Annotated in this window: 55 protein-coding genes (1 of these 55 only partly in view); 24 read left to right on the top strand and 31 right to left on the bottom strand. The window is 66.2% G+C overall.

The features are described 5' to 3' along the window. From AB6724_RS18460 to AB6724_RS18415, 10 genes are all read right to left on the bottom strand, one after another. On the bottom strand, positions 1-570 hold the 5' portion of the coding sequence (locus AB6724_RS18460) for a 2-hydroxychromene-2-carboxylate isomerase (RefSeq protein ID WP_369339996.1). It extends 66 nt beyond the left edge of the window; only the first 570 of its 636 coding nucleotides appear in the window; the start codon lies at positions 568-570; the stop codon falls past the left edge of the window. A gap of 20 nt (positions 571-590) precedes the next feature. Continuing rightward, entirely contained in the window at positions 591-866 is a 276-nt protein-coding gene (locus AB6724_RS18455) for a DUF1289 domain-containing protein (protein ID WP_369339995.1), read from the bottom strand. Beyond that, positions 863-1,360, bottom strand: a complete 498-nt coding sequence (locus AB6724_RS18450) for a YbaK/EbsC family protein (RefSeq protein ID WP_369339994.1) — start codon at positions 1,358-1,360, stop codon at positions 863-865. The genes AB6724_RS18455 and AB6724_RS18450 overlap by 4 nt, the downstream gene beginning before the upstream one ends. Positions 1,361-1,709: 349 nt before the next feature. Further along, positions 1,710-2,618, bottom strand: coding sequence for a hydroxymethylglutaryl-CoA lyase (locus tag AB6724_RS18445; RefSeq protein WP_369339993.1), 909 nt, complete (start codon positions 2,616-2,618; stop codon positions 1,710-1,712). 20 nt (positions 2,619-2,638) lie between these two features. Continuing rightward, entirely contained in the window at positions 2,639-3,562 is a 924-nt protein-coding gene (locus AB6724_RS18440) for a 2-hydroxyacid dehydrogenase (protein ID WP_369339992.1), read from the bottom strand. Positions 3,563-3,742: 180 nt separating this feature from the next. Beyond that, the gene (locus AB6724_RS18435; RefSeq protein ID WP_369339991.1) at positions 3,743-5,770 is read right to left on the bottom strand and encodes an acetyl/propionyl/methylcrotonyl-CoA carboxylase subunit alpha; all 2,028 of its coding nucleotides are present in this window, start codon (positions 5,768-5,770) and stop codon (positions 3,743-3,745) included. 69 nt (positions 5,771-5,839) lie between these two features. Next, a complete protein-coding gene (locus AB6724_RS18430; RefSeq protein ID WP_369339990.1) occupies positions 5,840-6,571 on the bottom strand; it encodes a DUF4126 domain-containing protein in 732 nt (243 codons plus the stop codon). Positions 6,572-6,712: 141 nt separating this feature from the next. Continuing rightward, positions 6,713-7,495, bottom strand: coding sequence for an enoyl-CoA hydratase/isomerase family protein (locus AB6724_RS18425; RefSeq protein ID WP_369339989.1), 783 nt, complete (start codon positions 7,493-7,495; stop codon positions 6,713-6,715). After that, positions 7,492-8,430, bottom strand: coding sequence for an alpha/beta hydrolase family protein (locus AB6724_RS18420; protein WP_369339988.1), 939 nt, complete (start codon positions 8,428-8,430; stop codon positions 7,492-7,494). Before AB6724_RS18420 ends, AB6724_RS18425 begins: the two co-directional genes overlap by 4 nt. A gap of 19 nt (positions 8,431-8,449) precedes the next feature. Beyond that, positions 8,450-10,057, bottom strand: a complete 1,608-nt coding sequence (locus tag AB6724_RS18415) for a carboxyl transferase domain-containing protein (RefSeq protein ID WP_369339987.1) — start codon at positions 10,055-10,057, stop codon at positions 8,450-8,452. 151 nt (positions 10,058-10,208) lie between these two features. On the opposite strand from AB6724_RS18415, the gene AB6724_RS18410 reads away from it, so the two are divergent. Next, the gene (locus tag AB6724_RS18410) at positions 10,209-11,939 is read left to right on the top strand and encodes a Na+/H+ antiporter (RefSeq protein ID WP_369339986.1); all 1,731 of its coding nucleotides are present in this window, start codon (positions 10,209-10,211) and stop codon (positions 11,937-11,939) included. A 99-nt stretch (positions 11,940-12,038) separates the two neighbouring features. Here AB6724_RS18410 and AB6724_RS18405 read toward each other — a convergent pair whose 3' ends face one another. Beyond that, positions 12,039-13,772 (bottom strand): AMP-binding protein, encoded by a 1,734-nt coding sequence (locus AB6724_RS18405; RefSeq protein ID WP_369339985.1) that lies wholly within the window; start codon positions 13,770-13,772, stop codon positions 12,039-12,041. Positions 13,773-13,905: 133 nt separating this feature from the next. Between AB6724_RS18405 and AB6724_RS18400 the strand changes: the two genes are divergently transcribed. Both AB6724_RS18400 and AB6724_RS18395 read left to right on the top strand, forming a co-directional pair. Beyond that, entirely contained in the window at positions 13,906-14,982 is a 1,077-nt protein-coding gene (locus AB6724_RS18400) for an AraC family transcriptional regulator (RefSeq protein WP_369339984.1), read from the top strand. 15 nt (positions 14,983-14,997) lie between these two features. Further along, on the top strand, positions 14,998-15,693 hold the full coding sequence (locus AB6724_RS18395; protein ID WP_369339983.1) for a DUF4336 domain-containing protein: 696 nt from the start codon (positions 14,998-15,000) through the stop codon (positions 15,691-15,693). A gap of 29 nt (positions 15,694-15,722) precedes the next feature. Here the strand turns inward: AB6724_RS18395 and AB6724_RS18390 are convergent, their stop codons facing one another. Next, complete coding sequence (locus AB6724_RS18390) at positions 15,723-16,448, bottom strand: HAD family hydrolase (RefSeq protein WP_369339982.1); 726 nt, start codon at positions 16,446-16,448, stop codon at positions 15,723-15,725. 164 nt (positions 16,449-16,612) lie between these two features. Further along, positions 16,613-17,020, bottom strand: coding sequence for a YchJ family protein (locus AB6724_RS18385; protein WP_369339981.1), 408 nt, complete (start codon positions 17,018-17,020; stop codon positions 16,613-16,615). Positions 17,021-17,268: 248 nt separating this feature from the next. Between AB6724_RS18385 and exaC the strand changes: the two genes are divergently transcribed. The 3 genes from exaC (at position 17,269) to AB6724_RS18370 (ending at position 19,883) form a co-directional block, all read left to right on the top strand. Further along, positions 17,269-18,795, top strand: coding sequence for an acetaldehyde dehydrogenase ExaC (gene exaC, locus AB6724_RS18380; RefSeq protein ID WP_369339980.1), 1,527 nt, complete (start codon positions 17,269-17,271; stop codon positions 18,793-18,795). 126 nt (positions 18,796-18,921) lie between these two features. Continuing rightward, entirely contained in the window at positions 18,922-19,326 is a 405-nt protein-coding gene (locus tag AB6724_RS18375; protein WP_369339979.1) for a pyridoxamine 5'-phosphate oxidase family protein, read from the top strand. A gap of 23 nt (positions 19,327-19,349) precedes the next feature. Continuing rightward, positions 19,350-19,883 (top strand): hypothetical protein, encoded by a 534-nt coding sequence (locus tag AB6724_RS18370; RefSeq protein WP_369339978.1) that lies wholly within the window; start codon positions 19,350-19,352, stop codon positions 19,881-19,883. 79 nt (positions 19,884-19,962) lie between these two features. Here the strand turns inward: AB6724_RS18370 and pedF are convergent, their stop codons facing one another. Then, positions 19,963-20,448 (bottom strand): cytochrome c-550 PedF, encoded by a 486-nt coding sequence (gene pedF / locus AB6724_RS18365; RefSeq protein WP_369339977.1) that lies wholly within the window; start codon positions 20,446-20,448, stop codon positions 19,963-19,965. 329 nt (positions 20,449-20,777) lie between these two features. Here pedF and AB6724_RS18360 point away from each other — a divergent pair, with 329 nt between their 5' ends. From AB6724_RS18360 to AB6724_RS18340, 5 genes are all read left to right on the top strand, one after another. Further along, positions 20,778-22,769 carry a sigma-54-dependent Fis family transcriptional regulator gene (locus tag AB6724_RS18360; RefSeq protein WP_439329894.1) on the top strand — a complete coding sequence of 664 codons (1,992 nt, stop codon included), beginning with the start codon at positions 20,778-20,780 and terminating at the stop codon, positions 22,767-22,769. 82 nt (positions 22,770-22,851) lie between these two features. Beyond that, on the top strand, positions 22,852-23,385 hold the full coding sequence (locus AB6724_RS18355; RefSeq protein WP_369339975.1) for a cytochrome b: 534 nt from the start codon (positions 22,852-22,854) through the stop codon (positions 23,383-23,385). 175 nt (positions 23,386-23,560) lie between these two features. Beyond that, on the top strand, positions 23,561-25,444 hold the full coding sequence (locus tag AB6724_RS18350) for a methanol/ethanol family PQQ-dependent dehydrogenase (protein ID WP_369339974.1): 1,884 nt from the start codon (positions 23,561-23,563) through the stop codon (positions 25,442-25,444). Positions 25,445-25,449: 5 nt separating this feature from the next. Beyond that, positions 25,450-26,055 carry a pentapeptide repeat-containing protein gene (locus AB6724_RS18345; protein ID WP_369339973.1) on the top strand — a complete coding sequence of 202 codons (606 nt, stop codon included), beginning with the start codon at positions 25,450-25,452 and terminating at the stop codon, positions 26,053-26,055. Then, positions 26,055-26,498: a c-type cytochrome gene (locus tag AB6724_RS18340; protein WP_369339972.1), complete on the top strand. Its 444-nt coding sequence runs from the start codon at positions 26,055-26,057 to the stop codon at positions 26,496-26,498. Before AB6724_RS18345 ends, AB6724_RS18340 begins: the two co-directional genes overlap by 1 nt. 66 nt (positions 26,499-26,564) lie before the next feature. On the opposite strand, the gene AB6724_RS18335 is transcribed toward AB6724_RS18340, so the two are convergent. Further along, entirely contained in the window at positions 26,565-27,638 is a 1,074-nt protein-coding gene (locus tag AB6724_RS18335) for an alpha/beta fold hydrolase (protein WP_369339971.1), read from the bottom strand. Positions 27,639-27,713: 75 nt separating this feature from the next. On the opposite strand from AB6724_RS18335, the gene pqqA reads away from it, so the two are divergent. The 7 genes from pqqA (at position 27,714) to AB6724_RS18300 (ending at position 32,460) form a co-directional block, all read left to right on the top strand. Next, positions 27,714-27,788, top strand: a complete 75-nt coding sequence (gene pqqA, locus AB6724_RS18330; protein ID WP_084301274.1) for a pyrroloquinoline quinone precursor peptide PqqA — start codon at positions 27,714-27,716, stop codon at positions 27,786-27,788. A 73-nt stretch (positions 27,789-27,861) separates the two neighbouring features. Continuing rightward, complete coding sequence (pqqB, locus tag AB6724_RS18325) at positions 27,862-28,779, top strand: pyrroloquinoline quinone biosynthesis protein PqqB (protein ID WP_369339970.1); 918 nt, start codon at positions 27,862-27,864, stop codon at positions 28,777-28,779. A 9-nt stretch (positions 28,780-28,788) separates the two neighbouring features. Next, positions 28,789-29,511, top strand: a complete 723-nt coding sequence (pqqC, locus tag AB6724_RS18320; RefSeq protein ID WP_369339969.1) for a pyrroloquinoline-quinone synthase PqqC — start codon at positions 28,789-28,791, stop codon at positions 29,509-29,511. Then, positions 29,504-29,764 (top strand): pyrroloquinoline quinone biosynthesis peptide chaperone PqqD, encoded by a 261-nt coding sequence (pqqD, locus tag AB6724_RS18315; protein ID WP_369339968.1) that lies wholly within the window; start codon positions 29,504-29,506, stop codon positions 29,762-29,764. The genes pqqC and pqqD overlap by 8 nt, the downstream gene beginning before the upstream one ends. Further along, positions 29,748-30,854 (top strand): pyrroloquinoline quinone biosynthesis protein PqqE, encoded by a 1,107-nt coding sequence (pqqE, locus tag AB6724_RS18310; protein WP_369339967.1) that lies wholly within the window; start codon positions 29,748-29,750, stop codon positions 30,852-30,854. Before pqqD ends, pqqE begins: the two co-directional genes overlap by 17 nt. After that, positions 30,851-31,183, top strand: a complete 333-nt coding sequence (locus tag AB6724_RS18305; RefSeq protein ID WP_369339966.1) for a c-type cytochrome — start codon at positions 30,851-30,853, stop codon at positions 31,181-31,183. Before pqqE ends, AB6724_RS18305 begins: the two co-directional genes overlap by 4 nt. Next, entirely contained in the window at positions 31,183-32,460 is a 1,278-nt protein-coding gene (locus AB6724_RS18300) for an FCSD flavin-binding domain-containing protein (RefSeq protein ID WP_369339965.1), read from the top strand. The genes AB6724_RS18305 and AB6724_RS18300 overlap by 1 nt, the downstream gene beginning before the upstream one ends. Positions 32,461-32,467: 7 nt before the next feature. Here AB6724_RS18300 and AB6724_RS18295 read toward each other — a convergent pair whose 3' ends face one another. The 5 genes from AB6724_RS18295 to AB6724_RS18275 form a co-directional block, all read right to left on the bottom strand. Continuing rightward, entirely contained in the window at positions 32,468-32,770 is a 303-nt protein-coding gene (locus AB6724_RS18295) for an SEL1-like repeat protein (RefSeq protein ID WP_369339964.1), read from the bottom strand. Next, on the bottom strand, positions 32,767-33,090 hold the full coding sequence (locus AB6724_RS18290; RefSeq protein WP_369339963.1) for a c-type cytochrome: 324 nt from the start codon (positions 33,088-33,090) through the stop codon (positions 32,767-32,769). The genes AB6724_RS18295 and AB6724_RS18290 overlap by 4 nt, the downstream gene beginning before the upstream one ends. Positions 33,091-33,278: 188 nt before the next feature. After that, a complete protein-coding gene (locus AB6724_RS18285; RefSeq protein WP_369339962.1) occupies positions 33,279-34,253 on the bottom strand; it encodes a quinoprotein relay system zinc metallohydrolase 1 in 975 nt (324 codons plus the stop codon). Continuing rightward, positions 34,250-35,035 carry a quinoprotein dehydrogenase-associated SoxYZ-like carrier gene (locus AB6724_RS18280; RefSeq protein ID WP_369339961.1) on the bottom strand — a complete coding sequence of 262 codons (786 nt, stop codon included), beginning with the start codon at positions 35,033-35,035 and terminating at the stop codon, positions 34,250-34,252. The genes AB6724_RS18285 and AB6724_RS18280 overlap by 4 nt, the downstream gene beginning before the upstream one ends. Positions 35,036-35,255: 220 nt before the next feature. Beyond that, positions 35,256-36,047 carry an alpha/beta fold hydrolase gene (locus AB6724_RS18275; RefSeq protein ID WP_369339960.1) on the bottom strand — a complete coding sequence of 264 codons (792 nt, stop codon included), beginning with the start codon at positions 36,045-36,047 and terminating at the stop codon, positions 35,256-35,258. 516 nt (positions 36,048-36,563) lie between these two features. Between AB6724_RS18275 and AB6724_RS18270 the strand changes: the two genes are divergently transcribed. The 5 genes from AB6724_RS18270 to AB6724_RS18250 are packed head-to-tail and all read left to right on the top strand — an operon-like array spanning position 36,564 to position 43,711. After that, a complete protein-coding gene (locus tag AB6724_RS18270; RefSeq protein WP_369339959.1) occupies positions 36,564-37,610 on the top strand; it encodes a HEAT repeat domain-containing protein in 1,047 nt (348 codons plus the stop codon). Further along, the gene (locus tag AB6724_RS18265) at positions 37,607-39,127 is read left to right on the top strand and encodes a glycosyltransferase family 2 protein (protein WP_369339958.1); all 1,521 of its coding nucleotides are present in this window, start codon (positions 37,607-37,609) and stop codon (positions 39,125-39,127) included. The genes AB6724_RS18270 and AB6724_RS18265 overlap by 4 nt, the downstream gene beginning before the upstream one ends. A gap of 17 nt (positions 39,128-39,144) precedes the next feature. Further along, a complete protein-coding gene (locus tag AB6724_RS18260; protein ID WP_369339957.1) occupies positions 39,145-40,422 on the top strand; it encodes a YaiO family outer membrane beta-barrel protein in 1,278 nt (425 codons plus the stop codon). Between the two features lie 5 nt (positions 40,423-40,427). Next, positions 40,428-42,773: an LTA synthase family protein gene (locus tag AB6724_RS18255; RefSeq protein WP_369339956.1), complete on the top strand. Its 2,346-nt coding sequence runs from the start codon at positions 40,428-40,430 to the stop codon at positions 42,771-42,773. Continuing rightward, on the top strand, positions 42,770-43,711 hold the full coding sequence (locus tag AB6724_RS18250) for a glycoside hydrolase family 18 protein (RefSeq protein ID WP_369339955.1): 942 nt from the start codon (positions 42,770-42,772) through the stop codon (positions 43,709-43,711). The genes AB6724_RS18255 and AB6724_RS18250 overlap by 4 nt, the downstream gene beginning before the upstream one ends. A gap of 28 nt (positions 43,712-43,739) precedes the next feature. On the opposite strand, the gene AB6724_RS18245 is transcribed toward AB6724_RS18250, so the two are convergent. The 10 genes from AB6724_RS18245 to AB6724_RS18200 all read right to left on the bottom strand — a co-directional run bounded on the left by AB6724_RS18245 (position 43,740) and on the right by AB6724_RS18200 (position 53,513). After that, positions 43,740-44,870 (bottom strand): acyl-CoA dehydrogenase family protein, encoded by a 1,131-nt coding sequence (locus AB6724_RS18245; protein WP_369339954.1) that lies wholly within the window; start codon positions 44,868-44,870, stop codon positions 43,740-43,742. 45 nt (positions 44,871-44,915) lie between these two features. Then, positions 44,916-45,587 carry an SDR family oxidoreductase gene (locus AB6724_RS18240; RefSeq protein ID WP_369339953.1) on the bottom strand — a complete coding sequence of 224 codons (672 nt, stop codon included), beginning with the start codon at positions 45,585-45,587 and terminating at the stop codon, positions 44,916-44,918. A gap of 83 nt (positions 45,588-45,670) precedes the next feature. Further along, positions 45,671-46,294, bottom strand: a complete 624-nt coding sequence (locus tag AB6724_RS18235) for an MSMEG_1061 family FMN-dependent PPOX-type flavoprotein (protein WP_369339952.1) — start codon at positions 46,292-46,294, stop codon at positions 45,671-45,673. Next, positions 46,291-47,397 carry a DUF695 domain-containing protein gene (locus AB6724_RS18230; RefSeq protein ID WP_369339951.1) on the bottom strand — a complete coding sequence of 369 codons (1,107 nt, stop codon included), beginning with the start codon at positions 47,395-47,397 and terminating at the stop codon, positions 46,291-46,293. Before AB6724_RS18230 ends, AB6724_RS18235 begins: the two co-directional genes overlap by 4 nt. 100 nt (positions 47,398-47,497) lie before the next feature. Beyond that, complete coding sequence (locus AB6724_RS18225) at positions 47,498-48,682, bottom strand: acetyl-CoA C-acyltransferase (protein WP_369339950.1); 1,185 nt, start codon at positions 48,680-48,682, stop codon at positions 47,498-47,500. 33 nt (positions 48,683-48,715) lie between these two features. Then, positions 48,716-50,581, bottom strand: a complete 1,866-nt coding sequence (gene aceK / locus AB6724_RS18220) for a bifunctional isocitrate dehydrogenase kinase/phosphatase (RefSeq protein WP_369339949.1) — start codon at positions 50,579-50,581, stop codon at positions 48,716-48,718. 88 nt (positions 50,582-50,669) lie between these two features. Further along, positions 50,670-51,332, bottom strand: coding sequence for a carbonate dehydratase (gene can / locus AB6724_RS18215; protein WP_369339948.1), 663 nt, complete (start codon positions 51,330-51,332; stop codon positions 50,670-50,672). Positions 51,333-51,380: 48 nt separating this feature from the next. After that, a complete protein-coding gene (locus AB6724_RS18210; protein WP_369339947.1) occupies positions 51,381-52,568 on the bottom strand; it encodes an isovaleryl-CoA dehydrogenase in 1,188 nt (395 codons plus the stop codon). A 30-nt stretch (positions 52,569-52,598) separates the two neighbouring features. Then, on the bottom strand, positions 52,599-53,057 hold the full coding sequence (locus tag AB6724_RS18205) for a PaaI family thioesterase (protein WP_369339946.1): 459 nt from the start codon (positions 53,055-53,057) through the stop codon (positions 52,599-52,601). Between the two features lie 54 nt (positions 53,058-53,111). Next, positions 53,112-53,513: a MerR family transcriptional regulator gene (locus tag AB6724_RS18200; protein ID WP_369339945.1), complete on the bottom strand. Its 402-nt coding sequence runs from the start codon at positions 53,511-53,513 to the stop codon at positions 53,112-53,114. Positions 53,514-53,640: 127 nt separating this feature from the next. On the opposite strand from AB6724_RS18200, the gene AB6724_RS18195 reads away from it, so the two are divergent. Next, positions 53,641-54,720 (top strand): MBL fold metallo-hydrolase, encoded by a 1,080-nt coding sequence (locus AB6724_RS18195; RefSeq protein ID WP_369339944.1) that lies wholly within the window; start codon positions 53,641-53,643, stop codon positions 54,718-54,720. Between the two features lie 25 nt (positions 54,721-54,745). Here the strand turns inward: AB6724_RS18195 and AB6724_RS18190 are convergent. Beyond that, positions 54,746-54,930, bottom strand: a 185-nt coding sequence (locus AB6724_RS18190) for a hypothetical protein (protein WP_369339943.1), incomplete at its 5' end; no start/stop codon positions are given.

Genomic DNA, 54,930 nt, shown 5'->3' with positions numbered 1-54,930 from the left:
CAGATAGGCACGCAGCATGGGCAGGCCGTCCAGGCCCCAGAACACATGACCGTCCACCTCCCAGGCGGGCACGCCGAACACGCCGGCCTGCTGCGCCCTCTCGGTATTGCTGCGCAGCCACTGCTTGACCATGTCGCCGCCCTCATCATGCTGCTTCTGCTCCTGCAGCTGCGCGCGCAGCGCCTGCAGGCGCTGCGGATCGTTGGCGTCGGCGCCGTCGACCCAGACATGCTGCATCACGGTCTGCGCCACAAAGCGGTTGATGCCGCCCTGGCGCCCATGGGCCAGGGCCAGCCGCAGCAGCGGCAGAGGCTTGAAGGGGTGCTGGGCCGGCATCTGCAGCGGCACGCCAAGCTCACGTCCGAGCCAGCTCACATGTCTATAGGTCCACAGCCTCTTGGCCGGAATGCCCGCTGGGCCGGGGTTGGCGTTTTGCTGCAGCAGGGCTCCCAGCAGCACCGGACGGTATTCGACGTGATAGCTGAGCCCCTCCAGAGCCTTGGGCAGCTGCTCCAGCGCCAGCCAGGCATAGGGGGAAACAAAATCCAGATAGAAAGTGATGTGCTTCATGCCCGGTCCTCCCGCCATGCCTAATGGGTTCTCGGATCGTCCAGCCCCGCACGCTGCAGCAGCCGGCCCCAGATCTGCAGGCGCAGCTCGCTGTCGGCCTTGGACCAGGCGCGGATATCGTCAATGGTTCTGAAGCAGCCCTGGCAATGGCTGCGGTCCTCGGTCATGCGGCAGACATTGATGCAGGGCGAAGCCACGGGCTGGCCGGCCTCGGTCCATACCAGCGCCACCTCGGCCTTGGCGGCCAGTTGGGCCAGCTGCTGCGCGCGCAAATCCTGAAGCGTTTCCGTGCTCATGCCTGCTCCACCACATTCGACCAGGGGGCTGCGGTCAGCGCCTGCAGCTGCGCAGGCGATGCGGGAAACACGCCATAAGGATGGCCTGCCGCGGCCCACACGGTCTCAAAGCGCTGCAGCTCGGCGTCCATCAAGGTCAGCACCTTGGTGGCATGCGCCACGGGGCTGACGCCGCCAATAGCAAAGCCGGTGCTGGACTTGACGAAATCCGCGTCGGCGCGGCCGACCTTGCCCACCAGCTCCGTCACCTTCTTCTCGTCGACACGCTTATCGCCCGAGGTCACGACCAGCACCGCCGCACCATCGCTCTTGCGTTTGAAGATGATGCTCTTGGCCACCTGCCCGACGAGGATGTCGAGCTGATCCGCGGCCTCCTGCGCGGTACGCGCCGCGCCGTCCAGCATCCGCGGCGCATGAGGATGACCGGCATCCTGCAAAAAGCGGCTGACACGCTGCACACCTTCCGGCAGCGTCTGCAATTCTGATCCACACATCATTGTTTTCCCGAAAAGGGGCGCCGCCGCCCCGATATGCCTGTAGCCCTCTTAGAACGTGTTTACGATCTCCTCGCCGCCGCGCCAGTGTCTTTGCGGGATGGGATGCTAGGCGCGGGTGCGCGGCAAGGCTCGTGCCTTGCAAGCGGCCGCAACACCGCAGACCGCCCGCAAAGGCACTGGCCCGAAGGGTTGAGACGAAATCGGGCGATTTCATCGCGCTGCGGCTTGCTTGCACCCCGGTGCAAGCTGCGTCCCATCGCTTCGAACCCATCCCGATTGCGTCTCAACGCGGCAGCGTAGAGGTCATAAACACGTTCTTATGGTAGCGCCCAGGCAGGCGCGCCGCTCAGCCCGCGCGCTTGATCAGCAAGGCCTTGGCCACGCGCGACTGCGTGGGCCGGCCCAGATGCTGGCTGATGAACTGGCCCGCATCGATCAGCTTGTCGAGGTCTATGCCCGTCTCTATGCCCATGCCGTGCAGCAGATAGACCACGTCCTCGGTGGCCACATTGCCCGTGGCGCCCTTGGCATAGGGGCAGCCGCCGAGGCCGGCGACCGAGGACTGGAAGTTCCAGACACCGAGCTCCAGCGCCGCCAGCGTATTGGACAGGGCCTGGCCGTAGGTGTCGTGGAAATGACCCGACACCTGGTCGATGCCGAAATGCGCGAGCGTGGCCTCCAGCGCCTTCTGCACCTTGATGGGCGTGCCCACGCCTATGGTGTCGGCCACGTCCACGCGCTGCACGCCAATGCCCTTCATGAGCCCTGCCAGATAGCCGACCTTCTCGGGCGCGATCTCGCCCTCATAGGGGCAGCCCACGGTGCAGCTCATGGCGCCGCGCACCGCGATGCCCGCATCCAGCGCCGCCCGCACCACGGGCGCGAAGCGCTCCATGCTCTCGGCGATGGAGCAGTTGATGTTCTTCTGGTTGAAGGCCTCGCTGGCCGCGCCGAAGACCACGATCTCGTCGGGCCGGCCGGCCAGGGCGGCCTCGAAGCCCTGCATATTGGGCGTCAGCACCGAATAGCGCACATCGCCGCGGCGGTCTATGCCGGCCATGACGGAGGCAGCGTCGGCCATCTGCGGCACCCATTTGGGCGACACATAGCTGGTGACCTCGATCTCCTTGAGGCCCGCATCCTGCAGGCGCTGCACCAGCTCGACCTTGACGGCCGCGGCCACCGGCTGCTTCTCGTTCTGCAGGCCGTCGCGCGGACCGACGTCGATGATCTTGACGCGTGCAGGGTAGTTCATGCTTGTCTCCTTGAAACGGCTCAGTAGCCGCGTTGCAAATCCACGCGCCCGCTCACGGGTTCGCCCCGGCTCATGGCCGCGACCTTGCCCACGATCTGCGCAATGCTGTCGGCGGCCAGCGTGCGCGCCGAGGTATGGGGCGTGAGGACGATCCTGGGATGCTTCCAGAACGGATGGGCCTCGGGCAGCGGCTCCTCGCGGAACACGTCCAGCAAGGCGCCGCTGACATGGCCGGCATCGATCTGCGAGATCAGGTCGGCGTCCACCACATGGCCGCCACGCCCCACGTTGATCACATAGGCGCCGGGCTGCAGCAGCGCCAGCGTACGCGCATTGATGATGTCACGGGTTTCGTCGTGCAGCGGCAGCAGGTTCACGAGAATGCGCGTGGACGACAGAAAACCGTCGAGACTGTCCATGCCGCTGAAGCAGGTCACGCCGTCCAGCTCGCGCGGCGAGCGGCTCCAGCCCTTGACCGGGAAGTCGAACACGGTCAGCGCCCTGGCCACGCGCTCGCCCATCTTGCCCAGGCCCATCACGCCCACGGGATAGTCGGCGCGCCGGGGGTTGCGCTGGTGCTGCCAGATACCCTGGGCCATATCGGCCTCGTAGGCATCCAGTCCGCGGAAGAAGCGGATCACGGCCTGGGCCACGTACTCTGCCATCTGCACGGCCATGCCTGCATCTTCGAGGCGATAGACGGGCAGAGCGGCAGGAATCGTCAGCGGCAGCAGCGCATCCACGCCGGCGCCGATGTTGAACATGGCTTTGAGGCCCGCAGCCTGCTCGTCGATGAAGCGCTGGGGCGGAGCCCAGACCAGCGCATAGTCGGCCTGGGGCGCGCCGGGCTCCCAGATGCCGATCTCCGCGTCCGGCAGGGCCGCGCGCAAACCTTGGAGCCAGGGTTCTGGCCGCGTATCTTCACAGCAAAAAGTCACTTTCATGGGTGTGAAGCCTAACGGTTTGGCGCAGCTGCTGCAGCCAAGGCCGGCAAATAATCTGCTATCGATAGAGAAGCTGCCTGCGCTTGTCCGGCATTGATTTCAAGGTTGAAATCAGCTAAAACCATGTCCCGGCAAGCGCCAGCCGCTCTTTTTGGCAAAACAGTACTAACCGCGCGGCGCTCAGGCCGCGACCTCCAGGCGCAGCAGCTCGGCCCCCTCGCTGACCTGGTCGCCGGGCGCGTAGAGCAGCTCCAGCACCACGCCGTCGCCGGGGGCGGCAATCGTGTGCTCCATCTTCATGGCCTCCATCACGGCCAGCGGCTGACCCTTGCTGACCTGGTCGCCGGCCTTGACGGTAAACGACACCACCTTGCCGGGCATGGGGGCCGTGAGGCGCCCGCCTTCGTGGCCGGTGTCGCCCGCGTGGGCCAGCTGGTCCACCACGGTGATCTGGGTGCTGCCCGCGTCGGTGAAGACGGACAGCTGCTCGCCCTGTGCATGGACCACGGCCACCGTGCGCTGGCCGCCCCAGTTCAGCTCCAGACGACCATCGCTCAGCGCGCGCCACTGCAGCGTGGCTTCGCTGCGCGTCTCGCCCGCGCCCACGCCGACCTGAAGGGTTTCGCCGTCGCGGCCGTAGACCAGGCCGGCGCTGAATTCCTCGCCGCGGTAGGCAAAGCCGAGGTGGCGCACATAGCGGCCCGACAGGCGCCAGCCGTCGCGGCGGCTGAACGGGTCCGCGCCCTGCCGGGCCTGCTCCTGCTGGAGCTGGCGGGCAATGGCCGCGGCCACGGCCAGATCGCGGCCCACGAAATCCTTGCCGAACAGGGCCTCGCGTTCGCGCTCTATCAGTGCGGTGTCGAGCAAGGCGTTGGAGAAGGCCTGGCTCTTCACCACCTGGCGCAGAAACTGCACATTGGTCGTCAACCCCACGATATGGGTCTGGGCCAGGGCCGCATCCAGGCGTGCCAGCGCCTGGGCGCGGTCACCGCCGTGGACGATGAGCTTGGCGATCATGGAGTCGTAGAAGGGGCTGATGGCATCGCCTTCGCGCACGCCGTCGTCCACGCGCACCGCGCTGATCTCGAAGCTGCTGCAGGCAGGCTTGCGGTACACGGCCAGATGGCCGGTGGCGGGCAGGAAGTTGTTCTCGGGGTTCTCGGCGCAGATGCGCGCCTCGATCGCATGGCCCTGAATCCTGAGCTCGGACTGTTGCTTGGGCAGGGGCTGGCCGCTGGCCACCAGCAGCTGCCACAGCACCAGGTCCTCGCCGGTGATGGCCTCGGTCACCGGGTGCTCGACCTGCAGCCGGGTGTTCATTTCCATGAAGTAGAACTTCATGGCCTCGGGCTGGTCGTAGCCGCCGGGCTGCTCGACGATGAACTCCACCGTGCCCGCACCCACATAGTTCACGGCCTTGGCCGCGGCCACGGCGGCCTCGCCCATCTTCTGGCGCAGCGCGGGCGTCATGCCGGGCGCGGGAGCCTCCTCGAGCACCTTCTGGTGGCGGCGCTGCACCGAGCAGTCGCGCTCGAACAGATAGACGCAGTTGCCCAGGGTGTCGCCGAACACCTGAATCTCGATATGGCGCGGGCGCAGCACGTATTTCTCGATCAGCACCGCGTCGTTGCCGAAGCTGTTGCTGGCCTCGCGCTTGCAGGACTCCAGCGCCGCCGCAAAGTCCGCGCTTTTTTCCACCAGGCGCATGCCCTTGCCGCCACCGCCCGCGCTGGCCTTGATCAGCACCGGGTAGCCGATGCGGTCGGCCTCGCGCTGCAGCATGGCCGGGTCCTGGCCCGCACCGTGATAGCCGGGCACCAGCGGCACGCCGGCTTTTTCCATCAGCTGCTTGGACTCGGCCTTCAGACCCATGGCGCGGATCGCGCTGGCGGGCGGGCCGATGAAGACCAGACCGGCCGCCACGCAGGCATTGGCAAAGTCCTCGTTCTCGGAGAGAAAGCCGTAGCCCGGATGGATGGCCTCGGCGCCCGTGGCCCTGGCCGCCTCCAGAATCCGTTCCCAGCGCAGATAGCTGTCCTTGGGGGCGCTGCCGCCTATGTGCACTGCCTCGTCGCAGGCCGCCACATGCTTGGCCTGGGCGTCGGCGTCCGAATACACGGCCACGGTCTTGACGCCCATGCGGCGTGCGCTGGCCGCCACACGGCAGGCGATCTCTCCACGGTTTGCGATCAGGATTTTCTTGAACATATCGTCTCCAGGAATTTCAGGTCTTTGAGCCGCCAGCGCTTGTGCATCCAGCGCCGGCAGCCATGTTTTTCAAGTTTGCGGCGCCGCGGAACCATTCAGCCAGCCGCGCAGGCGGCCGATGGCGGCCTTGAGAAAGCGCCACAGCACCCAGATCACCAGCCACATCGCGATCACCACCACCAGCAGCACGCCGGCGAACACCAGCGGATGGCTGAGCGCCAGCCAGATGGCGCCCAGGGATGCCGTGTCCTCCGCCAGGCTCGCGCCCAGATTGGAAAAGGGCTCGGGCGAGGTATTGATCAGAGCCCTTGTCGTGGTCTTGGCCGCCTGGCTGGTGGCGGCCAGCGTGCCGCCCAGCAGTGCCGCGACCATGGCCATGGTGCTGTTGTCGGCCCCGAACACGGCCGCCGCCAGCGCCGCGCCCGCGGGGATGCGCAGCACGCTCTGGAACAGGTCCCAGACCGAATCCAGCACGGGGATCTTGTCCGCGCAGAACTCCACGAGCAGCAGGCCGCCGCTGATGATCAGCACCAGCGGATGGGCCAGCACATGCAGACTGCCCGGCAGCGGCACCAGGCCGGTGATGCCCAGCAGGCCGACCGCGAACACCACCGCATACAGGCGCAGGCCGCTGGCCCAGCCCAGGGCCGCGGCCAGCGCCAGCAGCGCGCCCAGGTCCATCTGGCCCGCGACCTGGGCGGCCCTGCCGGCCATGGCGCCCGCCTGCTCCACGGCCTCGCGGCCCGGATGCAGACCCAGGCCATGCAGCCATTGCAGCACGCTGTTCCAGAAGTCGCTCATGGTGTTCAAATCCTTCGCATCGCATGGAACCGGCGCGACCCAGGCGCGGGCAGCCGAGCAAGGGCCGCCCCGCAGCGAGGGCTGCGTCCCCCTCCCATAGCGCGCAGCGCGTAGAGAGAGAGGGGGAAGCCGCGCAGCGGCTCAGGGGGTGATCCATGCTGGCTTACGCTTGTTGAGAAAAGCCTGCACGCCCTCCTTGCCCTCGCTGCTGGCGCGGATGTCGGCAATGCTTTCCACCGTGGCCGCGATCAGCGTTTCGCTGATCTCGCGCTCGGCCACGTCCAGCACCAGGCGCTTGCAGGCGCGCACGGCCGCCGGGCCGGCGCTGAGCAGATGCTTGAGCCAGCCATCGACCACGGAGTCCAGATCCTCGGCCGCCACCACCTCATGCACAAAACCTATGCGCCAGGCTTCCTGGGCCGAGAAGCGCTCGCCCGTGAGGAAGTAGCGGTGCGAGGCCCGCGGCCCCATGGCGCGGATCACATAGGGGCTGATGGTGGCCGGGATCAGGCCTATCTTCACCTCGGACAGGCAGAAGCCCGCGGCCTCGGCCGCCACGGCCATATCGCAGCAGGCCACCAGCCCCATGCCGCCCGCATAGACATCGCCCTGCACGCGCGCAATCGTGGGCTTGGGGCATTCGTAGATGGTGCGCAGCATCTCGGCCAGCAGACCCGCATCGACGCGGTTCTCGTCGCGCGAGAAGTCGGCCATGCGGCGCATCCAGTTGAGGTTGGCGCCCGCACAGAAGGCCGGCCCTTCGGCGGCCAGCACGATGGCGCGCACATCGGGCCGCTCACCGGCGCTGGCGAAGGCCTGGGTGATCTCGGCAATCACCTCGTCGCTGAAGGCGTTGCGGATCTCGGGCTGGGTCAGCGTGATGGTGGCGATGCCACCTTCCACGATCAAGGTCAAAGCGGTCATGGCCTGTCTCCCTGTGGGTTGTTGCTCTGCAGCTGCGCAGCCGCCCTGCCCGGCATCTGCTGCTGCAAAAAATCCTGCACCAGCGGCAGCCATTGGGGGATATTGGCTGGCCGGTCGAAAAAGCGGTGGCCCTCGTTGCCGTCGGGCGGCACGAACACCAGTTTCATGCTCAGTCCCGCCTGCCGGTAGCTGGCCGCCATCTGGCGCACCAGCGGCGGGCGGAAATAGCTGTCGTTGTCGGCATAGATCCAGAGCTGGGGCACGCGGGTGGTGGCCGCAAAGCCGGCCACGGTCTGCAGCAGGTCCGCGGCACTGCACACGGTCTGCTGCTCGCGCATCCGCGGCTGAGCGCCGCGCCCGCCGGCAAAGTTGATGACGCCGCGCAGACCCGCGGGCCGTTGCGCGGCCAGCGCCAGCGAGGCAAAGCCGCCCGCGGACTTGCCCAGCAGCAGCACCTGGGAGCCATCCACATAGGGCAGCTGTTGCGCATAGCCCATGATGGCGGCCACATCGCGCGCGGCCTCGCCGGCCGCATGGGCGTAGTCGGGCGCATCGCAGCTGCCGTAATGGTCGGCCGCGGGCCCGCCGGAGGCGCCGTAGCCGCGGCGCAGCCCCGTCACCACCACATAGCCCAGGGCCGCAATCGCGCGGGCCTGGGCGCCATAGCGGTCCGTCAGCGCCGCACGCGCTTCCCGGCCGCCGGGCGTGCCGTGGCTCAGCACCACCAGACCCCAGGGGCCTGCGCCCTCGGGCCGGTACACATGGCCCGACAGCTCGACCGTGGTGGCGGCGGCTCGGTCCGTGGCCGGCACCCAGACGGGAATGCGCGCCTCCAGCCGCTGCACGCCCGGCTCGGCCCTGGCCAGCAGGGGCAGAGCCAGCCCCGCGCAGAGCAGGGCTGGCGGCAGGCGGGCGGGGATGGAGCGCAGTGGCATCGACAGTACCCGTGAACGATTACATGCGGAAGACGCCAAAGCGCGTGTCTTCGATCGGCGCATTGCGCGCGGCGGACAGGCCTAAGGCCAGCACGCGGCGCGTGTCGGCCGGGTCGATGACGCCATCGTCCCACAGGCGCGCCGTGGCGTAATAGGGATGGCCCTGGTCCTCGTATTGCTGGCGTATCGGCGCCTTGAAAGCCTCTTCCTCCGCCGCCGACCACTGGCCGCCCTTGGTCTCGATGCCGTCGCGCTTGACGGTGGCCAGCACGCTGGCCGCCTGCTCGCCGCCCATCACCGAGATGCGCGCGTTGGGCCACATCCAGAGGAAGCGCGGCGAATAGGCGCGGCCGCACATGCCGTAGTTGCCGGCGCCGAAGCTGCCGCCGATGATGATCGTGAACTTCGGCACGCTGGCCGTGGCCACGGCCGTGACCAGCTTGGCGCCGTGGCGCGCGATGCCCTCGTTCTCGTACTTGCGGCCCACCATGAAGCCCGTGATGTTCTGCAGGAACACCAGCGGCACCTTGCGCTGGCAGCACAGCTCGATGAAGTGCGCGCCCTTGACGGCCGACTCGGAGAACAGGATGCCGTTGTTGGCGATGATGCCGACCTGCATGCCCTCGATGCGCGCAAAGCCGCAGACCAGGGTGTTGCCGAAGCGCGCCTTGAACTCGTCGAACTGACTGCCGTCCACGACGCGCGCGATGATCTCGCGCACGTCGAAGGGCTTGCGCGTGTCGGTGGGGATCACTCCATACAGCTCACGGCCCTCGAAAAGAGGAGCTTGAGGCGCATGATCCGCGGCGTTTTCAGGCTTGCTGCGATTGAGATTGGCCACGGACTGGCGGGCCAGCGCTATCGCATGCAGATCGTTCTCGGCCAGATGGTCGGCCACGCCCGACAGGCGGGTGTGCACGTCGCCGCCGCCCAGGTCCTCGGCACTCACCACCTCGCCCGTGGCGGCCTTGACCAGCGGCGGGCCGCCCAGAAAGATGGTGCCCTGGTTCTTGACGATGATGGACTCGTCGCTCATGGCCGGCACATAGGCGCCGCCGGCCGTGCACGAACCCATGACCACGGCGATCTGGGCTATGCCCTGGGCGCTCATATTGGCCTGGTTGTAGAAGATGCGGCCGAAGTGCTCGCGGTCGGGGAAGACCTCGTCCTGGTTGGGCAGGTTGGCGCCGCCCGAGTCCACGAGATAGATGCAGGGCAGACGGTTCTGCGCAGCGATTTCCTGGGCGCGCAAATGCTTTTTCACCGTCATCGGGTAGTAGGTGCCGCCCTTCACCGTGGCGTCGTTGCAGACGATCATGCAGTCCAGGCCTTCGATGCGGCCTATGCCCGCGATCACGCCCGCGCCCGGCGCGTCGTTGCCATACATGTTGTAGGCGGCCAGCGGCGAGAGCTCGAGAAACGGCGTGCCCGGATCGAGCAGGCGCTGCACGCGTTCGCGCGGCAGCAGCTTGCCGCGCGCCACATGCTTGGCGCGCGCAGCCTCGCTGCCGCCCAGCGCCGTCTTGTCGCAGCGCGCATGCAGGTCGTCCACCAGTGCCTGCATGGCGGCCGCGTTGGCCAGGAAGTCCGCCGAACGCGGATTCAGTTGAGTCCCCAGAATGCTCATTGCTTGCCTCTTTTCTGCTTTAGCCGATGAGAACATGTTCGCTGCCTGCAGCGCCCCGAGGCGCCTTTGTCGCGGCCGAAAACACGTTCAAAAAGCTTGGTTTTGGAGTCGTCCGACATGGTGCTGAAACGGCGGTTGAAGAAAATGCCGCATGCACGCTGTTGAAACTGTTCTGCTTGTTCTGCTCCTGGGAGCGCTGACAGGCATTGTGGCCCGCTATATGCGCGCCATTCCCCTGCCTCTGATTCAGATCGCGCTGGGCGCGCTGATCGCCTGGCCCCAGGCGGGATTGCACATCGCCTTCGACCCCGAACTGTTTCTGCTGCTGTTCATTCCGCCGCTGCTGTTCGCCGACGGCTGGCGCATTCCCAAACGCGAATTCTTTGCGCTGGCCAAGCCCATCCTGCGGCTGGCCCTGGGCCTGGTGCTGTTCACGGTGCTGGGCCTGGGCTATCTGATCCACTGGATGATTCCCGAGATCCCGCTGACCGTGGCCTTTGCGCTGGCGGCCGTGGTCTCGCCCACCGATGCCGTGGCCGTCTCGGCCATCACGCGCAATCTGGGCATGCCCGAAAAGACCATGACGATTCTGGAGGGCGAATCCCTGCTCAACGACGCCTCGGGCCTGGTGGCGCTCAAGTTCGCGGTGGTCACCACGCTCACCGGCCTGTTCTCCTGGACCGAGGTCGCCAAGGAATTCACCTGGATGGCCGTGGGCGGCCTGGGCGTAGGGGCCTTGATAGGCTGGGGCTTTAGCTACGCGCGCGGCAGCATCACGCGCCGCCTCGGCGATGTGGCGGCCACGCAAATGGTGCTGCTGCTGGTGCTGCTGCCGTTTGCCGCCTACATCGTGGGCGAGAAGATAGGCGTCTCGGGCATTCTGGCGGCCGTGGCCGCCGGCATTGCCACCAATTTCGCGGACCTGGAGCGCAGCAGCTATATCAGCGAACGCATGCAGACGGCCGGCACCTGGAGCATGGTCGAAGCCTCGTTCAACGGTGCCATCTTCCTGCTGCTGGGTCTGCAGCTGCCGTCCATCATCGGCGTGCCGCTGCATCGGGCCGGCCATGACTGGTGGATTCTGGTGGCCTATGTGGCCGCGATCTCCTTCGGCCTGCTGCTGCTGCGCTGGATCTGGCTGACGCTGGGCGTGCACGGCTCGCTGCAGCGCGCCCACAGCCAGGGCAAGCTGGCCGAGCGCCCCTCGCACCTGCTGAACCTGGCCACCACGCTGGCCGGCATACGCGGCGCCGTGACGCTGGCGGGCGCGCTGTCCGTGCCCATGCTGCTGAACAACGGCCAGCCGTTTCCGGCACGCGACATGCTGGTGTTCCTGGCCACGGGCACGATTCTGTTCACGCTGCTCACAGGCTCGATCGGCCTGCCCATCATCCTGCGCTACCTGCCCCCGCACGAGGAATCGCCGACCCTGCGCGAGGAACGCCAGGCGCGCGAGCAGGCCTGCATGGCGGCCATGAGCCGGCTCACCCTGGGCGAGGAAGAGCTGCAGCAGCGCGACCCTGCGTGGATCGCCATGCGCCAGGAGGTCAACGGCCACCTGGCCCAGGAGTACCGCAACCGTATCCAGATGCTCGACGACGGCAGCGGTGCCGCGCTGAGCCTCGAGGCCCAGCGCGAAGCGCCCGAGGTGGTGCGCCAGCGCAAGCTGCGCTATGTGATGGAGATCGAGACCCGCATCGAGTGCATCCATGCCGAGCGGGACTTCTACTACGCCGAAAGACAGGCCCATCGCATCAACGACGAATCGCTGCGCAGCCTGGTCAGCGAGCTCGACATGCAGGAAATCGCCATGCGCAAGCGCCTGGTCGTGGCACGCCGCGCCACAGGCCTGCCGGGCGGCGACACCGCGGGCCGCCACTAGGCCCTGCCCAGCCGGCAACGCTCCGCCGACACGGGGCGTTTTGCCGTGGCCTGAGATGATGTGCGCTCTGCCCATGGAAGCCATGCCGATGAACGGCGCTCAGGCGGTTTTCACCACGCGCAGATCGAGCAGCTCGATCATCTCGTCGCGGATCTTGAACTTCTGGATCTTGCCCGTCACCGTCATCGGGAAGGCTTGAACGAAGCGGATATAGCGCGGCACCTTGTAATGGGCGATCTGGCCCTTGCAGAAGTCGCGGATCTCGTCCTCCAGCAGCTCCTGGCCGGGCTTGACGATGATCCAGGCACAGAGCTCCTCGCCGTAGCGCACATCGGGCACGCCGACCACCTGCACGTCCTGCACCTTGGGGTGGCGGTAGAGGAATTCCTCGATCTCGCGCGGATAGATGTTCTCGCCGCCGCGGATCACCATGTCCTTGATGCGGCCCACGATATTCACATAGCCCTGGTCATCCATGGTGGCCAGGTCGCCGGTATGCATCCAGTGCTCGGCATCTATGGCCTCGCGCGTCTTGGCCTCGTCGTCCCAGTAGCCATGCATGACCGAATAGCCGCGCGTGCACAGCTCGCCCGACACCCCCGGCGCCACGGTCTCGCCCGTGGCCGGATCGACGATCTTCACCTCCAGATGCGGCTGCACCTTGCCCACGGTCGCGACCCGCTTTTCCAGCGGCGTGTCGGCATCGCTCTGGCAGCTCACGGGGCTGGTCTCGGTCATGCCGTAGGCGATGGTGATCTCGGACAGGTGCATGTTGCACACCACGCGCTTCATCACCTCGATGGGGCAGGGCGAGCCGGCCATGATGCCGGTGCGCAGCGTGGACAGGTCGAACTCCGCAAAGCGCGGATGATCGAGCTCGGCGATGAACATGGTGGGCACGCCGTGCAGGCCCGTGCACTTCTCGGCCTGCACGGCCTCCAGCACGGCCAGGGGGTCGAAGCCGTCGTTCGGATAGACGATGGCCGAGCCGTGGGTGAAGCAGGCCAGATTGCCCAGCACCATGCCGAAGCAGTGGTACAGCGGCACGGGAATGCAGAGCCGGTCCTCGGGCGTGAGCCGCATGCATTCGCCGATGAAAAAGCCGTTGTTGAGGATGTTGCGGTGGGTCAGCGTGGCCCCCTTGGGAAAGCCCGTGGTGCCGCTGGTGAACTGGATATTGATGGGATCGGTATTGCTCAGCGTGGCGGCAATGGCGTCGATGCGCGCATCCGCGCTCGTGCCCTGCGCCAGCAGCTGCGAAAAACGCAGCATGCCGGCCTGCTCCTGGCCTTGACCGGCCACGTCTGAGCCGGCAGCGTCGATCCAGATCACCGTGCTCAGCGCGGGCAGGCGCTTGGCCTGCAGCCGGCCCGGTGCGCAGCTGGCCAGCTCGGGCGCCAGCTCGCGCAGCATGCCCAGGTAGTCGCTGGTCTTGAACTGCGGCATGGTCACCAGCGCCTTGCAGCCGACCTTGTTGAGCGCGTACTCGACCTCGGAGGTGCGATAGGCGGGGTTGATGTTGACCAGGATCAGGCCCACCTGGGCCGTGGCCAGCTGCATCAGCACCCACTCGGCGTTGTTATGGCTCCAGATGCCGATGCGGTCGCCCTTTTCCAGGCCCAGGCCCAGCAGCGCGCTGGCCAGCTGGCGCGCGGCCGCATGCAGCTCGGCATAGGTATAGCGCAGCCCCTGGTGACGGCTGATCAGCGCATCGCGGCCGCCCTGGCGCTGCGCCATGGCCGCAAAAAAATCACCGATGGTCTGCTCGATCAGCGGCACCTCGGTGCGCCCCCGGGAATAACTGGCGCTAAGCGCATTCGCTTGCGATGGCATGGCTTTCGTCTCCTTGCGTCCCCGCAGCCGCCCAGGGGCGGCTGCACAGCTTCAATTCAGCACTTTTTTCTGCGGCCCAGAATAAGGGCTAGCCCTGTTCAGATGAGGTCACAAAGGTTGCAATAATTGCCAAATGTTCACCCCCTCGCTGCTCAAGACACCTCTGCCCCACCATGCCAGCTCTGTGCTCAAATCGCACCCGGCAATTACCCCCATGGTCTTCGTCCAGGCCATAGTCCGCGCTTACCGGCAAAGACAGATGTCGCCGCTGGCAGCGCTGGAAAAGGCACAAATCCCGCCAGAGCTGGTCGAAGATGAGAACGAGTGCATCACCGCCTTGCAGATGGAAGCACTTTCGGACGCCGCGATGCGCGAGCTCGATGACGAGGCCCTGGGCTGGTTCGAGCGCCGCCTGCCCTGGGGCAGCTACGGCATGCTGGCTCGCGCCAGCCTCAGCGCGCCGCATCTGGGCCTGGCTCTCGCGCGCTGGTGCCGCCACCATGGGCTGATCGCCGGCGACATCCAGCTCGGCCTCAGCGAGCAGGCCGGCATCGCCACGCTGACCCTGCACGAGAACCGGCCCCTGGGCGCCATGCGCGAGTTCTGCATGGTCTCGGTGCTGCGCAATGTGCACGGTTTTGCCAGCTGGCTGATCAACGAGCCCATAGCGCTGCAGCGGGCCAGCTTTCCGTTTCCGGCCCCCAGGCATGCCGACGTGTACCGCGTGCTGTTCGCGCCCGAGACGCTGGAGTTCGAGGCGCCCGTGGCCAGCCTGCAGTTCGAGGCGCGCTGGCTTCATGCCCCGCTGGCGCGTGACGAGGCCGCCCTCAACCGCATGCTGCAGCGCGCGCTGCCCATCCAGGTGCGCCCCTATCGGCGCGAGAAGACCCTGGTGCAGCGCGTGCGCCAGCTGCTGGCTTCCGGCGGGGAGGAGCAGCAGACGGCCGAGACGCTGTCGCGCCAGCTGCATCTGTCCCAGCGCAGCCTGCACCGCCAGCTCAAGGAGGAAGGCGCTTCGCTGCAGGCCCTGAAGGACGAGATACGCCGCGAGCGCGCGATTGCGCTGCTGCTGCGCACCAGCCGTCCCATCAAGCGCGTGGCCCAGGCCTGCGGCTTTCTCAACGACAAGAGCTTTATCCGTGCTTTTCGCCTCTGGACGGGACTCTCCCCTTCGGAGTTTCGCAAAACCGCCGGCCAGCGCAGCATCTGACGCAAGGAGTTCACCATGCAGGAATCCACCGAACAATGGCAGGCAATCGCAGACGGGATCTGGGCCCTCAGCTATCACTTCAGCAATGCGGGAATGAAGGTCAGCACCCGCATGACAGTGATCCGGCTGGCCGACGGCAGCCTGTTCTCGCATTCGGCCGTACCGCTGACTGAAGCGCAAAAAGCGAAGCTGGATGCGGTGGGGCCGCTGCGATACATCGTTGCCCCCAGCACCATGCACCATCTGTTCGTGGGCAAACTGGCCCGGCTTTATCCACAGGCCCAGCTCTATGGCACGGAAGGCGTGCTGCGCAAGCGCCCGGATCTGCAGCAGTTGCAGCCGCTGCCGCCGGACTCTGAAGCTCCCTGGGCCGGCGAGCTGCAGCACCTGCGACTGGACGGCATTCCCATGCTGGACGAGACCATCTGGTTCCATGCGGCCAGCGGCAGCCTCATCGCCACCGATGTGCTGCAGTGCTGGCAAGGACCGCTAAGCCTGCCGGTACGCATGTATCTGGGTCTGACCGGCGGGCATGAGCGCCTGACCGTCCCACGCACCGTGCGCCTGCTGGTCAGGGACAGGGCCGCCGTGCAGGCCTGTGTGCGGCAGATGCTGGGCTGGCCGGTGCAGCGCGTGATACTGCTGCACAACAGCGTCATCGCCGACCGGCCCATGCAGCGCCTGCGCGAGGCGCTATCAGTCTGGGACTGAGAGCCGAGTCTGGAACAGCGCTTGCCGAGCTACTGGATCTCGTGTTCGTCGCCATCGCCGGGGATGGCAGAGGCGGCGCTCTTGCGCACGGCCTCGAACATGGCGGGCAGATCGCCCATATGGCCGAACACGCAGGCGGCGCCCGCGTCCAGCAGTTGCTCCGACGAGGCATGGCCCTGGTCGGCCGGGAAATAGCCCCAGACCTTGGCGCCGGCGGCCACTCCGGCCTGCACCCCGGTCACCGTGTCCTCAATCACCAGGCATCTGGCGGGATCGACCTCCAGCGCCCTGGCCGCGGCCAGATACACATCGGGAAAAGGCTTGCTGCGCGGCAGCTCGTGGCCGCTGAAAACATAGCCGTCGAAGAACGGCGCCATGCCGACCTTGGCGAGCTGCATCTCCACCTTGGCGCGATCGGCGCCCGAGGCACAGGCAATGCGACCGTCGCACAACGCATGAATCTGCTTGACCGCGTCCACCGCACCATCGATGGCCACCAGCTCGGCACTCAGGGCGGCATTGCGGCGCTCGTAGAACTCGGCCATCCAGGCATCGGTCAGCGGCTTGCCGGTATGGGCTTCAATCACAGTCGCCTGACTGCGCACCGTCTTGCCGATGAAGTCGCGCGTGCACTGCTCCTGGCTGATGGCCCAGCCAGCCTCGTTAAGCATGGTGCACAGCACGCGGTTGGTGATGGATTCGCTGTCTACCAGCACGCCATCACAGTCGAAAAGCACGGCGTCAAAAGCGGTCATCGGACTCGGGACTCGAAAGCGCCGGCGGGACGCTGCGGGCTATATGCCGACCGCAACCCGGCGAAGCTTCGGCCAGTGGGTAAAAAATGGAGTCGCCGATTATGCGCGCGCCATCAAGCCACAGTCTGCGCCCTGGACACTCGCCGCATGGGCGCAGTGCCATCTCAGAACTGGTCGCCGTCGACGTAGTACCAGCGACCGTTCTCGCGCACGAACCGGCTGCGCTCGTGCAGACGCACGGCCCGGCCGGCCAGCCGGTAGCGCGCGACGAACTCGACCTCGGCGCTATCGTCGCCCGTGGTCCGGAAGGCCTTGACCTCCAGGCCCAGCCATTTGGCCGCTGACTCGAAATCCAGGTCCGGCGGGCGCTGGCTCTCATGCCAGGTGGCCAGCAGATAGGCGGCGTTCTCGCGCACAAACGCCGTATAGCGCGAGCGCATCAGCGCGCTGGCGTCGGGGGCCGGCTGCTCGTGATCTATGTAGCGGCCGCAGCAATCGCCATAGGCCGGCACAAGGCCCTTGGCGTTCTTGAGGCCGCAGGGGCAGGACAGGTTGGGCAGGGAAGAGGTCACGAAGCGGGTGGCCGCGGCCCGTGCCGCGGCTCGGAATGAGCAGGCTGCGATTTTGCAACAGCCCATGCTCCAAACCACAGCACCGCAGTGGTTCAAGCTGCAACAACCGCCCTCGCCCACCCTGGGCTTGGGCGGCGGCAGAGGCGCTCCCGGGGCGGCCCGCCGGCCGGATTCAAACTGGCACAGAGCTTGTATATGAGTTGCGAGCCGGCCCCTGTGCGTCGGTCTTCATCGACAAGGAGACATTCATGGACATGTTCGAACTCAAGCGTTTCAACCTCGACATCGCTTACCCCTACAAGCAGCAGTACGACAACTTCATCGGCGGCAAGTGGGTCGCGCCTCTGGCGGGCCGCTACTTCGAAAATGTCTCGCCCATCACGGGCAAGCCCTTCTGCAAAGTGCCCCAGTCCGACGCCAACGACGTGAATCTGGCCCTGGACGCGGCCCACGCGGCCCAGGACAAGTGGGCCGCGACCTCGGTCACCGAACGCGCCAACATCCTGCTCAAGATCGCCGACCGCATGGAGCAGAACCTGGAGCTGCTGGCCATCGCCGAGACCATAGACAACGGCAAGCCGCTGCGCGAAACCATGGCCGCCGACATTCCGCTGGCCATAGACCACTTCCGCTATTTCGCGGGCTGCATACGCGCCCAGGAAGGCGGCATCTCCGAGATCGACGCCAACACCGTGGCCTACCACTTCCACGAGCCCATAGGCGTGGTCGGCCAGATCATTCCCTGGAACTTCCCGCTGCTGATGGCCGCCTGGAAGCTGCCGCCTGCGCTGGCCGCCGGCTGCTGCGTGGTGCTCAAGCCCGCCGAGCAGACCCCGGCCTCCATCATGGTGCTGATGGAGCTGATCAGCGATCTGCTGCCACCCGGCGTGATCAACGTGGTCAACGGCTTCGGCAGGGAAGCCGGCGAAGCCCTGGCCACCAGCAAGCGCATCACCAAGATCGCGTTCACGGGCTCCACGGCCGTGGGCCAGCGCATTCTGCACGCGGCCGCCGACAATCTGATTCCCTCGACGGTGGAGCTGGGCGGCAAGAGCCCCAACATCTTCTTCGCCGATGTGATGGACGCCGACGACGAGTTCCTCGACAAGGTCATGGAAGGCTTTTCCATGTTCGCGCTCAACCAGGGCGAGGTCTGCACCTGCCCCTCGCGCATCCTGATCCAGGAGTCCATCTACGAGCGCTTCATCGAGCGCGCCGTCAAGCGCGTGCAGTCCATGAAGCAGGGCCATCCGCTGGACAAGAGCACCATGGTCGGTGCCCAGGTGTCGCAGGCCCAGCTCGATCGCATCCTCGGCTACATCGATGTGGGCCGCCAGGAAGGCGCGCAATGCCTGACCGGCGGTGAACGCCACCGCCCTGGCAGCGAGATCGACGACGGCTTCTTCATCAAGCCCACGCTGCTGTTCGGCCAGAACAATATGCGCGTGTTCCAGGAAGAGATCTTCGGCCCCGTGGCCTCGGTCACCACCTTCAAGACCATGGAGGACGCGATCCGCATCGCCAACGACAGCGAGTACGGCCTGGGCGCGGGCGTGTGGAGCCGCAACGGCAGCACGGCCTACCAGATGGGCCGCGCGGTCAAGGCCGGCCGCGTGTGGACCAACTGCTACCACCTCTATCCCGCGCACGCGGCCTTTGGCGGCTACAAGAAGTCGGGCATAGGCCGCGAAAACCACAAGTCGGCCCTGGCCAACTACCAGCAGACCAAGAACCTGTTGGTCAGCTACAACCCCAAGGCCATGGGATTTTTCTAAGCCCCTCCCGAGGCGCTGCGCGCCTTCCCCCTCTCTCGCAGCGCGGGAGGGGGAGCACAGCCGCGGTACGGCAAGCGCCAATGGATGGCGGCAGGTGTTGTGCGTAATGCGTAGTCAATGACTGCTATGGCCGAGACTTCATTAGCCGCCCTCAAGCCCTGGCTCGAAGCCCAGCCGTTCTGTCTGCTGGGCTCGGCCAGCGCCGCAGGCGACTGCGACTGCTCCTATCGCGGCTGCGAGACCCGGGGCCTTGCCGAGCCCCTGCTGCAGGTGCTGGACCACAGACGGCTGCTGCTGCCCGACTACGCGGGCAACAATCTGTTCAACAGCATAGGCAATCTGCTGGAGCAGCCGCGGATCGCGCTGCTGTTCGTCGATTTCGAGCGGCAGTCCACCGTGCTGCTGCAGGGCCTCGCGCAGCTCGCCGGGCCTCATCCAAGCTGGCCGGCGGCAGCGCGCACCATCGCCGTCGCGGTGGACCGGGTGCAGCGCGCTGCGGTCGCGGGGCTGCCGCCGCTGGTTCCGGCCTGAGTTCAGCCACGCCAGGAGCTGCGATGCGCATCATTCTCGAAGATCCCTGCGAACGCGATATCTTCCACCCCGGCGAGCGCGCGGCGCAGCGCCGCTTCGGCGTGGAGGCCGAGGCCCGCGAGATGAAGGGGAGCATCGGCGACCGGCTGAGCGCGGGCCAGGCGCGCTTCATCGCCAGTCAGCCGTTTTTCTTTCTCAGCGTGCAGGACGGCGACGCCATCCACACGCAGATGCTGGCCTGTGCGCAGACCGCGCAGGGCTGCTACCCGCTGCTCGCCTTCGGCGATGCGCAAAGCTTTTTCTTTCTGCTGCCTGAGGACGAAGGCCGGCGCCTGCTGCAGCTGAGCCAGCAGAGCGGCTGCCGGGCCGGCATGATCTTTGTGGACTTTGCGCGCGGCGCGCGTTTTCGCGTCAACGGCGAGCTGCATCAGGCTGCCGGCGAGGCGCTGCCGGACTTCCAGCGCCCGGCCGGCTACCGGCTGATGCAGATGCGCGTGGCGCAGGCCTATGCGAATTGCGGGGCGCGCATCGTGCGCCTGAAGAAAGCCGCGGGCTGAGCCCGCGCAAGAAAACTCTTCTCCGCGACGCCTGCAAAAAGGCCGCCGGCTGCAGCGGCGGCCCCGGTTGCCGATCCGCTCACTGATCGCGGCGCACTTCGAGATAGGTACGTATGGCCCAGATGGCCTCCTGCGACAGCGTGCCCTCGAAGGGCGGCATGTAGACGCGCCCGTCGCGCGTGCGCCCGCGCCGCGCCGTGCCCACGTAGTAGTCGTCCATCTCCTTGTAGCAAGCGGCTTTTTTGCCGGCATCGGCCAGGCCGCTGCACTCCTCGTCGAACTTGCGCAGATCCGGCGCGATGCCGCCCGAGATTGCCTCCAGCCCATGGCAGCGCGCGCAGTTCTGGTTGTAGGCCGAGCTGCCTATGCGCAGCGCCTCCGGGCGCGCCGGGCTGCTCTTGTCATAGGGATTGGCCTCCAGCCATTTGCTGCCGAGCTGGGGCAGGGTGCTCGTATCTACGGCCTGGGGGACCACATCGCCATGGGCCATGGCGGCCGATACGCTGCAGGCCAGGCTCAGGGCCAGCAGGGCCTGCCTTGGCAGGCGCGGAAAAAATCGCTTCATCAGGGTGTCTCCGGTTTGGAATTTTCGAAAAGCTTCCCTGAGCCAAAAGCAATATGCGGGCCATGTCCGGGGCATCGCCTCCGCCATCGGGCCCTCTGTCTCAAATTGCAGCAAAACCCGGGGTGCGCAGGGGCTCACTGTCACAGTCTGGAACAGCCCTGGCCGGCCTGCGGCCCAAGCCGCCCCGGGATATCCATGTTGCCGGCAAGCCCCGGTGCCGGGACAATCCATGCAGAAAAAAAGATCGGGCCTGCCGCATGGCCAGGCACACCGATCCGAACTGGCGGCAGCTCGCTGGAGACCTCGCCCTCCAGCCCCCAGGAGACACTATGAACACAGGTTCCTTCGGTAGCATCTCCGGGCACCGGAATGCTGCTTCAAGCCCGATATCTATCGGACATCATCACACCGAGGTGATAGACAAGGCGCACCAGCGCTCCCAGTCCTATGGCGTGGCCATCCACGACGAGCCCGACTGCAGCAGCCTCGCCAAGGGCCGGCTCAGCGATATGCTCGAGGAAAGCCGCCTGCTGTTCCAGCATGCGGCTCCGGTGATGGAGACGCTGTACGAGCAGATTGCCAACACCCACAGCATGGTGCTGCTGACCTCGGCCAAGGGCATGGTGCTGCACTCCCTCGGCGACAACGACTTTCTCGAAAAAGCCTCGCGCGTGGCCCTGATTCCCGGCATGGACTGGTCGGAGAAAACCAAGGGCACCAATGCCATAGGCACGGCGCTCAGCGAGGAAGAGCCCATCACCATCTACGGCAGCCAGCACTATATGAGCGCCAACAAGTCGCTGACCTGCTCGTGCTCGCCCATCTTCGATCCCTATGGCCAGGTCGTAGGCGCGCTCGACGTCACCGGCGACCATCGCAGCCACCACCAGCACACGCTGGCGCTGGTGCGCATGTCGGCGCAGATGATAGAGAACCATATGTTCGCGGGCAGCTTCCCCAAGGCCGTGCGCCTGCACTTCCACTCGCGTCCGGAGTTCCTCGGCACGCTGGTGGAAGGGATTGCCGTTTTCACGCCCGAAGGCCGTTTTCTCTCGGCCAACCGCAGCGCCCAGTTCCAGCTCGGGCTCTCGTTCAACGCTCTGCAGGCGCATACTTTTTCCTCGCTGTTCGACCTGCCCATCTCCGCGCTGTTCGAGCTGTTCGGCGGCTCGGTCCAGGCGCCCAGGCAGCTGTGCATGCACAACGGCGTCGCGGTCTGGTGCCGCGCCGAAGCCAAGCCCGCCAGCCCCTGGGCCGCACCGCAGCTGGCGCCCGTGCAGCCTGCCGAACCGCCGCGCTCCGCCGCACAGCGCAAGCCGCATTTCTCCTCGCTGCAGTACCTGGACACCGGCGACCCGCAGATAGCCGCCATCATCCACAAGCTGCGCCGGGTCGCGGACCGCGACATTCCGGTGATGATCCTCGGCGAGACCGGCTCCGGCAAGGACCTGCTGGCCCAGGCCATACACAACGACTCCGCGCGTGCGGGCCAGCCCTTTGTCCCCGTCAACTGTGCCTCCATCCCCGAGTCGCTGATCGAGGCCGAGCTCTTCGGCTACGAGGAAGGCGCTTTCACGGGCGCACGCAAGAAAGGCGCCATGGGCAAGATCGCCCAGGCCCATGGCGGCACCCTGTTCCTCGACGAGATCGGCGACATGCCCAAGCATCTGCAGGCGCGGCTGCTGCGCGTGCTGCAGGAGCGCAAGGTCAGCCCGCTGGGCGCGGGCAAGGAGGTGGAGGTGGACGTCACCGTGATCAGCGCCACCCACAAGAACCTCAAGGAAATGATTGCGCGCGGCGAGTTCCGCGAGGACCTCTACTACCGCCTCAACGGCCTGGTCGTGCGCCTGCCCGCGCTGCGCGAGCGCAGCGACTTCGAACTGGTGGTGAGGAAGGTGCTGCAGTCGCTGTGCGCCAGCGGACAGCAGATGGACATCGCGCCCGCCGTCATGGAGCTGCTCGCGCAATACCACTGGCCCGGCAATGTGCGCCAGCTGCACAATCTGCTGCGCACGGCCGTGGCCATGGTCGGGGACCAGGGCTGCATAGGCCTGCATGATCTGCCCGACGATTTCCTCGAAGAGCTGCAGGGCCGCAGCGCCTGGCCCGCTACGCCGGCGGCGGCCACCGATACGCTGCTCGCCGCGCCCGGCGAAGCGCTGACGGACAGTCAGCGCCTGCAGGATGTGACGCTCAACGCTATGGCACAGATGTTGCGTCTGCACAAAGGCAATGTGTCGGCGGCGGCCAAGGCGCTGGGCGTCTCGCGCAACACCATTTATCGCAAGAAAAATCTGCTGCCGCCCGACCTGCTCGACTGAGGCGGCCGGCGCGGCACCCACTGGATTTTCCAGGGCTTGCGCTGGTCCCCGCTCAAACCCTTGATGCAGGAGATCCAGAAAAATGGCGCAACCCCACTATGACCGCGGCTCGGTGCTGCTGCACTGGCTCATGGCCGCCCTGCTGCTGGCCGAACTGGGCCTGGGCCTGTGGATGACAGGACTGCCCAAGGACGACGGCGGAACGCGCGCCTATTGGTTCAACATCCACAAGTCCCTGGGCATGCTGCTGGGCCTGCTGATATTCATGCGCCTGGGCTGGAGCCTGCTGCGGCCGCGCGTGGCAGCCGCGCCCCAGAGCCCGATGATGCAATGGCTGGCCGCCAGCGGCCACCGGCTGCTCTATGTCTTCATGCTGCTGCTGCCCCTGTCGGGCTTTCTGGGCTCGGTGTTCTCCGGCTATCCGATCCGCTTCTTCGGCCTGCGCCTGCCCCGGCTGGCCGAGCGCTGGGAAGCGGCCAAGGAGTTGCTGAGCTGTCTGCATCAGCTCTCGGTCTACGCGCTGCTGCTGCTCGTGACCCTGCATCTGCTGGCCTTCGTCCACCACCAGTTCATTCTGCGGGACGGACTGCTCCAGCGCATGCTGTTCCGTAAATGAGCAGCTGTCGCAGCCCACGCTCCACATTTGAGCGCCCGGCACGCGGCGCCATCGCCTCTGCGGCGACCCACGCGGGTGAGGGCTGCGCCGGAGCCTGAACCCTGGTCCACGGTGGCACGCGTCTTGCGTTGATGAGCTTGCGATTCAAGCACCACAACACAAGGAGCAAACCACCATGACCATTCCGGCATCCCGCCCCCTGCGGCTCAGCACGCTGTGCCTGGCGCTCGCGGCCACCCTGTCCCTGCCCGCCCAGGCTGTCAAGCCCGTCACCTGGGAAGACATCGCCAACGACGCCAAGACTCCCGGCGACGTGCTCACCTACGGCCTGGGCCTGACCGCGCAGCGCTACAGCCCGCTCAAGAAGCTGAACACCAAGAACGTGGCGGGCCTGCTGCCGGCCTGGAGCTATTCCTTCGGCGGCGAAAAACAGCGCGGCCAGGAAGCCCAGGCCCTGGTGCATGACGGCGTGATCTATGTGACGGCCTCCTACTCGCGCTTCGTGGCGCTGGATGCGCGCAGCGGCAAGCGCCTGTGGGCCTATGAGCACCGCCTGCCCGAGGACATCCGCCCCTGCTGCGACGTGGTCAACCGCGGCCCCGCGATCTATGGCGACAAGGTCTATTTCGGCACCCTGGATGCGCGCATCGTGGCGCTGGACCGCGCCACCGGCAAGGTGGTCTGGAACGAGAAGTTCGGCGACCACAAGGTGGGCTACACCATGACCGGCGCGCCCTTCATCGTCAAGGACCAGAAGACCGGCAAGGTGCTGCTGGTGCACGGCTCCTCGGGCGACGAGTTCGGCGTGGTCGGCTATCTGTATGCACGCGATCCCGACACGGGCAAGGAGGTCTGGGCCAGGCCCATGGTCGAAGGCCATGTGGGCCGCCTCAACGGCCAGCCCAGCACGCCCACGGGCGACCCCAAGGCGCCCAGCTGGCCCAACGACCCGAACTCCCCCACCGGCAAGGCCGAGGCCTGGAGCCAGGGCGGCGGCGCCCCCTGGCAGACCCCGTCCTTCGACGTAGAGACCAACACCATCGTGGTCGGCACCGGCAACCCCGCGCCCTGGAACACCTGGAAGCGCACGGCCAAGGGCGACGACCCGAGAAACTGGCCCAGCCTCTACACCTCGGGCCAGGCCTATGTGGATCCGGGCACGGGCGAGCTCAAGGGCTTTTTCTCGCACACGCCCAACGATGCCTGGGACTTCTCGGGCAACAACTCGGTGCTGCTGTTCGACTACAAGGACACCAAGACCGGCAAGACCGTCAAGGCCTCGGCCCACGCCGACCGCAACGGCTTCTTCTTCGTGACCGACCGCAGCAAGCTCGCCGAAGCCACGGGCGGCCATCCCTGGAAGCAAAGCGCCATCATCAATGCCTGGCCCTTCGTCGACGGCATCACCTGGGCCTCGGGCTTCGATCTCAAGACCGGACTGCCCATAGAGAAGAACAACCGCCCGCCCGAGCCCAAGGAAGGCGAGGAAAAAGGCGACAGCATCTTCGTCTCGCCGCCCTTCCTGGGCGGCACGAACTGGATGCCCATGAGCTACAGCCCCGACACCGGCCTGTTCTACATCCCCGCCAACCACTGGGCCATGGACTACTGGTCCGAGCACATCACCTACAAGCCCGGTGCGGCCTATCTGGGCCAGGGCTTCCGCATCAAGAAGCTGCACGACGACCATGTGGGCACGCTGCGCGCCATCAACCCGCAGACCGGCAAGATCGTCTGGGAACACAAGGAGCAGTTCCCACTGTGGGCCGGCACGCTCACCACGGCCGGCGGGCTGCTGTTCACGGGCACCTCGGACGGCTATGTGAAGGCCCTGGACCAGAGGACGGGCAAGGAGCTGTGGAAGTTCCAGACCGGCTCGGGCGTGGTCTCGGTACCCGTGACCTGGGAGATGGACGGCGAGCAATACGTGGGCATCCAGTCGGGCTACGGCGGGGCCGTGCCACTGTGGGGCGGCGATATGGCCGAGCTGACCAAGCAGGTCTCGCAAGGCGGCTCCATGTGGGTGTTCAAGCTGCCCAAGCAGGTGGCCAGCAAGTGAGCACAATGGCCGCGCTCCCCCTGCTCCGGTGCGCGGCCGTGGCGCTGGCCTGCATGGCCGGCGTCACGGCCCCGGCCCAGACACAGGGCAGTGCCGGCGATCCCGGCGAACCGCTGGTGATCAACGGCTGCCCCATCTGGCCCTATACCCGCTGCCCCGGCGCCGATCTGCGCCATGCGAACCTGGTCGGCAAGAACCTCGCGGGCGCGGACCTGCGCGGCGCCGACCTCACGCGCGCCGACCTGCGCGCGGCGAATCTGGCGGCGGCCAACCTCGAGGGTGCGAACCTCACGGGCGCGCGCCTGGCCAAGGCCACGGCCGCCAACACCGACTTCAAGCACGCGCGCTTCATAGGCGCGGACCTTGAAGGCGCGCGCCTGATGCGCTCGGATTTCTCGGGCGCCGAATTCATAGGCTCCAACCTCGAGATGGCGCGCTTCAACAACGCCTGGTTCGTGGGAGCGCGCTTCATCGCCAACGATCTGCAGGAAGCCAAGTTCGCCACCACCAATCTGACGAACGCGGTCTTCGAGGGCAATTTCGTGCTCTACACCTTGTTCACCGAGGCGGCCATGGACGGCTGCCAGGGCTGCCAAGAAAGCTGGAAGTGATGCGCACCATTCTGTTGCTTGCCCTCGCGCTGGCCGGCCAGGCCCAGGCTTTCGAGCCCTTCGCCCCGCAGGTGGACACGGCGCCGCTGCCACCGGCCGCGCGCACCTGGACCGAACCCAATCCCCTGCGCGGCAACCAGGAGGCGGCGGCCATAGGGCGCAGCGCCTTCAACCAGACCTGCGCCCACTGCCATGGCATGGATGCCAACGGCTCGCGCTCCCCGGCGCCCGATCTGCGGCGCATGGGAGCCGGCTGCAAGCGCATCGCGGACGACGCGCTGCGCCAGCGCTGCCTGGCCGATGCCGATGCCTTCTTCATCAAGTCGGTGCGCTACGGCAAGCAGAAGTTCGGCATCGTCCATATGCCGCCCTGGGAGGGCGTGCTGTCCCCGGAGCTGGTCTGGTCGCTGCGAACGTTTGTGGAAAACGCTCCGGCGCGCTAGCCGCAGCGGAAAATCCAGAGCCAAATCGGCAGCCGGCACTTGTGACACAAGCGCCAGCTGCTATTTTTATGGCGGCCCCAAGGGCGGCCCGGCCAGGCATTGGCGCAGGGCCGCGCGCATCGCCGGCTCGTCGGCCAGATGGCCGCAGGGCGGCAGCCGCAGGCTCACCGCGGCGCCGGCCACCAGCCCCATGCGGGCCCAGCGCCGGCTGTTGGCGGGCGGGCAGATGGCATCAAAGCGCCCATGCACCCAAGCCACGGCCACGCCCTGCCGGGCCAGCGCACGCACGGCGCCATCAAGAGCGCCCGGCCGCACAAAACCCCTATGCCGCAGATAGTGGGCCTGCACGCGATAGCGGGCCCATAGCAAGCGGTCGGACCGGTTCGCCCGCGGCCGCAGCAGCCCGGCCTCGGCGCGGCGCTGCCGCCGACGCAATGCCGCCCATTCACGCCGCAGCGCGGCGGCTGCACTGCCCCTGGCATGGAGCAGGCTGCGCCTCAGCCCTGCAGCCGCATCGCGCATCTCGCGCAACGCCCAACCGCGCAAGGCGTGCAGCGATGCAACACCAGGTGTTCCGCTTTGAAGCAGTTGTGCCAGATCGGCGAGCGCCCAGGCCAGCGGCGTCCCGGGCTTCACGGGCCAGACGGCATCGCTGCGGCCCAGTGCTTTCCCCTTGCGGGCCGAAGGCAGCAGCAGGCCGCCGATCTCACGCCGCGTGAGGCGGAACGCGCCGCGCAACACCAGCCGCTGCACGCGCTGCGGATGCTGCCGCGCATAGCCGAGCGCCACCACCGTCCCCCATGAGCCGGCCAGCAGCGACCAGCGCGGCACGCCCAGATGTTCGCGCAGCGCTTCGAGATCGGCCACCAGCGCGGCCGTATGGTTGGCCTGGATGCTGCCCCTGGGGCGCGATGCGCCGGCGCCGCGCTGGTCCGGTGCGATCACGCGCTGCCGTCCCAGATCGAAGGGCTTGAGCATGCCCGGCTGGCAGCCGCCGCCCGGCCCGCCGTGCAGCAGCAGCCAGCATTCACCGTCGGCACGGCCGAGCTCGCGCCAGGCCATGCGGTGCGCGCCGCGCGCCAGCCATCGCGGCGCTGGCCAGAAGGGCTTGGAGGAGATGGCATCGAACTTGCTTTTCATGCTTGCAGCCTTGGTGAACCTGTGTCATCGCAGCTGCAAACATGTTTCATGCCAACCCTATCCAAGGAGACCCTCATGCAATGGACAGCACCCGCCTTCACCGATCTGCGCTTCGGCTTCGAAATCACCATGTACATCGCCAACCGCTGAGACCCGGCCACTGACCCCGGCAAAGCGCCTGCGCCGCGGCTCTCGCGCTTTGCCAGCCTTCTTGCTCACCACCATGCATCTGCGCGTTCTAGGCTCCGCCGCCGGTGGCGGCTTTCCCCAGTGGAATTGCAACTGCTCCAACTGCGACGGCCTGCGCCGCGGCAGCCTGCGTGCCCGGGCACGCACCCAGTCCTCGATAGCGGTCAGCGCCAATGGCCGCGACTGGCTGCTCGTCAACGCCTCGCCCGACATTCTTCAGCAGATCCGCGCCACGCCGCAGTTGCAGCCCGCGCGTGCGGTGCGCGACAGCGGCATTGCGGCCGTGCTGCTCATGGACGCCCAGATCGACCATGTGACCGGTCTGCTGATGCTGCGCGAGCGCCAGAGCCCGCTGCCGCTGCTGGCCACGCACGAAGTGCTGTCGGACCTAGGCGCGGGATTCCCGATCACGCGCATTCTTTCCCACTACTGCGGCGTTCAGCCCCAACCGATTCCCCATGACGGCAGCGCCTTCGGCGCTCCCGGGCTGGAGGGCCTGGAGATACGCGCCGTGGCACTCTCGTCCAAGCCACCGCCGTACTCACCGTTTCGCGGCGCTCCGCGGCCCGGCGACAACATCGGCATCGTGCTGCGGAACCCGGCCACGGGAGCCCGCGCCTTCTATGCGCCGGGCCTGGGCGAGGTCACGCCCGAGCTGCAGGCGCTCATGGCCGGCTGCGACGTGGTGCTGGTGGACGGCACGTTTTGGCGCGCCGACGAGATGCAGAGCCTGGGCCTGTCCGAGAAAAGCGCCGCCGACATGGGCCACCTGCCGCAGAGCGGGCCGGGCGGCATGCTCGAACATCTGCGCCGCCTGCCCGCGCGCACGCGCAAGCTGCTGATCCACATCAACAACACCAATCCCATCCTGGTCGAGGACTCGGCCGAGCGCGCCCTGCTGGACGAGCTGGGCATAGAGGTTGCGCACGACGGCATGGACATCCCACTCTGAAAGACCTGCATGGACATCGCCACCACTGCCGCTGCGCAAGCCGATCTGCCGGCCTGGAACCGCGCCGAATTCGAAGCCCGGCTGCGCGACAAGGGCCGCGCCTACCATATCCACCATCCTTTCAATCTGCGCATGAATGCGGGCGGCTGCTCGCCCGACGAGCTGCGCTGCTGGGTGGCCAACCGCTTCTACTACCAGATCTGCATTCCGCGCAAGGACGCCGCCATACTCGCCAATATGCCGGATCGCGCCCACCGGCGCCTGTGGGTGGAGCGCATACTCGACCACGACGGCGATGGCGACCAGGCCGGCGGCATAGAGGCCTGGACGCGCCTGGGCGAGGCCGTGGGCATAGAGCGCGAGGACCTGTGGTCGCTGCAGCGGGTCGCGCCCGCCGTGCGCTTTGCCTGCGATTCCTACGTGAACTTCGCGGCCCGCGCGCCCTGGCAGGAGGCCGTGTGCTCCTCGCTCACCGAGATGTTCGCGCCCCAGATCCACAAGGACCGGCTGGCCACCTGGCCCGGGCATTACCCATGGATAGAGGCCGCGGGCCTGGACTACTTCCGCAGCCGCATTCCTCTGGCCGCGCGCGACGTGAACCACGGGCTGCGCGTGACGCTGGAACACTTCACCACGCGCGCCGCGCAGCAGCGCGCGCTGGATATTCTGCAGTTCAAGCTCGACATCCTCTGGAGCATGCTGGACGCCATCGAGAAAGCCGCCCATGAATAGCTCTCCCCTGCCCCAGCTGACGCGCCGCCTGCGCATGCAGTACGAACCCGCCCAGTCGCGCTGGGTGCTGCTCTACCCCGAAGGCATGGTGCAGCTCAACGACAGCGCGGCCGAGATCCTGCGCCGCTGCGACGGCCGACACACGGTAACGGACATCGTGGGCGAGCTGGAGGCCCTGTTCGAAACCCAGGGCATCGCGCCCCAGGTGCAGTCACTGATCGACGAGGGCGTTCGCCGTGGCTGGCTCGATTGAAGCCGCGCCGCCGCTGTGGCTGCTGGCCGAGCTGACCTACCGCTGCCCGCTGCACTGCGTGTTCTGCTACAACCCCTTGCGCTATGCGCAGACCGGCGCGGAGCTCAGCACCGCGCAATGGGTGGAGGTGATGCGCCAGGCGCGCGCGCTGGGCGCAGCGCAGATCGGCTTTTCCGGCGGCGAGCCGCTGCTGCGCGACGATCTCGAGGAGCTGGTGCAGGAGGCCCGCTCGCTGGGCTTCTACACCAATCTGATCACCTCGGGCGTGGGGCTCACGCCGGCCCGCGCGCAGCGCCTCAAGCATGCGGGCCTGGACCATGTGCAGCTCTCGTTCCAGGACAGCACGCGCGAGCTCAATGATTTTCTGAGCCATACGCGCACCTTCGAGCTCAAGAAGAAAGTCGCCGCCATCATCAAGCAGCATGACTGGCCCATGGTGATGAACTGCGTGCTGCACCGGCACAACCTGCCCCATGTGGACAAGATCATCGAGATGGCGCTGGAGCTGGGCGCCGAGTACCTGGAGCTGGCCAACACCCAGTATTACGGCTGGGCCTGGCTCAACCGCGACCACCTCATGCCCACGCGCGAGCAGCTCGAGCAGGCCGAGGCCGTGGTCTGGCGCTACCGCGAGCAGATAGGCTCGCGCTGCCGCCTGCTGTTTGTCGTGCCCGACTATTTCGAGCAGCGGCCCAAGGCCTGCATGAACGGCTGGGGCGCGGTCTTCCTGAGCATTGCGCCCGACGGCCTGGCCATGCCCTGCCACAATGCGCGCGACCTGCCCGGCCTGCAGCTGCCCAACGTATGCCAGCAACCGCTGGCCGAGATCTGGCAACGCAGCGCGGCCTTCAACGCCTACCGCGGCGAGGACTGGATGCACGAGCCCTGCCGCAGCTGCGACGAGCGCCACAAGGACTTCGGCGGCTGCCGCTGCCAGGCTTTCCTGCTCACCGGCGATGCCGCCGCCACCGATCCCGTGTGCAGCAAATCGCCGCGCCACGACAAGGTGCTGCAGCTGGTGCGCAGCGCGCCCGAGCGGCGCCACATACCCATCGTCTTTCGCAGCGATGCCGAGTCGAGGTCGCTATGAGGAAAGCGATCCTCGCCCTGGCCCTGCCACTGGCAGCCGCCTGCCAGGCCGGCCAGGGCGTGACGCCGCAGGACCTGGCCGTGCTGGCCGCCACCTGCTTCACCTGCCATGGCCCGGACGGCCAGCCTCCCGGCAACAGGCCTGGCTCCATACCCGCCCTGCGCGGCCGCAGCGCCGGCTTTCTGCTGCAGCGCCTGCGCGAGTTCAAGGCCATGGCGCCTGAGCAGGCCGGTGCCGGCGCCACCATCATGCCGCTGCTGCTGCAAGGCTATGACGAGGCGCAGATCGAGGCCCTGGCCCAATGGTTCGCGCGCCGGGAGCAACCCTGATGCCGCCGCGCCGACGCGAGCTTCTCGGCTCGGCCCTGTGCGGCACGGCGGCCCTGGCCGCGCCGGCCCTGGTGCATTCGCGGGCCGCAGCGGCGCGCGTGCTGGTGGTGGGCGGCGGCTTTGGCGGCGCCACGGCCGCGCGCTATCTGCGCCGGATCGCACCGCAGCTGCAGGTGACCTTGATCGAGCCCGCGCGGCGCTTCTACACCTGCCCGTTCTCCAATCTGTATCTGGCCGGGCTGCGCAGCTGGGAAAGCCTGGGCCACGACTACGACGGACTGCGCGCCGCGGGCGTGGAAGTCATCCATGAGCGCGCCGAGGACGTGGATGCCGCCGCGCGCACGCTGCGCCTTGCCGGCGGGCAGCTGCTGCGCTGGGACCGGCTGGTGCTTTCCCCGGGCATAGACCTGCGCTGGAACGCGCTGGACGGCTATGACGCCGCCGCCGCCGAGCTCGCCCCACATGCCTGGAAGGCCGGCGCGCAAACCCTGCTGCTGCGCCGGCAGATGCAGGCCATGCGCGACGGCGGAACCTTCGTCATGGTGATTCCCGACAATCCGTTCCGCTGTCCGCCCGGCCCCTACGAGCGCGCGGCCATGGTGGCCCACTACTTCAAGCGCTACAAGCCTCGCAGCAAGATTCTGCTGCTCGACGCCAAGGAAAATTTTTCCAAGAAGGCGCTGTTCCTCCAGGGCTGGAAAGCCCTGTATGGCGAGATGATCGAATGGCTGGGCCTGTCGCGCGACGGCCAGGCCGTGCGCGTGGATGCGCAAGCGCTGGAGGTGGAAACCGTATTCGGTGCGCGCCACCGGGCCGACGTGCTCAATGTGATTCCGCCGCAGAAAGCCGGCTTCATCGCCGAGCGTGCGGGCGTGACGGACGGCAGCGGCTGGGCGCCGGTCAAGGGCGAGAACTTCGAGTCGCAGCGCGTGGCCGGCATCCATGTGCTGGGCGATGCCAGCTTTGCGGGCCCCATGCCCAAGTCCGGCTTCGCCGCCAACAACCAGGGCAAGCTGGCCGCGGCCGCCATCGCGGCCGAGCTGGCCGGCCTGGAGCCGCCTACGGCCTCCTATGCCAACACCTGCTACAGCCTGATAGGCCCGGGCTACGGCATCTCGGTGGCCGGCGTCTACCGCGCGCAGCAGGGGCGGCTGATCGACATGCCGCATTCGGTGGGCATCAGCCCGCTGGATGCCGACGCGGCCTTCCGCGCGGCCGAGGCCAGCCACGGCGCGGCCTGGTACGCGGCGATCAGCGCCGATATCTGGGACCGCTGATCCCGGCTCAGCCCTGCTCCAGCCTGGCCGCGGCCTGTTCATGCCCGGCCTGGGCCGCGCGCAGATACAGAGTCCTGGCCTGCAAGGCGTCGCTGGGCCCGCCCAGGCCCAGCTCGGCCATCTGCGCGAGCTGGTACAGGGCGTCGGCATCCCCGGCACCGGCCAGCCCTTCCCACAGCCTGCGCGCCTGCAGGTGATAGCCGAGCCGGCTGGCCGCCTGGGCCTTGAGGTGCAGGTCCGCCCCCGCAAGCATCAGGCGCGCAGCTCCCAGCAGCGTGCATGGATGCGGAAAATCCTGGCCCGGATTCATGGCTTGGTCGCGAGAACCCAGGCGGCCAGCAGCTTGAGGTCCTGGGCCTTCAGGCTGGAATGCGCGGGCATGGCGGCACGCCCCCATTTGCCCGAGGAGCCCATCTGGATCGACTGGGACAGGGTGGCCACGCCGTCCTTGTCGCCCGCATATTTGCCCGCGATCGAGCTGAAGGCCGGGCCCACGATTTTTTCCGTGGCCGAGTGGCAGCTGAAGCAGCCATTGGCCTTGGCGAGATCCGCGGCCGCGACGAGGTCGACATCGGCCGCGTGCGCCGAGGCAGCGGCGCAGAGAAAGCTGAAAGCAAGCAGTGTGCGCATGGCGGAAAAGCAAGATGCAGAGTTGAGGAACATCAAGCAATTGGCAAAATCCATGCCAGGCCCGTCGCCCTGCCAAACCCGCCTCAGGCGGCCGCCGATTGCCACATCGGACCGTGACACTGTTCAGGAATGAAGCAGCCGGTGTCTCAGACTCATGCCCATTGAACCGCTTGGTCGGACAGGCTCGCTCAGCGCCTGTCCAGGGCCTGCTGCTCATGGCGCGGATACCACTGCACCAGGCTGCGGTTGAATTCGGCGGGCTGGGCGGCCCAGGCCGCAAAGCGCTCGGGCAGCTTCACGCGCAACAGCTCGCTGAGGTCCACGCCCCGCTCGGCGCTGTCGCGCATGAGGGCCGTCAGCCATTGCAGCCAGTCGCGCGTCTGCGCCATGCCCAGCCGGCCCTCGTGCACGGGGCCGTGGCTAGGCACCACCAGCCTGAACCGCCCCTGCGCCTGCCATTTCTCCAGCAGCTCCAGGCTTGCCAGCCAGGCCGCGGGATCGGCATGGGGCGTGGTCGGCACGCGCTCGGCAAACACCAGGCCGCCCGCAAACAACACGCCCGTATGGCTGTCTATGAGCACCAGATCGTCGCCGGTATGGCCTTGCAGGCGGTGCAGCTCCAACAGATGCAGGCCCAGGCGCAGCGTCTGCGGCGGCAATGCCTCGCGCGCCGGCGTGGCCTTGGTGCCCCGCATCCAGTCGCCGCAGAGCCGGTACAGATTGTCCTCGTAGGCCGCGCCTTCGGCCTGCATGCCCGCGATGCTGCCGGCCAGGGCTTGGGTGGGCTTGTCGCTCCAGGCCTGGTTGCCCAGGAAATAGTCGGGATGCAGATTGAGGTTGAGCACCTGACGCACGGGCTCGTCCGTCACGCGCGCTATGGCGCGCCGCTGCTGCTCTCCATACAGGCGCGAAGGGCCGGTGTTGATGACCACCACGCCCTCGCCCGTGGCGATGAAGGCGGTGTTGATGATGTTGCAGCCGTTCGCTCGCGTGAAGTCGGCCACGGCACCCTCGATGACCCAGGTGTGCTCGGCGATCTGGCGCGGCTGCAAGCCGTAGTCCAGCTTCTGCGCGTCGGCGCGCGCCGCGACCGGCGCGGCTGTCTGGGCCGGCGCGGGCGATGCCAGAGCCGCCAGCAGCATCCCTGCGATTGCGGCCTTCATGCGCTGACCTCGGCATCGATGCGATTGCCGTTGTTGTCCTGGCCCTGCAGGCGGAAGCTCTGCGGACCTTCGCGCGGCAGCTCGAAGGTGATGAGCGGATTCTCCGAGACCGGCTCGTGCGGCTCGAGGCGCCACCAGAGCCGGCCTTCGCCGTCCCGCAGTTCCAGGCGCTCTATGTAGAACGCCGGAATTCCGGCCACCAGCCCGGTATCCATGGGATGCATGACGCGCACGCGCAGCCGGCGGCTGCCGTCGATCACATTGTTGAAGATGCGCGCCTGCACCTGGTTGAGCGTGCTTCTCCAGGAGCCGTCGACACGCGAAGCCCCGGGCACGGTACAACCGCCCCCGGCCGCCTGCGCCAGCACGCTGCCCACATGCCACAGGCCGTCCCGGGTCTGCACCATGGCCCGTACCGGCGAAGCCTGCTCCAGCCGCATGCGAAACGACAGCATGGGCAGAGCGCGCAGCGGCTCGAAGGCCAGCACCTCGCGCACGGGATTGCGGTCCACCACGACCAGCATGCGCTGCACGCCTCCTCCCAGGTTCGCGAGAGCGCGTGCATCCACCTGCAAGGGCACGTTCATCGCATCGTCGGCAAACGCCGGCGTACGCACGATGACGGCATCGGTGAAGCGCACGGGCGCGTTCGCCAGATATTGCTCGCGCAGCGACGGCCACTGCATGGAGCCCAGCGGATCGCCGCCGGTGCGATCATCGGCCGCGCGGGCCGCTCCGGCGCCCAGCGCCCCTAACAACAGCAATTGACGACGTTGCAGCAACTGTTTTCCTCCTGGCTTGGATGCGGGCACCGCATCCCGATGCGGCGGCCATCCCCATGGCTTGAGCAAAAGCAGTGCCAATCCGGCCCGGCCGGCGCTGGACTCAAGAAAACCGCCCGCCTCGCCTTCCTGTCGGCGGGAAAAGCTCAATCCGCCTGCGGCCTCCCGGCCAGCCGGTCAGGGGTTGACTGTTCCAGCACGCAACACCTGCGAGCCAGTTTCAATGCAGTTCGGCCAGAAAGGCCTTGACGGCCGCGTTCACCGGCTCGGGGTGGGTGAGATTGGCCGCATGCCCGGCGCCGGGCACATCCACCCATTGCGCATGGGGCAGAGCCTTGAACATCGCGCGGGCACGCTCGGGAGCAATGGCCGCATCCTTGTCGCCGTGGATCACGAGCGCCGGCACCTTGATTTCGGCCAGACGCGGGCTGATGTCGTCGCGCAGCGCCAGCGTGGCAAAGCTCTGACCCAGATTGATGGGCGTGGCCTGCTTCCATTTGGCCTTCCACTGCGCGGCGCCGCTCCAGCCGCTGCCCAGAATGACCTGCTCCACGGTGGCTGCCATATCGTCCGACAGCCCATGCTCCATCCAGGCCTTGAGCAAGGCCTCGTGGTGCGGCATCTGCTCCGGGTCCTCCAGCATGGCCTGGGTATCGATCAGCACCAGAGCCCCCACGACCTCGGGATGGATGAGCGCGCAGCGCAGCGACAGATAGCCGCCTTGCGACATGCCGACCAGCACGGCCCGCTCCACGCCGAGGTATTTGAGCAGTGCCGCCAGATCGTCGGCCGAGTCGTAATACGAGAACGGCGCGCAATGATCGGGATCCGCCGTCCGGCCATGGCCGCGCTCGTCCCAGCAAATGCAGCGAAAGCGCTCCTGCAAGGCCTGAACCTGGGGTGCGAACATGGTGTGATCCATGAGCAGGCCGTGCGAGAACACGATCGCCGGGCCACGCCCGCCGCTGTCTTCGTAGTAGAGGTTCTGGCCGTTGACCGGGGCAAAAGGCATAAAGAGGCTCCTTCACTAGAGGGGAGGGACGGCGGTCCCGCTCCGCCACATCCTAGGCAGCTCTCATGACAGCAGCAACCGGTGTGGCCCTAAAGCCCAACGCATGGCGCACGCCAGGACAGCGCCAAGCCCGGGGAACCGGCTTCAAAGCGCTCCCGAGCACCGTCGCTGCCACGCGACAACTGGCCGCCGCAGGCCGCCGCCTGAGCAGCCTTTGCGGACGCGATCCAGCCGGGATTTACGCCTAGCTTTGCGGAGCCAAACACATGGTGACAAGCCTCGGCAAAGCCCATATTATTTGTCAACAATGCGTCACAAGGCGGTGGGATGCAAGGGCATTGACGACCTGCCTCAACTCATGTTGAAAACCAGGTCAAGCGCTTGCCGCGTGCATGTTTCGATGGTTTCTAGCCCCAAGTCCGGCCCGTCACAACGGCCGGCTTCGGAGAAAGGGCCGAGTTGCTGCACTCCAGGGTGCGGTTGCTCGGGCAACAACAAGGGAGTGGAGGCAACGAGATGCGTTTCTTGCAGGATGACACCCCAGATGTGGTACTGGTGTTCTGGATCGGCGTCTGCGTGTTCGTGCTGGCACTGATCATCTTCCTGACCATCATCGGCATGCGCTGGAGCGCAAAGCGTCGGGAACGTCGGCATCTGCGTGATCTGCGACGCTGGCGGGAACTCCTGGAGAAAATATCCAAAGGCGAAAGCCTGGCACTGCCCGCACTCTCGACACGCAATGCGCCGGAATTTCTCGAGGCCTGGAACGATATACACGATGAGCTGCCCAATGCCGGCGAGCTGCTGCGCGGCGTTGGCGAGCAGGTCGGACTTTCCGCCACAGCCCGCCGCATGCTGGATGACAGCCACCACGAACGCGCGCTTGCCATCATCGCTCTCGGACACCAGGGGGATCAGCGCGACTTCGAGTCCCTCGTCCCCCTTCTCTCCGATGCCAGCCCCATCATCTCGCTGTGCGCCGCACGCGCGCTGTCGCAGATCGACCCCACCAAGGCCGTGGAGCTGTTTGTGCCGGCCATCGTCGAGCACGAAAACTGGCCGGATGGCGCCGTGGCGCGCATCCTCAAGGAAAGCAACAGCGAAAGCGCGGCCACGGCCCTTTCGGGCGCCTTGCTGCGCGCCAACGACAGCACGGCCGCCAAGCTGGTGCGCTTTCTTGCCGATACGGATGCGCAGCGCGCCGCGCCCATCATCCGCCGCTTGCTGGACTCCAAGGTGGACGACCATGTGATCTCCACCTGCCTGCAGGTCATCAGCGACCGGGCCGACGCCGATCGCGTGCGCGGCCTGCTGGCCCATCCGCGCTGGCATGTGCGCATGCATGCGGCCAGCGCCCTGGGTCGCCTGGGCGACGGCAGCGACCAGGCACGCCTGTCCGCGCTGCTGTCGGATTCGCAATGGTGGGTCCGCTATCGCGCGGCCCAGGCCTTGAGCGCGCTGGCCGGCGAACAGGGTGGCATGGGCAGGACGCAGCAGGACCGCTTCGCCCAGGAAATCATCCAGCATGTGCTGGCGGAACCATTACGGAAGGGAACAACATGAACGAGTTCTGGAGCTCCCTCGCGGCCGGCTGGCAGCTGATCGTCGCCCACCTGGCGCAGATGCCATGGGTGCACTGGGTGACCTCGCTGCAGTGGTTCTTTCTGGCCTACTTCATTGTGCTGAACCTGGCCTATCTGCTGCTGAACCTGGTGTCCGGTTTCGGCATCGCGCGCCACATGCGTGAAAATCGCGCCAGCTATCTGCCCGAGGCCCTGCGCGCCTATCAGCCGCCGGTCAGCGTCGTCCTGCCCGCGTATAACGAGGAGCGCTCCATAGTCTCCAGCGTGCGTTCCCTGCTGGCCCTCGACTATCCGGAGTTCGAGATCGTCGTCGTCAACGACGGATCCACCGACCAGACCCTGCAGGAGATGATCAAGGCCTTCGGCATGGTCAGCTTTCCCGAGGCCTATCGCAAACGCCTCGACACCGAATCCGTCTACGGCGTCTATGTTTCACCGCATATGCCTAAGATACGCCTGGTCGACAAGGCCAATGGCGGCAAGGCCGACGCCCTGAACGCGGGCCTCAACTGCATACGCTATCCGCTGTTCTGCGCGGTCGATGCCGACTGCGTGCTGCAATCCGACAGCCTGTCGCGCGTGGTGCGGCCCTTTCTTGAAGATGCGCGCACCGTCGCCTGCGGCGGCGTGGTGCGTGTGCTCAACGGCTGCACGGCCAAGAACGGTCTGCTGGACAAGGTCGGCCTGCCCAAGGGCCTGCTGCCGGGCTTCCAGCTCATCGAATATCTGCGCGCCTTTCTGTTCGGGCGCATGGGCTGGTCGCCGCTCAATGCCTTGCTCATCATCTCCGGCGCGTTCGGCGTCTTCTACAAGGAGAGGGTGATGGCCATAGGCGGCTACCGGCGCGACACCGTGGGCGAGGACATGGACCTGGTCGTGCGCCTGCATCGCAACCTGCGCGCAGAAAAGCGCCCCTATCGCATCACCTTCGTCCCCGACCCCATGTGCTGGACCGAGGTACCCACGGATCTGCGCTCACTGCGCAACCAGCGCGTGCGCTGGCAGCGCGGACTCGCGGAAAGCCTGTGGCCCAATCTCGGCCTGATGTTCAGCCGGCATGCCGGAGCCCTGGGCTGGCTCAGCTTCCCGTTCATGCTGATCTTCGAGCTGTTCGGCCCCCTGATCGAGCTGGCGGGCTACGTCGTCATGATCGCGCTGTGGCTGCTGGGACTGGTGTCTCTGCAGGTGCTGCTGATCTTTCTGATGGTGGCCATAGGCCTGGGCATTCTGCTGTCCGTCAATGCCATGCTGCTCGAAGAGCTGTCCTATCACATGTATCCCAAGGCCAGCCAGCAGCTCAAGCTGCTCTCCTGGGCCGTGCTCGAGAACTTCGGCTATCGCCAGCTGACCACGGTCTGGCGGGCGATTGGCCTGGTTCGCTGGATGTTCAGCTCCAAGCACCAATTCCGCTGGGGAAAAATCCGGCGCGATGGCTCCTGGCAGGCTCCCGACGCCGCCGCGCGGCAGTTCCCCGCGTCAGAAACCTCCGCACTATGATCGGCAGAAAGTACGCCATGTCCCTTAGACGTGATCCATCCCTACGCAACTTTGCAATCACCGCCCTGACCTTGCTGAACCTGGCGCTGATCCCAGCGCCGGCGACCGCCCAGCAGCCATCCGCACCCGGTCTGACGGAGCAGATGGAACAGGCACGGCAGCTGGCGATCAACGGCCAGCGCGAGGCCGCACTGGATCTGTATGACCGCCTGCTGGCCGAGCACCCGGGCAATGGCGACCTGCTGCTGGCACGCGGCCGCACGCAGGCCTGGATGGGGCGCTGGGAAGCCTCGGAGCGCGACCTGCGGGCCGTGACCGAAGCCCACCCCGGCTATGGCGATGCCTGGTCGGCCCTCGGAGACATGTATTTCTGGAGCGACCGTCCGGCCAAGGCCGCCGAGGCCTATGCACGCTGGGCCGAAATCGAACCCAACGATTCAGCTCCCTATGTGGCCCAGGGCCGGGCCTTGCGCGACGCCGGAGATTACGACGCCGCCGGCCGCGCCTTCAAGCAGGCCGAGCAGCACGGCGCCACGCGCGCGCAGGTGGACAGCCTGATGGCCACGCTGCAGCGTCCGCCCTCCGGGCCCGGCGACTGGGTGCCGCAGAGATTCCGCTGGGTGGCAAGCGGCACCTATGAGCACACGGGCTTCCAGGGCAGCCGGGTGCCGTGGAACGATTACTCGTTTTCGCTGCGCCGGCGCTTCGAACACGGCTCGCTGGCACTGGAGCTGCTGCGGGCCAACCACTTCAGCACGGGCGACAGCGCGGTCGCGCTCGACGGCTATGTCGACCTCTGGCCGCGGGCCTACGCCAATATCCGCTACCAATACGCTTCCGGCGACAAGCTGTTTCCCCACTATGCGGCCCGGGCCGAGCTGTTCCAGGGCGTGGGCAGCGGCTGGGAACTGTCGGGCAGCTACGACCGTCTAAAGTTCAGCGACAACGTGAACATCTACGGGCTGGGCGTGGGCAAGTACTTCGGCAACTACTATGCGCGCGTGCGGGTGCTGCGCGTGCCGGGCACCACCGGCAGCACCGGCTATCGCGCCCTGCTGCGCAACTATTACCGCGGCGATGCCGACAGCTATGTCGAAGTCCGGATAGGCAGCGGTCAAGGCAACGACTACCTCCCGGGCCAGGGCCTGAGCCAGGTTTCCAGTGGCTCGGCCGGCGTCTCCTGGGTGTTCTTCCCCGAGCCTGAATGGGGTTTCAAGCTCACGGCCGACTATGGACGTGACAGCGCAGCTCCCAACCAATACTCGGTTTCCGCCTCCATCTATCGCCGCTGGTAAAGCTTATGTCTGAGAACAGAACCGATGCCACCGCGGCGGAAGCGCTGTCCTGGAGCCGCGCTGCCGGGCGTTTCATCTTCGTGCTGCCTGCCTGGCTGGCGGCCGTCTGCGTGGTGCGGGTGGGCGAGCTGCTGGCTGGCGGTGCCCTCGATGGACGCCTGATGCTGAGCGCCGCGGGCTTTGATGCCGTGGACTTTCTGCGCTGGCTGCCGCTGCTGTTCCTCAGTGCCTGGCCCCTGCTCAGACGTCCCAGCCCCTGGCCGCTGGCTCTGCTCTGGAGCCTGCTGCTGCTCGCGCAAATGGCCTTGTCCAGCTACTTCCTGGTGGCGCGCACTCCGCTGGGCAGCGATCTGTTCGGCTACTCGTGGGAGGAAATCCTCGCCACCGTGCGTGGGGCGGATGTGCGGGTCCATGTGGCTCCTCTGCTCGAAGGCCTGCTGGCCCTGGCCGTGCTGTGGGCGGGGCTCTGGCTGGCTTGGCGCCCCTGGCCGCGGCGCAGCTGGCGCACCGCCCCCGTGCTGCTGGGCCTGGCAGGTCTGGCCTGGCTGCTGCCGCTGCATGGCGGCTGGCTGCAGGGCCTGGATCTCGACAGCCGGCTCAGGGTGCAGGACAAGGCGGGCTTTTTCCTGGAGAGCCTGGCCCAGATGTTGCAGCCGACGCCGTCGCTGCCCGCTGTCGCGGCCGCCGGCGCCGCCCCCGGGGCCGAGGCTGCACCGCTCAACCCCGACTACCCTTTCCTGCATCCCGATCGCACGCCGGACGTGCTGGGACAGTATTTCTCGCCGGCAGGCCGGCCGCCGAGCCTGGTGTTCGTGGTGGTTGAAGGTCTGGGCCGGGATTTTTCCGGCCCCAATGCGCGGCTCGGCAGCTTCACGCCCTTCCTCGACGAGCTCGCGGGCCGCAGCCTGTATTTCGACCATTTCATCGCCCCGCAAGGACGCACTTTTGGCGTGCTGCCCTCGCTGTTCGGTTCCCTGCCTTTCGGCGAGCGCGGCTTTGCCGATCTGGGCAGCCGCATGCCCGCACACCCCGATCTCTTCAGCGTGCTGCGCAGCAACGGCTATGACGCGCGCTTCTACAACGGCACCAATCTGGACTTCGACAGCGAACGCGCGTATCTGAACCGCCAGGGCGTGAGCAAGCTGCACGACCTGCTCTGGTATCAGCGCGACCATGCACTGCCCGCGGGCAGCAACAGCTGGGGCTTTCCGGATGCCGATCTGCTGCGCCTGATCCTGGCCGACGAGGCCAAGCAGCCCGATGCGCCGGGCATCGTCGCGCTGCAGACCATCACCATGCACACCGACTACCACTTCCCGGATCAGGAGCGCTATCGCGCGCGGGTCCTGGAGCGCCTGCGCGAGCTGAAGATCCCCGAGTCGCGCTGGCAGTACTACCGCGACAACATCGATATTTTCTCCACCGTGGTCTACACCGACGATGCGCTGCGTGAGTTCTTCACGGGCCTGCAGGCCCTGCCGGGCCATGCGAATACGGTCTACATCATCACCGGGGATCACCGCCTGCCGGAGCTGCCCATGGCCGACGTGCTGGAGCGCCACCACGTGCCCCTGCTGATCTATTCGCCCCTGCTCAAGGCGCCCGCGCGCATCCGCGCCGTCTCCTCGCAATTCGACATCGCTCCCTCGCTGCTGGCCTGGCTGTCCCACAGCTACGGCCTGCGCACGCCGCCGCAGGCCGCCTGGCTGGGCAAGGGCCTGGACATGTTCGACGCATACCGCAATCTGCGCGACATTCCCGTCAAGCCCGTGAAGGGCGAAGCGCCGGGAATGCTCTCGGGCGACTGGTATCTGCTGCGCGGACAGCTCTATCGCGTGTCGTCGCAGCTGGCCGCCGAAGCGGCTTCGGATGCCGAGGCCCAAGCCCGCCTGCAGGCCAAGCTGGCGGCCTTCGATGCGGCCAACCAGCAGATGGTGGCCAGCGGCCGCCTGCTGCCACCCGAGGCCGTGGATCAGCTCGTGGCCTGGGACGCGGAAAAGCGCAATGCGGTTCCCGCTGCAGCCACCGAGGCCAGTGCCGCCGTGAATCTGCAGGTGCGCGATGTGCAGCTGGAAAAATCGCATGTGAACGCCACCTTCACGAATGCCGGCGGCCGCTCCAGCAAGCCCTTTGTCGCGCTGCTGGTGGTCACCGACGCCGCGGGACGCGAGCTTGCAGAGGCCGGCAGCACACCGCTGCAGCTGGCCGCGGGCGAGTCCCGCGCCCTGCGGCTGTCACTGCCCGCGCATATTGCCGGCAAAGACAATTACCTGTCCGTCGTGCCTGCGGACCCGGCCTCGGGCAAACACATGGGCGAGGGCGTATTCCACCTGCCCCTGGAGTCCAGATGAAAGCCCGGCTGCTCGCGCTCTGGCTGCTCTTGTGTCTGAGCTGTGCGGCGGCTTCGGCGGCCGGCCCCACGCCCAGCCGCGCGGTCTGGATCTGGGAGGCCGAATCCTATGCGATGGTGGAGAACCCGGCCCAGGGCCAGGAGGCGCTGGACTTCATGAAAAAGCACGGCGTGGATACGCTCTACCTGTATGCCGATGCCTATCGCTCCCGCAATCTGCTGGTCGAGAACCCCGCTCTGTACCGCGCTTTCATCGAGCGCCTGCACCAGCAGGGCATGCACGTGTATGCGCTGCTGGGCTCGGCCTATCTGCATACCGAAGCCTATGTGCTGCCCGAGCACCGGGCCGATGCCGAAGCCATGCTCCAGCGCGTGCTGACCTACAACCAGGCGGCGCCGCATGCCGCCCGCTTCGACGGCGCCAATCTGGACATCGAGCCGCATATTCTCGACGCCTGGAACGCCAACACCCGCACCACGCTGCTGGCTCAGTTTCTGGACATGAGTGCCGCCTTGATGCGCCTGAAAGCCGTGTACGGGGCCGATCTGGCCGTGGGGCCGGCGATTCCGTTCTGGCTGGACGGCATCGAGCTGAACTGGCAGGGCCGCAGCAAGCCGGTCAGCGAGCATGTCATCGACCTCTACGACTATGTGGCGCTGATGGACTACCGCGACAAGGCCGAGGGGCGCGACAGCATCATCTCCCACGCCAGCAGCGAGATCGCCTATGCCAACCGCGTCGGGAAACGGGTGGTGATAGGACTGGAGACCACGCCCAACGAGATCGACAAGGTCACGTTCTACGAAGAGGGACCGCGGGTGATGGAGCGCGAGATCGCCAAGGTGACCGCGGCCCTGGCCAAGAACCCCTCGTTCGGCGGCTATGCCATCCACCATTACCGCGGCTGGCGCAACTGGCTGCTGCGCAACTGGCCCTAGGTCTCCGGGGCCTGCTGCGCCAGCCGGCTCAGGCCAGAGCGCGCTGGATGATGATCTTCTGCACGTCGCTGGTGCCTTCGTAGATCTGGCACACGCGCACATCGCGGTAGATGCGTTCCACGGGAAAGTCGCCCACCACGCCGTAGCCGCCCAGGGTCTGGATGGCCGCGCTGCAGACCCGCTCGGCCATCTCGCTGGCAAACAGCTTGGCCATGGCCGCTTCCTTGAGGCAGGGCAGGCCCGCGTCGCGCAGGCTGGCCGCATGCCAGATCAGCTGCCGCGCCGCCTCGATCTGCGTGGCGCATTCCGCCAGCCTGAAGCCCACGGCCTGGTGGTTGAAGATGGGCTGACCGAAGCTCTCGCGTTCCTTGCTGTACTGCAGCGCGCATTCGAAAGCCGCGCGCGCCATGCCCACGCTTTGCGCGGCAATGCCTATGCGTCCGCCCTCGAGCGCCGACAGCGCGATCTTGTAGCCCTCGCCCTCGGCACCGATCAGATTGGCGGCCGGAATCCGGCAGTTCTCGAAGTTGATCTGCGCCGTGTCGCTGGAATGCTGGCCCAGCTTGTCTTCCAGCCGCGCCACCTGATAGCCGGGATTGGTGGTGGGCACGAGAAACGCGCTCATGCCCTTCTTGCCCGCAGCCTTGTCCGTGACGGCGATCACGATGGCCACATCGCCGTTCTTGCCGCTGGTGATGAACTGCTTGACGCCGTTGATCACATAGTCCTCGCCGTCTTTTCTGGCCGTGGTGCGCAGCGCGCTGGCGTCCGAGCCCACATGGGGCTCGGTCAGGCAGAAAGCGCCCAGCATCCGGCCCTGGGCCAGCGGCCGCAGCCATTGCTCCTGCTGCTGCGCATTGCCGTAGCGCATGAGGATGGCATTCACGGGGCAGTTGGTCACGCTGATGACGGTGCTGGTGCCGCCGTCGCCGGCTGCGATCTCCTCCAGCACCAGGGCCAGGCTCACATAATCCAGGCCCGCGCCACCGAGTTCCTCGGGCACACAGATGCCGTAGGCGCCCAGAGCGGCCAGGCCTTGATGCACGTTCTTGGGAAAGTGATGCTCCTTGTCCCAGCGTGCGGCATGGGGCGTGATCTGCTCGCGCACAAAGTCGCGCATGGCCTCGCGGATCATTTCCTGGTCTTGGTTCAGCAACATTGATGTCTCCTGTTTTTATAGCTGTCTACCCTTGCTCGACAAGGGCTATGAGGTGAAAAATCTGATTTTCGTGCCGTCGTAGCGCAGCAGGCTGCCGCGGTCCTCGGGCACCGCCCCGGCCAGCACCCGCATCAGACCCTGGACGCTGTCGCCCAGGGGCACGGGGGCCGCGGAGCCGCCCATCTCGGTCTGCGTCCAGCCGGGATCCAGCGCCAGCAGCGTCAGGCCCGGCCATTGCTCGCAGGCCGAGGCCACGGCCATGTTCAGCGCAGCCTTGCTGACGCGGTACAGCCAGGCGCTTTCGTCGGCCTGGGCGAGCAGCGACATCTCGCTGGAAAAGGCCGCGACCACCCCGCCCGCAGCCTGCACCATGGGCGCGATCTGCGGCAGGGCCTGCATAAAGCCCAGCACATTGCTGTGCATGACCGCGTCGAACTGCTGCTGCGTGGGCGGCACGCCCGCGGCCTGGCCGTCCCAGACACCCGCCACATAGAGCGCGATATCTATGCTTTCGCCGTCCAGCTGCCAGGCCAGGCCGCTGACGCTGGCCGGGTCGGCCAGATCGAGCCGCAGCACCTCGGCGCCCAGCGCCTGGAGCGCGGCCATGTCCTCGGCCCGGCGCACCGTAGCGATCACGCGGTGGCCCTGGCCCAGATAGGCCTCGGTCAAGGCCCGGCCCAGGCCGCGCGAGGCGCCCAGAATCAGTATCAATGCCATAGCTGCCGGCGCCCGTTGTCAGTGACTTTCAATGTGCTCTTCATTGCAATTCCTCTCTGTATAGGCGCTGGCAGCTATCGTTTTTACTTGCCCTGCTCCGCCGCAATCAGAGCGCTGTAGCGGGCCACCATCAGCTCCTGGGACTCCGGCGCCGTGCTGATCCCCATCTGCGACTGGATGATCTGGTTGAGCGTGGGCATCACATTGCGCGGCACCTGGGCCTCGGCGCTCCAGAGCCGGGAGCGCATCAGCGCCTTGGCACAATGCAGATAGGCTTCCTGCACGCGGACCTCGACCACCAGCTTGGGGCGGAAATGTTCGCCGGCGAACAAGGCCGTGTAATGCGCCTCGTCGCGCAGCTGCGCCGTACCGTTGACGCGCAGCGTCTCGTCAAAGCCGGGCACGAGAAACAGCAGGCCCACACGCGGGTCATCGAGCAGATTGCTGAGGCTGTCTAGCCGGTTGTTGCCGCCCGCATCGGGGATGAGCAAGGTGTTGGCGTCGGGCGCCTTGACAAAGCCCGGCTTGCCGCCGCGCGGCGAAGCGTCGAGCAGTGCGCCGTTGCTGCCTCCGGTGGCCATGACCAGAAGCGGCGACAGGGCGATAAAGCGCAGGCAGTAGCGGTCCAGTTCCAGCTGCTGCTTGAGCAGGGCCCGCTCCGCCGGGGCCGCATACAGCTGCTGCAGTTGCTCGCGGGAGCTGATCATGATTCGTCCTCCTCATCGCCGCCGTCCCGCCTGTGAATCGCGGCGTACAGGGACAGGTATTCGTTCCAGGCCGGATCGAAGCTCAGGGCCAGCTCGGCGTCGAGGGCCGGCGCATGCCTGGCGCCCAGGCGCTGCGCGAGCTGCGTGGCCTGGTCCGGGTCTTCCACATAGAAGGCCGCGAGGCGCGAGCTCATACCCTCCAGGCGCGAGAAGACCAGAATCCCGCGCTGTTCGCGCGCCAGCTCCGCATCCAGGGCGTCCTGCGCGTCGCGCACGCTGTCGAGTTCCTGCTGGCTGGAGAACGGCAGGCGCCACTGCAGAAAGTGCGACAGGTCGGCGCGCGTGGCCACGGCGTTCGCACCGTCGTGGAAGCTCAGAATGTCGGGCGGGTCATTCTCGGCCGCATCCCTGGTGCGCACCTCCAGCGAGATCCAGCCAGCGCTCTGGTCCTGCGGATACTCGTAGCTGCGCCCCAGCTGATCGCGCTGGAAGGCATCGAAGATGGGCGGAAAGACCGACAGAGGCACGGGCCCGGACAGGCCGGCCGAAATTTCCGCGACAAACTCCACGGGCCCGACCCGCACCGAAAAATCCCACTCGCCCAGCACATGGTCGAGCATGATGAACGCCATGTGCTGCGCATGCTCCGCCATGGCCGGCGGAATCGCCTTGCCGAACGCCAGCTCCAGGCCGATGACGCCGCCCGCGTCGTAGTACGCGACCTGCACGTCGGCGCTGGAGAGTTCGAAGTCCTCCATGCGCATCGCGAAATCGCTGCCCAGCGTGCGGCTGCGGAAGGCCTGCACGCTGTAGCGCTCGAAACGGGGGGCATGACGCACCACGGCCAGCGCGTTCTCGAACTGCGCGGTATTGCCGTGGGCCGAGATCACCAGCCTGGAACCCGCTTCCTTCACACGGCCTTCGAGCTCTATCGCCAGGCCCGGCGCATGGGACTGCAGCAGCTCATTGGCGCGCTCCACAAAGTCGCGTCCGTCCAACGTTTCCAGCGCCTCCAGCCGGCCCGAAAAATCCTGCCAGAAGGCTTCGATCTGCGGCACGCCAAGTGGCTTGGCGGCATCGTCGTCGTGAATGTCTGCGCTCATGAGTGGCTTTCGCTAAATAGATGGCAGGCGAGTGCCTGCCAGCCGTTGAACATGGGCTCACTGTATGACAAGCCAGCGACAGTTCAGCCCAAGTCCCGGCTCAAACCAGCTCAATCGCCATGGCCGTGGCCTCGCCGCCGCCTATGCACAGCGTGGCCAGGCCCTTCTTCTTGCCGCGCGTCTGCAGCGCATGCAGCAGCGTGACCAGGATGCGCGCGCCGCTGGCACCGATGGGATGGCCCAGCGCACAGGCGCCGCCGTTGACATTGACCTTGTCGTGCGGCACCTTGAGCTCGGCCATCAGCGCCATGGGCACCACGGCAAAAGCCTCGTTGATTTCCCACAGGTCCACGTCCTCCACCTTCCAGCCGGCCTTCTTGAGCGCCTTCTCGGTCGCACCCACGGGGGCCGTGGTGAACCATTCGGGCGCCTGTGCCAGCGTGGCGTGCGAGACGATGCGCGCCAGCGGCTTGCAGCCCAGCTGCTTGGCCGTGGATTCGCGCATCAGCACCATGGCAGCCGCGCCGTCGTTGATGCTGGAGCTGGAGGCGGCGGTGATGGTGCCGTCCTTCTTGAAGGCCGGCTTGAGGCCGGCGATCTTGTCCAGCTTGGCCTTGGCCGGGCCCTCGTCCACGCTGATGGTCACCTCGCCCTTGCGCGTCCTGACGGTGACGGGCGTGATCTCGGCATCGAAGGCACCGCTGCTGGCCGCCTGCTGTGCGCGCTGCACGCTGGCGATCGCGAAAGCATCCTGGGCCTCGCGCGTGAAATGGTATTTGGCGGCGCAATCCTCGCCGAAGGTACCCATGGAGCGGCCGGGCTCGTAAGCGTCTTCCAGGCCGTCGAGCATCATGTGGTCGAAGATTTTGTCATGGCCCATGCGGTAGCCGCCGCGGCCCTTCTTGAGCAGGTAGGGGGCATTGGTCATGCTCTCCATGCCGCCGGCGATCATCACCTCGCGGCTGCCGGCCACCAGTTGGTCGTGCGCGAGTATGGTGGCCTCCATGCCGGCGCCGCACATCTTGGACAGCGTGACCGCGCCCGTGCTTTGCGGCAGCCCGCCCTTGAAGCCCGCCTGGCGTGCGGGCGCCTGGCCCTGGCCCGCCATCAGGCAGTTGCCGAACAGCACCTCCTCCACCTGCTCGGGCCGGATGCCCGCGCGCTCCACGGCGGCGCGGATGGCGGCGCCACCCAGATCGTGGGCCGCGAGATCGGCAAAATCGCCCTGGAACGCGCCCATGGGGGTGCGGGCGGCGCCGACGATGACGATGGGGTCTTGTTGCATGGTTTGTCTCCTTGAATCAAGCGTTGCTGCTGGCTAAAAATCGGCCCCCACGGCCTCGCCCACGCGGGGCGCAAGCCGGGGCGACTGGAACACGGGCCAGGCCTCCTGCTCATTGAGAAAGCGGCTGGGCTCGTAGGGAAAGACATCGGGCATCTGGCCCGTGCGTATGCGGTCCTGATACTGCTGCCAGAAGGCGGGCTCCAGCAGATCGGCATGGTGGCGCATGAACACCTCGCGCACGGCCGGATGACCGAGCAGAAACGGGCCAAAGGTCTCGGGGAACACATCGCGCGGCCCCACCGAATACCAGACCTCGCCCGACATTTCGTCCATCTCGTCGCGCGGCGGCGGCACGGCGCGGAAATTGCAGTCCGTCAGGTATTCGATCTCGTCATAGTCGTAGAACACGACCTTGCCGCCGCGCGTGACGCCGAAGTTCTTCCACAGCATGTCGCCCGGAAAGATATTCGTGGCCACCAGTTCCTTGATCGCATTGCCGTATTCGATCACCGCCCGCTCCATCACGGCACGGCGCTCGGGCTTGCTGTCGGCCTCGGCCAGGCATTCCTGCAGAAACAGATTCAGCGGCACCAGCCTGCGCTCTATGTAGAGGTGGCTGATGATGAGCTCCATCTGTCCGTCGCCATCGCGGTCGCTGATCTCGATCTGGCTCGGCGCCTGGGCCTGGAGCTCGGCCAGCAGCTCTTCGCTGAAGCGGCTGCGCGGAAAGGCCACCAAGCTGTACTCCATGGTGTCGGCCATGCGTCCGCCGCGGTCATGGCGCTTGACCAACTGGTATTTGGCCTTGACCTGGGCGCGCGTGACGTCCTTGCTGCTGGCGATATGGTCCTTGATCAGCTTGAAGACGTAGGGGAAGCTCGGCAGGTCGAACACCAGCATGACCAGGCCCTTGATGCCGGGCGCTATGCGCAGCTGGTCGCTGGAATGACGCAGATGGTGCAGAAAGTCGCGATAGAACAGGGTCTTGCCCTGCTTGGCCAGCCCCAGCGCGTTGTAGATCTCCGCACAGGGCTTGCGCGGCATGAGGCTGTGCAGAAAACGCACATAGGCGCTGGGCACATCCATGTGGACCATGAAGTAGGCCCGCGCAAAGCTGAACAGGCCGTGCAAATCATCTTCGCCAAACAGCGCGGCATGCAGCACCAGCTTGCCATCGGCGCTATGGATGATGGGAACGGAAAACGCCACCTCCGTGTAGCCGGTGATGATCTTGCCCACAAGGTACGCGCCCTTGTTGCGGAAGAACAGGCTGGACAGCACCTGGATCTGGAAATTGGGCCGCAGCGTCAGCCCCTTGAGCCGCTCGCTGATGCGCGCGGCCAGCCAGCCTATATCGCGCTGCAGGTCTGCAAACGGGCATTGCAAAGCCAACTGCGCTATGAGCTGGTTCAGGCTGTCGGGCAGCTGGGCCAAAGCGCCCGGGTAATAGGCGCGGTATATAGGCTCGGCGCCCGGCGCGTTGTTTTCCAGATATTCGGTGCTGACCGCCGCGCGCACAAAGATGAAATCGTTGTGAAAATGCGTGCGGTGCAGGATCTTGGTGGTGACCGAGTTGAAGAAAGTCTCCGCCAGCTCGGGCTGGAGATGGTCCACCATGAGGCCGATATAGTGCAGCTTGACCTGCTGCCAGACGGCCATGGACTGCTGGCTGGCTTCGAGCTCCCGGTCCAGCCGGCGCATGCATTCGCTCACCTGCAGGTCGTAGAACTCTATGCGCTCGCGCTGGGCGCGCTGCTGGCCCTGCCAGTCCATGGTTTCGAAGCGCTGCTTGGCCCGTGCCGATTCGGCGCTGAACATGCGGTAATGCTGGTTGAAGCCATGCATCAAGGCCTGTGCGATCGCATAGGCCTGAGGGGCGTCCAGTCGTTGCGGAAACATGGCGGGCCAGTCGCTCCAGATAGATGAGCCGCGCCCTCAGGCCGGCTGCGCGCCCTGCGCAGCCAGACTGCCTCGCGGCAGCCGGCGCTCAGTCACGCTTGCGTGTGGCAACCTTCTCGATTGCCCGGTTATAGACGTCTTCCAGCCCGCCGACGCCGGGCACGGTCATCTCCAGATTGGTGATGTGGCCGTTCTTGAGGCTGTAGCACCAGCCGTGCAGGGTCACCTGCTGGCCGCGCGCCCATGCATCCTGCATGACGGTGGACTGCGCGACGTTCACCACCTGTTCGATGGCATTGAGTTCGCACAGCACATCGTGGCGCCACTGGATGGAAATGTTCTCCAGCAGTTTGAGGTGCTTGTCGCGCACATCGCGCACGTGGCGCGTCCAGTTGTCCACCAGGCCCAGGCGCAGATTGTTCAGCGCCGCGTACACGCCGCCGCAGCCGTAGTGGCCCACCACCATCAGGTGCTCGATCTTGAGATGGTCGACCGAGTACTGGATGGTGGACAGGCAGTTCAGGTCGCTGGGGACCACCACATTCGCCACATTGCGATGCACGAACACCTCGCCGGGCTCCAGGCCGGTGATCTGGTTGGCTGGGACTCGGCTGTCCGAGCAGCCTATCCACATGTACTTGGGTTTTTGCTGCGCCATCAGCCCCGTGAAGAATCCGGGACGATCACGCTCCATCTCCTCTGCCCACTGGCGGTTGTGGACAAACAGGTCTTCGATGGAGGTAGTGGTCATAAAGCAATCCTTTGGTGTTGTTTTACAAGGATGGCGCGCAAGCCTGCATCAGCAGGTTTCAGCGAAAAGCTCGCGCCCAATCAGCATGCGGCGGATCTCGCTGGTACCAGCGCCAATCTCATAGAGTTTCGCATCTCGCCACAAACGGCCCAGAGGATACTCGTTGATATACCCATTGCCGCCATAGATTTGTACGCCCTCGCCAGCCATCCAGGTGGCTTTTTCGGCGCACCAGAGAATGACGCTGGCGCAATCCTTGCGCACCTGGCGCACATGGTCTGTTCCCAGCAGATCGAGGTTTTTGGCGACCGTATAGGCGAAAGAGCGGCCGGCTTGGAGCACAGTGTACATATCGGCCACCTTGCCCTGGATGAGCTGGAACTCGCCGATGCTCTGACCGAACTGCTTGCGGTCATGGATATAGGGCACCACATTGTCCATCACGGACTGCATGATGCCCAGCGGGCCGCCGGTCAGCACGGCGCGCTCATAGTCCAGCCCGCTCATCAACACCTTGGCGCCCATGTTCAGGCCGCCCAGCACATTCTCTGCCGGCACCTCGACATTCTGGAACACCAGCTCGCCCGTGTGGCTGCCGCGCATGCCGAGCTTGTCCAGCTTTTGCGCGATGCTGAAACCCTTCATGCCCTTCTCGATCAGAAAGGCCGTCACGCCGCGCGCGCCCATCTCGGGCTCGGTCTTGGCATAGACCACCAGGGTGTCGGCATCGGGGCCGTTGGTGATCCACATCTTGCTGCCGTTGAGCAGGTAGTAGCCCCCCTTGTCCTCGGCCTTGAGTTTCATGCTGATCACGTCCGAGCCGGCGCCGGGCTCGCTCATGGCCAGTGCGCCCACATGCTCGCCGCTGACCAGCTTGGGCAGGTACTTGGCCTTCTGCGCCTCGCTGCCATTGCGGTTGATCTGGTTCACGCACAGATTGCTGTGGGCGCCATAGGACAGGCCCACCGAGGCACTGGCACGCGAGATCTCTTCCATGGCCACCATATGGGCCAGATAGCCCATGTTGGCACCGCCATACTGCTCGGGCACAGTAATGCCCAGCACCCCCAGATCGCCGAACTTGCGCCACAGATCCATGGGGAACTGGTCGTTGCGGTCTATCTCCGCAGCGCGCGGCGCAATCTCGCTCTGTGCAAACTCACGCACCGCGTCGCGCAGCGCATCGATGTCTTCGCCGAGTTGAAAGTTCAGTCCAGGCAGATTGGCAAGGCTCATGTTTGTCTCCTTTGGATATGTGGAACGATGTCAGTTGTTCAGGCCGTCACGGTTTTGCACGCACATCAGCGTACAGCCCATGGTGGCAATCAGCTTCTCGCGACCTTCGTCGACCGCATAGGCACGCCCCTCGGTCACGGTGATCGTGCGCCCCGGCTTGATGACGCGGCCTTCCATGCGGAAGCGCTGTCCTTTTGCCGGAGCCAGCAGATTGATCTTGAATTCGATGGTCAACACCGCGGCATCGGCGGGCATCTGGGTCAGGCCCGCATAGCCGCAGGCCGAATCCAGCGCCGTGGAGACCATGCCCGCATGCAGAAAACCGTGCTGCTGCGTCAGACCCGGCGCCCAGTCCAGGCAGATATCCACCAGACCCGGCTCCACGCGCACCAGCCGGGCACCCAGGGTCTGCATGGCGCCCTGGCGGGCAAAGCTGTCCCGCACACGGGTGATGAAATCCACGGTCTCTGTTGCGCTTGCAGCTGGCATGGGCGGCTCCCGGAGGTTGAAGCGATCACAAATTGACGTTTACGTAAACGTCAATTATGCGGCATTTTTCTGTCCGCTCTTCTTGAGCAGATTGCGCGCCTCTTTTTCCTGCTCGCGCACCTCGTCCAAAGTCGCCTGCAGATCGGCCATCTGCTCCTCCAGCTGCTTGCGGTGCAGGGCCAGCACATCCAGAAACTTGCGCAGCTGTACCCCGGTATCGCGTGGGCTGTCGTAGAGATCGATGATCTCCTTGGCCTCGGACAGCGACAGCCCCAGACGCTTGGCCCGCAAGGTCAGGCGCAGGCGTGCCCTATCCCGGGGCGAATAGACACGGTTGCGTCCGCCCGCACCCGAGCGTTCGGGCTGCAGCAAGCCCATGTCCTCGTAAAAACGGATCGCGCGTGTGGTGAGATCGAACTCCTTGGCGAGATCGCTGATGGTGTAGCTGGTCAACATAATGGGTTCTGTGAGGAAAGCGGTCTTGCATCGCACAAGCGACTGCAACTCGCAGTTCGCTCTCTAAAATGCTTTGTCAATGATGACGTTTACGTTAACGTCAATGCTAAACGATATACCTAAACCCATGACCCACTCCACCGAATCGACGCTCCACTACCCGCTGGGCGAGCTCCTGCCCGGCACCGCTCAAAGCCTGGAAGTCGCACCCGGCATCAAATGGATTCGCATGCCCCTGCCGTTTGCGCTGGACCATATCAATCTGTGGCTGCTGCGCGACCGGCAGGAGGACGTCCACGGCCAGATACGCGAAGGCTGGACGGTGGTGGACTGCTGCGTGAACCGGACCGAGGCGCGCGCACAGTGGGAGCAGATTTTCGCCACCCAGCTCGAAGGCCTGCCAGTTCTGCGCGTCATCGTCACCCATATGCATCCCGACCACATAGGCCTGGCCGGCTGGCTGTGCCGGCACTGGAATGCGCCGCTCTGGATAAGCGCCACCGACTACAACGTGGCCCTTGTCGCCATGAAGGACCGCGATGGCTTTGGCGGTGAATCCGGCGCGGATTTCTACCGCCTGCATGGACAGAGAGACGAGGAATTTCTCCAGCACGTGCGCGGCCGCGGCAGCTACTACGCTTCGCTCGTGGACCCCCTTCCCGAGACCTATCACCGCATCACCGATGGCGCACAGATCGAGATCGACGGGCGCGCCTGGCAGTGCATCGCGGGCTATGGCCATGCGCCCGAGCATATGGCCCTGTATTGCAGCGATCTTCAGCTACTCATCAGCGGCGACATGGTCCTGCCCCGCATATCGGCCAATGTCAGCGTGCATTCTTCAGAGCCCGAGGCCAATCCCCTGCAGCTGTTTCTGACATCGCTGCAACGCTATCTTGCATTGCCTGCAGACACCTATGTCCTGCCTTCCCATGGCAAGCCATTTACCGGCCTGCACCTGCGGGTTCAGCAACTGCTTGATCATCATCATGCACGCCTCAACGACATCATGGAGGCAGCCCAGAGCAGGGCGCTGAGCGCAGCCGACATATTGCCGATTCTGTTCAAACGACAGCTCGACAGCCACCAGATGACCTTCGCCATGGGCGAGGCCCTGGCCCATCTGCACTATCTGTGGTTCGGCAAGCAACTGCAACGCAGAGCCGATGAGCAAGGGGTTCTGCGCTTCCATTTGCAAGCCAAATAAAAAGAGAGCGCCTGGCGCTCTCTTTTTATGGATGGTTTTCAAGGGCTGGGCCGACGGCAGCCGGCGCTTTTCCAGCCCCTTTGCTGCGCTCTTTGACAGCCTGGCTTTGGTGAAGCCTCCTCGAATCTTCGCGCCACTCAAAAGTAGAGAATCCACCCCACGGAGGTCTCTGCATGAAGAAATCCAGATTCAGTGAAGCGCAAATCGTCG

The sequence above is a fragment of the Comamonas guangdongensis genome (assembly GCF_041079535.1).
Taxonomy (GTDB): domain Bacteria; phylum Pseudomonadota; class Gammaproteobacteria; order Burkholderiales; family Burkholderiaceae_C; genus Comamonas; species Comamonas guangdongensis.
This window is presented reverse-complemented; position numbering and strand designations above follow the sequence as displayed.

What these genes read in the sequence shown, in the direction of transcription:
- AB6724_RS18455 (WP_369339995.1), bottom strand. Translation starts at nt 866, where the DNA reads ATGAGCACGGAAACGCTTCAGGATTTGCGCGCGCAGCAGCTGGCCCAA.
- AB6724_RS18450 (WP_369339994.1), bottom strand. Translation starts at nt 1,360, where the DNA reads ATGTGTGGATCAGAATTGCAGACGCTGCCGGAAGGTGTGCAGCGTGTC.
- AB6724_RS18445 (WP_369339993.1), bottom strand. Translation starts at nt 2,618, where the DNA reads ATGAACTACCCTGCACGCGTCAAGATCATCGACGTCGGTCCGCGCGAC.
- AB6724_RS18440 (WP_369339992.1), bottom strand. Translation starts at nt 3,562, where the DNA reads ATGAAAGTGACTTTTTGCTGTGAAGATACGCGGCCAGAACCCTGGCTC.
- AB6724_RS18435 (WP_369339991.1), bottom strand. Translation starts at nt 5,770, where the DNA reads ATGTTCAAGAAAATCCTGATCGCAAACCGTGGAGAGATCGCCTGCCGT.
- AB6724_RS18430 (WP_369339990.1), bottom strand. Translation starts at nt 6,571, where the DNA reads ATGAGCGACTTCTGGAACAGCGTGCTGCAATGGCTGCATGGCCTGGGT.
- AB6724_RS18425 (WP_369339989.1), bottom strand. Translation starts at nt 7,495, where the DNA reads ATGACCGCTTTGACCTTGATCGTGGAAGGTGGCATCGCCACCATCACG.
- AB6724_RS18420 (WP_369339988.1), bottom strand. Translation starts at nt 8,430, where the DNA reads ATGCCACTGCGCTCCATCCCCGCCCGCCTGCCGCCAGCCCTGCTCTGC.
- AB6724_RS18415 (WP_369339987.1), bottom strand. Translation starts at nt 10,057, where the DNA reads ATGAGCATTCTGGGGACTCAACTGAATCCGCGTTCGGCGGACTTCCTG.
- AB6724_RS18410 (WP_369339986.1), top strand. Translation starts at nt 10,209, where the DNA reads ATGCACGCTGTTGAAACTGTTCTGCTTGTTCTGCTCCTGGGAGCGCTG.
- AB6724_RS18405 (WP_369339985.1), bottom strand. Translation starts at nt 13,772, where the DNA reads ATGCCATCGCAAGCGAATGCGCTTAGCGCCAGTTATTCCCGGGGGCGC.
- AB6724_RS18400 (WP_369339984.1), top strand. Translation starts at nt 13,906, where the DNA reads ATGTTCACCCCCTCGCTGCTCAAGACACCTCTGCCCCACCATGCCAGC.
- AB6724_RS18395 (WP_369339983.1), top strand. Translation starts at nt 14,998, where the DNA reads ATGCAGGAATCCACCGAACAATGGCAGGCAATCGCAGACGGGATCTGG.
- AB6724_RS18390 (WP_369339982.1), bottom strand. Translation starts at nt 16,448, where the DNA reads ATGACCGCTTTTGACGCCGTGCTTTTCGACTGTGATGGCGTGCTGGTA.
- exaC (WP_369339980.1), top strand. Translation starts at nt 17,269, where the DNA reads ATGGACATGTTCGAACTCAAGCGTTTCAACCTCGACATCGCTTACCCC.
- AB6724_RS18375 (WP_369339979.1), top strand. Translation starts at nt 18,922, where the DNA reads ATGGCCGAGACTTCATTAGCCGCCCTCAAGCCCTGGCTCGAAGCCCAG.
- AB6724_RS18370 (WP_369339978.1), top strand. Translation starts at nt 19,350, where the DNA reads ATGCGCATCATTCTCGAAGATCCCTGCGAACGCGATATCTTCCACCCC.
- pedF (WP_369339977.1), bottom strand. Translation starts at nt 20,448, where the DNA reads ATGAAGCGATTTTTTCCGCGCCTGCCAAGGCAGGCCCTGCTGGCCCTG.
- AB6724_RS18360 (WP_439329894.1), top strand. Translation starts at nt 20,778, where the DNA reads ATGAACACAGGTTCCTTCGGTAGCATCTCCGGGCACCGGAATGCTGCT.
- AB6724_RS18355 (WP_369339975.1), top strand. Translation starts at nt 22,852, where the DNA reads ATGGCGCAACCCCACTATGACCGCGGCTCGGTGCTGCTGCACTGGCTC.
- AB6724_RS18350 (WP_369339974.1), top strand. Translation starts at nt 23,561, where the DNA reads ATGACCATTCCGGCATCCCGCCCCCTGCGGCTCAGCACGCTGTGCCTG.
- AB6724_RS18345 (WP_369339973.1), top strand. Translation starts at nt 25,450, where the DNA reads ATGGCCGCGCTCCCCCTGCTCCGGTGCGCGGCCGTGGCGCTGGCCTGC.
- AB6724_RS18340 (WP_369339972.1), top strand. Translation starts at nt 26,055, where the DNA reads ATGCGCACCATTCTGTTGCTTGCCCTCGCGCTGGCCGGCCAGGCCCAG.
- AB6724_RS18335 (WP_369339971.1), bottom strand. Translation starts at nt 27,638, where the DNA reads ATGAAAAGCAAGTTCGATGCCATCTCCTCCAAGCCCTTCTGGCCAGCG.
- pqqB (WP_369339970.1), top strand. Translation starts at nt 27,862, where the DNA reads ATGCATCTGCGCGTTCTAGGCTCCGCCGCCGGTGGCGGCTTTCCCCAG.
- pqqC (WP_369339969.1), top strand. Translation starts at nt 28,789, where the DNA reads ATGGACATCGCCACCACTGCCGCTGCGCAAGCCGATCTGCCGGCCTGG.
- pqqD (WP_369339968.1), top strand. Translation starts at nt 29,504, where the DNA reads ATGAATAGCTCTCCCCTGCCCCAGCTGACGCGCCGCCTGCGCATGCAG.
- AB6724_RS18305 (WP_369339966.1), top strand. Translation starts at nt 30,851, where the DNA reads ATGAGGAAAGCGATCCTCGCCCTGGCCCTGCCACTGGCAGCCGCCTGC.
- AB6724_RS18300 (WP_369339965.1), top strand. Translation starts at nt 31,183, where the DNA reads ATGCCGCCGCGCCGACGCGAGCTTCTCGGCTCGGCCCTGTGCGGCACG.
- AB6724_RS18295 (WP_369339964.1), bottom strand. Translation starts at nt 32,770, where the DNA reads ATGAATCCGGGCCAGGATTTTCCGCATCCATGCACGCTGCTGGGAGCT.
- AB6724_RS18290 (WP_369339963.1), bottom strand. Translation starts at nt 33,090, where the DNA reads ATGCGCACACTGCTTGCTTTCAGCTTTCTCTGCGCCGCTGCCTCGGCG.
- AB6724_RS18285 (WP_369339962.1), bottom strand. Translation starts at nt 34,253, where the DNA reads ATGAAGGCCGCAATCGCAGGGATGCTGCTGGCGGCTCTGGCATCGCCC.
- AB6724_RS18275 (WP_369339960.1), bottom strand. Translation starts at nt 36,047, where the DNA reads ATGCCTTTTGCCCCGGTCAACGGCCAGAACCTCTACTACGAAGACAGC.
- AB6724_RS18270 (WP_369339959.1), top strand. Translation starts at nt 36,564, where the DNA reads ATGCGTTTCTTGCAGGATGACACCCCAGATGTGGTACTGGTGTTCTGG.
- AB6724_RS18265 (WP_369339958.1), top strand. Translation starts at nt 37,607, where the DNA reads ATGAACGAGTTCTGGAGCTCCCTCGCGGCCGGCTGGCAGCTGATCGTC.
- AB6724_RS18260 (WP_369339957.1), top strand. Translation starts at nt 39,145, where the DNA reads ATGTCCCTTAGACGTGATCCATCCCTACGCAACTTTGCAATCACCGCC.
- AB6724_RS18255 (WP_369339956.1), top strand. Translation starts at nt 40,428, where the DNA reads ATGTCTGAGAACAGAACCGATGCCACCGCGGCGGAAGCGCTGTCCTGG.
- AB6724_RS18250 (WP_369339955.1), top strand. Translation starts at nt 42,770, where the DNA reads ATGAAAGCCCGGCTGCTCGCGCTCTGGCTGCTCTTGTGTCTGAGCTGT.
- AB6724_RS18245 (WP_369339954.1), bottom strand. Translation starts at nt 44,870, where the DNA reads ATGTTGCTGAACCAAGACCAGGAAATGATCCGCGAGGCCATGCGCGAC.
- AB6724_RS18240 (WP_369339953.1), bottom strand. Translation starts at nt 45,587, where the DNA reads ATGGCATTGATACTGATTCTGGGCGCCTCGCGCGGCCTGGGCCGGGCC.
- AB6724_RS18235 (WP_369339952.1), bottom strand. Translation starts at nt 46,294, where the DNA reads ATGATCAGCTCCCGCGAGCAACTGCAGCAGCTGTATGCGGCCCCGGCG.
- AB6724_RS18230 (WP_369339951.1), bottom strand. Translation starts at nt 47,397, where the DNA reads ATGAGCGCAGACATTCACGACGACGATGCCGCCAAGCCACTTGGCGTG.
- AB6724_RS18225 (WP_369339950.1), bottom strand. Translation starts at nt 48,682, where the DNA reads ATGCAACAAGACCCCATCGTCATCGTCGGCGCCGCCCGCACCCCCATG.
- aceK (WP_369339949.1), bottom strand. Translation starts at nt 50,581, where the DNA reads ATGTTTCCGCAACGACTGGACGCCCCTCAGGCCTATGCGATCGCACAG.
- can (WP_369339948.1), bottom strand. Translation starts at nt 51,332, where the DNA reads ATGACCACTACCTCCATCGAAGACCTGTTTGTCCACAACCGCCAGTGG.
- AB6724_RS18210 (WP_369339947.1), bottom strand. Translation starts at nt 52,568, where the DNA reads ATGAGCCTTGCCAATCTGCCTGGACTGAACTTTCAACTCGGCGAAGAC.
- AB6724_RS18205 (WP_369339946.1), bottom strand. Translation starts at nt 53,057, where the DNA reads ATGCCAGCTGCAAGCGCAACAGAGACCGTGGATTTCATCACCCGTGTG.
- AB6724_RS18200 (WP_369339945.1), bottom strand. Translation starts at nt 53,513, where the DNA reads ATGTTGACCAGCTACACCATCAGCGATCTCGCCAAGGAGTTCGATCTC.
- AB6724_RS18195 (WP_369339944.1), top strand. Translation starts at nt 53,641, where the DNA reads ATGACCCACTCCACCGAATCGACGCTCCACTACCCGCTGGGCGAGCTC.